Consider the following 56,313-nt stretch of genomic DNA (forward strand, 5'->3'; position numbering starts at 1 on the left):
ACTACATCTTCATTTTAAAATGCGTCAGAAAGTAAATGATGCAAATGAGTACAATCGAGTTTACGATAAGCAGCAACCAGGCAATAACAGATTTTCGGTTTTTCATTACGGCAATGAAAGAAGTAATATATGCCATTGCAATCAGTGCTAGAAACAGGTTTACCGTTTGGATGCCCAAAATGTAATAGTCGCTATACGAGAAAACCAGTACGCTTAGTAGTAGGAATACAAGTGACGAAGCAAGGTATAGTTTGTTGGGTTTCATCATATTTATTTACTACAGCTTTATGTTCTTATAGGAATTTAAAATGGCAAATATTCGGTTTTGAGATTTAAAATTACCAGGTTAATATTTTTAACCCTGGAATTTCTTGAAAGTGCTTATCCCGCGTGCTTAGCTTAAGTTTATATTGTATCGCAGACCATAGCAGAGCTCTCCAATAGCAATTGAAGATAAATAGGCCACAGATTTATCAATGTTGCTTGCTACACTAACATCTCCTTTAAACGAGGCAGAAATGATATTGGTATCTAATAATACCTTATTTCCAGCCATCTAGGTCAATATTTTCACAATCCTGTTCAACAGCTTTATCAATTAGATCCATGTCAGACTTTGAGATTAGGCCTATAAAATCATGCGCTGATTTTTTTTTATCGGTTGATACTGATTTTTTTAAAACCTTTACAATATTCAGGTCTTCTAAATCTTTAAGAAGCTGGTACGCTTTATTGTTATTGATCTGTAATAGTACGGTTTCCATAAATCAAATTTACTCAAAATTATAATATTATATCTAAAAATTAGTCACAATGCGGAACCGTAAAAGTCCAGGTTTCTGATTCTCCGGTTGGAATGATATAACCATTTCCCTTAGTATTCTCGAACCACAATTTGCCGCGGAGTTTTTCCCTTGTACCTACTTCGTTTAGGGTAGCGCTGTCATAAAGACGGCCATTGATCATCACATATTTGATTTTCTCCGAATTTCTAATATCATCTAAAGGATTAGCATCCATAATTACCATATCTGCTAATTTACCCACTTCCAATGAACCGATTTCTTTGTTCATGCCTAAATAGCTCGCACCATTTAATGTTGCTGCCCTAATGGCCTGCAGCGGGCTAAAACCACCCTGAACCAGCATCCACAACTCCCAGTGCGCCCCTAAACCCTGGATCTGTCCGTGTGCGCCTAGGTTAACTTTGGTACCCCCATCTGCAATCTGTTTAGCTGCCTTGGCAATATCAATGTGGTTATAATCGCTGTATTCAGAAGTAGTCCTGCGTCTTGCTCTCGCATCAATAATAGAGCGGGGCGTGTAGGTCATCAGCTTCTCGTTTTCCCAAACATTGGTCCTGTCATACCAATAATTTTCGCCCCACTGGCCTCCATAAGCCACAATTAAAGTAGGGGTATAAGCCACTTCGGTACTATTCCAAAGTGTGGTTACATCTTTATAAACCGGTAAAACCGGGATACTGTGCTCAATTCCGGTGTGGCCATCGGCAACCATATTCATGTTGGTGAAAAAAGTAGAGCCTCCTTCAGGTACAACTTCCATTTTCAACTGTCTGGCGGCTTCTAAAATCTGCTGGCGCTGTTCTCTACGTGGTTGATTGTATGATTTTACCGAAAATGCTCCGACTGCTTTTAACCTGCGTAAATGGGCCAGTGCATCATCCAAACTGTTAATCACTACTTTAAAATCGCCATCGGCACCATATAAAATAGAACCAGTAGAATAAACTCTTGGTCCGATCATTCTGCCTGCCTTAAGCATTTCGCTTTGGCTAAAAACCATTTCTGTATTGCTTGATGGATCGTGCGAAGTAGTTACGCCAAAGGCTAAATTGGCCATATAACTCCAGTCACTTTGAGGTGTAATCCCATCCGGGCTGGTGCGTAAATGCGCATGAACATCAACAATACCCGGCATAATGGTTTTGCCGTTAACATCAATTACTTTAGCATTGCCAGGGATGGTTACCGCATCAGATTTTCCGATTGCCGTAATTTTATTCCCATCGGTAAGAATAGTCCCATTTTCAATTACTTCATCACCCTTCATAGAAATGATTCTGGCCCCCTTTAAAGCCACAATCCCGGTAGGAACATCAGCTTTTAAAACCAGATTAATATCGATAGAGGATGCCTCTGTTTTTGGAGTGGTTCCATCAAAATTGAAAGCATTGTTTACATTGATGGTGAAATATTTTGGCCCTAATGTCCAATGTAAGGTTTTACTATCGGCGCTCCATTGGATATAGGTTCCGCCATCAGTAGTTACTTTGGTAACCGGGATGGCTTTATTTCCGGCAGAAGCATCCTGGGCAGTCCCAATATTGATCATTGGGGTGATGTAAACATTAAAAAGCTCGTTAAAGGCCAGCCATTTATTGTCCGGACTGATAACAAACTGGTTTGCATATTGCGAAGTAAAATGTGTTCTTTCATTTGCACCGTTTAAATCGATGCTTTTTAGTGCCTTTTTACCATCTGCATAACTTTGAAAATAAATGCGGGTATCGGTATTGTTAAACTGGGGGCGGATGCCGTTATCAGAAACCAAAGTTTTCGCACCTCCAGTGGCCGGCATAATAAAAATTCCCGTTCCGCGGCCATAATTATAACCCAAAACATCATTTCCGCTTCCTTTTCTGAAAACAATCCGGTCACCTTTGGTCGAATATTGTGGGGAGTAATAAAAACCTTTTTCATCGCTCAGGGTGATGGTTTTACCTGATTTTAGATCAGTTCTTTTAATTGCTCCGCGCAATTCATCACTCCAGGTAGTATAAACTACATATTTCCCATCCGGACTAAAAGCTGGTTCGAATTCGAAATCTAAGCCATTGGTTAGCCTCTCGGGTACTCCTATTGGTAATTCCTGCTTATATAGATACCCTGCAGCATTAAAAACGATTGTTTTCCCATCAGGAGAGGTAGTAAGTTGCCTCAACATTTTGGCTGGAAATTCGTTGCTGAAAACCTGCTGCTCAAAATGTAAGGCCTGCTGTACAGTTTGAATGGTATTGGCCTGAAAAGGAATAATAGTATTGATCAGTGTGCTGATTTCCGTTTTCCTGATTTTTCCTTTTGCATAAAAAACGATGCTTTTGCTGTCTGGGGTCCACGCAAAATTTGGGTAAACGCCAAAAATTGCCCAGGTTTCCTGCTGATCATGCGATAAATCTTCATTTACAGGCCATTCTTCGCCAGTTTTAAGATTTTGTACATACAAAGTAGATTTTAAACGCACACGTTTTACAAAAGCGATCATGTTTCCGTCAGGAGAAACCTGTGGGCGGCAGGCGCCGCCCTGCTCATTAATCAGGGTGGTTAATTTTCCTGTTGTTAAATCAAGCTGACGTATAGCATAAATAGTTCCGTTAGGATCTTTGCTGTATTCGAAATTTGGCCCCGGACTAACATCCTCACTAAAATAGACGTACCTTCCATCTGGCGAAACATTCGGCTCACCAGCATCCTGTTGATCATTTTTTCGCTTGGTTAATTGTACACCATCGCCACCATTTATGCTGTACATCCACATTTCACCGGCGCCTAATGACCGGCTAGCCGTAAAATGCTTTCTGGCTACCAGGTATTCGCTATTTGGCATCCAGGTAGCATTATTCAATAACCTGAAATTCTCTTTGGTAACCTGTTTTTTGCCCGACCCATCACGGTTCATGATCCAGATATTATCACCTCCGCTTTTATCACTTGTGTAAGAGATGTATTTCCCATTCGGACTAAACCTCGGCTGTACATCCCAGGCAGCACCTCCGCTGATCAGTTTGGCCATGCCACCGGTAATTGGCATCACATAGATATCGCCCAGTAAATCAAAAACAATTTCTTGTCCATCGGCGCTCACATCAAGGTTCATCCAGGTGCCTTCATCTGTATTTAAGGTGAAGTTTTTTGTGGTACCTTGATATTTTTCGATGTCCCATTTTTTTTCCTGGGCATAAGAACTGAAAAATAATAATGAAAGAGCGGATAGAAAATAGAGGTGTTTCATTAAAGTTTGATTAATTGTGCTGCAATTTAGCAATATCAACACCTTTTTTATAGTTTTGATACCGCCGATTTATGACAGCAATAGAGATTTTACAAAAATATTGGGGATACCAGGCTTTCAGGCCGCTACAGGAAGATATTATTGCCTCGGTTTTAGAAGGGAAAGATAGCTTAGCACTTTTACCCACTGGAGGTGGCAAATCGATTTGTTTTCAGGTACCTGCAATGGTAAAAGAAGGCATTTGCATTGTGGTTTCGCCCCTTATTGCCCTGATGAAAGATCAGGTAGAAAATCTAAAATCGAAAGGGATCGAAGCTATCGCAATTTACGCAGGAATGGGGAAACGCGAAATCGACATTCTGCTCGATAATTGTATCTACGGTAAAATTAAATTCCTTTATTTATCTCCCGAACGTTTATTAGCCGATTTGGTGCGTGTGCGCATTTCGTATATGAATGTGAACCTGATAGCGGTTGATGAGGCACACTGTATTTCGCAATGGGGTTACGATTTCCGCCCACCGTACTTACAGATAGCCAAACTACGCGAAATTTTACCGGATGTTCCTGTTTTAGCACTTACCGCCACTGCAACTGATTTTGTGAGGAAAGATATTATAGAGAAACTGGAAATGAAAGCCCCAGAGGTTTTTGTTAAAAGTTTCGCCAGGGACAATTTAAGCTACGTAGTTTTCGGCAATGAAGATAAATATAAAAAACTGATCGATATCTGCCAGAATGTGAGGGGAACAGGATTGGTTTATGTGCGTAACCGTAGGGAAACTGCCGAAGTGGCCAATTTCATTAACCGAAATGGTATCAAGGCTGATTTTTACCATGCCGGATTGGAAAGGGATGTTCGTTTCTTGAAACAGGAAGAGTGGAAGAACAATAAAACCCGGATCATGGTAGCTACCAATGCTTTCGGAATGGGCATCGATAAAGCTGATGTCCGTTTTGTGGTGCATCTTGATCTACCCGAGAGTCTGGAAGCTTATTATCAGGAAGCAGGAAGGGCAGGACGTGATGAAAAAAGGAGCTATGCGGTGCTACTGGCCAATCAATCTGATATTCTTGGTCTGGAATCCCGGTATTTAGACAGCTTTCCTTCTCCGGATGAGATCAGGAAAACCTATCATTACCTTGGCAATTACTTCCAATTGGCCTTTGGCGCAGGAGAGGGTTTAACCTTCGATTTTGATATCGCCGATTTCTGCAAACGATTTGATATAAGTGTATTAAAAACCATTTCTGCGCTTAAATTTTTAGAGCACGATGGCTACTTAACCCTGTCTGAAAGTGTTTTTTTGCCTTCAAGGATGATGTTCATCGCCAGTCATGAAGATATTTACCGTTTCCAGATCGAGAACAGGGTTTACGATGGTGTTATCAAAACTATCCTGCGCTCGCATGGAGGTGCTTTTGATGGTTTTGTGAAAATAAATGAAGCTGATCTTGCCAAAAAAACCGGACACTCTTACAAAGAAATTATTGCGCTGCTTAATAAATTACAAAGCATTGAACTGCTCACCTATACACCGCAAACGGATCAACCACAATTGCAATACGTTAGGCCAAGGGTAGATATGGATCATTTTGATCTTGATGTGAAATACCTCCGACTGAGAAAAGAGATTTTACACAAGCAGGTTAATGCGGTGGTGGCTTATACCACATCAAATGTTTGCAGAAGCATTCAGTTGCTTAATTATTTTGACGAGCATCATGCCGCAAAATGCGGTGTCTGCGATGTTTGCCTGGCCGAAAAAAGAGCGGAAAACCAGGGTAAAACAAGAGAGGAAATCGAATTCGAAATTTTCTCTTTACTTCAGCAGCAACCTTTAAGCCTTGATGATCTGGTTATCAATATTAAAAATGGAACCGGAACTGAAAGAATTGATGCCATTAGAGAATTATTAGATGCGGGTAAGATTAAAACTGATGGGAGGAAGTATTATATTTAGATGTGAGATGTGAGATGTGAGATGTGAGATGTGAGATGTGAGATGTGAGATGTGAGATGTGAGAAAAATGACCTGATAAGTTAGCAATAAAATATTAGTTTTGTAATGAACTATTTCTGTATAATCAAACAATCAATAATCTTTCCGCTAAGCGAAAAAAATGATAGAAAAAGACAATAAGAAAACCATACGCTCATGGGCTTTCTTCGATTGGGCAAATTCTGCCTACAACCTGGTCATCACCTCAACAATTTTTCCCGTTTATTACGTAGCCATCACTACAACAAAGGAACATGGGGATGAAGTTACCTTTTTCGGAAAAACTTTTATTAATACGGTTTTATCTAATTATGCACTATCATTCGCTTATCTGATTATGGTGGTTTTGCTGCCAATATTGTCATCTTATGCCGATGCTAAGGGGAAAAGGAAGTTTTTTATGCAATTGTTCACCTATATTGGTTCAATTGCCTGCATGGGATTGTTTTTCTTTAAACTTGAAACTTTAGAAGCAGGAATTATCTGTTTTATTCTGGCTGCCATGGGTTATGTGGGGGGAGTAATGTTTAACAATTCCTACCTGCCAATTATTGCTTCTACCGAAAATCAGGATAAGGTGAGCGCCCAGGGCTTTTCTTATGGCTATGTTGGAAGTGTTTTATTACAGCTAATCTGCTTTGTTTTTGTATTGAAACCCGAACTGTTCGGCATAACGGATAAATCGCTTCCTGCACAGATCTCATTTTTGCTCGTAGGCATCTGGTGGTTTTTATTTGCCCAGATTCCGTTTAAGGTTTTACCCAAAGATTTACCCAATACCTCGGCAGCAGGCAAAGGGATTATAAAAAGTAGTTTTGGCGAATTTGTAAAAGTATGGAAGCAGCTAAAGCAAATGAGTTTTTTAAAAACCTATCTCCTTGCTTTTTTCTTTTATTCAATGGGCGTACAAACCATTATGCTGGCAGCGGCCGGTTTTGGTGCAAAGGTTTTGAAATTAGAATCGGGAAGCTTGATTGCAGTGATATTGATCATCCAGCTGGTTGCCATCTTAGGTGCCTGGCTGATGTCGCTTTTGGCAAAGAAACTGGGTAATATCAATGTATTGATTATAGTGGTATTAATCTGGATAGGGTGTTGCATTTATGGCTATACCATCACTAATGCAACGCAGTTTTATGCATTAGCGGCAATAGTAGGATTAATAATGGGAGGCATACAGTCGTTATCGCGCTCTACCTACTCAAAGAATATTCCTGAAAACACTACAGATACCGCATCGTTTTTTAGTTTTTATGATGCTACCGAGAAATTGGCTATTGTTATCGGTTTATTTAGTTTTGCTCTTATAGAGGGTATTACACATAACATGCGTCAATCAATTATTGCTTTGGCATCATTTTTTATAGTTGGATTGATCTTTTTGGTAATCTTAAGGAAAACCGAACGTAAAGAACCGGCAAAATTGTAAGTTTGCAGTCGTTTAGCATATGATGAAAGTAGAATTATTTGTTCCCTGTTTTGTAGACCAGTTATATCCTGAAACTGCTTTTAACACTTTAAAGTTATTGGAAAAATCGGGATGCGATGTTGCCTATAATTCAAAACAGACCTGTTGCGGACAACCGGCATACAATGCGGGTTATTGGGATGAGGCGAAAGAAGTGGGTACAAAATTTCTGAACGATTTTACTGAAAATACTTATGTGGTGGCACCATCGGCATCGTGTGTAGGGATGGTAAAAGGTGGTTTCAACGATCTTTTTACCAATACTATTGTACACAACAAATGCCGGAGTTTGCAATCTAACATCTGGGAGCTTTCTGATTTCCTGGTAAATGTGGCCAAAAAGGATTATTTCGGCGCCGAACTGGAAGGTAAAGCTGTTTATCATGATTCATGCAGTGCTTTACGAGAATGCAAAATCAAAGATGAACCCCGCCAGCTTTTATCAAAAGTACATGGTTTGGAAATGATCGAAATGGAAGACACTGACATGTGCTGCGGTTTTGGCGGTACTTTTGCCGTAAAATTCGACGCTATTTCTTCAGCCATGGCCGAACAGAAAGTTAACCATGCATTGGCTCAACAAGCCGATTATATTATTTCTACTGATTTATCGTGTCTTTTACACCTTCAGGGGTATATCGATAAAAATAACCTGCCAATAAAAACCATGCACATTGCCGATGTACTTTGTAATGGCTGGCTGGAGAGTACAGAGTATTAACCCGAGCCCCTAAAGGGGAGAAGATATTTAAACCTAACAGGTTTCAGAAACCTGTTAGGTTTTCTTGCAAGAGCACAGTTAAACCCGACCGACAGTATTATCCCGCTTTAAGGAGTAATTTAATTTAATAAATTTTTATGGGGATTAAGCAAAGGGCGGGACTATAGCAACAGAAGAACTACAGGTATTGCTTTCCTGAAAGAAAAGATTAATTTATTGGATGAACTGATCAATGATCTGAAATACAACCAGGATTGTAATATTTAAATTACTTTTAGTACAAATGTGTCTTTAAAGAATCTAATTACAATCTTTAACATGTTTTATATTGCAATCTACAATATCTTTGTTAAACCTTTTAAAGGCTTTTATATCTAACGTACAAAACGAAATCATAATGAAAAAAATATTCATCGCGTTAATGGGGGCAATGTCTATTGCAGCTGTTGCAAATGCACAGAAAAAAACTTCAGGCGCAATACAGTTCGAAAATACGATCGATCCGGCTGCTATGGCGTCGGCTAGCGGTATACAATTAACCGATCAGATGAAAGCCAGGATGCCCTCGTCGAGCAAAACCAATTTTGAATTATTGTTTACTGCAACAAATGCCAGTTATATGCCTGTTGAAGAAACTGAAGACAGCAATGGAGCAGGAGGTGGCGGCGGCGGAATGGGCCGAATGATGATGCGTTTTGGCGGTGGTGGCGGAAACCGCGAGTACTATTATACTTTTGCTGATAAAAGCTTAGTAGAAGTTTTTGATCTGAATGATACTACCTATTACATGCCGAGCAAGTTAACTTTATCTACTTCAGGACCTATTGGCTCATTCAGGATGGGAGGTGGAAACCCGAACGATACAACCAAGGCAAAACCTACTGCCCCAACCATCGAAGTGGTTAAAACAGATTCTACCAAACAAATTTTAGGATTTACCTGTCACCAGGCAATTGTAAGGTCTACCAGGGCCATTAAAATTTTGGATATGGATAAAAACGTAGTAGAAGAAACCAAAATCTGGTATACCAAAGATCTGGGCTTCGATTTTTCTCCAAACCCCAACTTGTGGACAGAAGGAGCAGTTTTGGCTATTGAAGGAAGGGGTAACAGTTCTATCGCCAAAAGCATAGAGTACAGAAATGTAAGTTCGAAAGATGTAACCGCACCAAAAAAGGCGAAACTGATTACAGCTGAAGAGTATAAAACTAAAATGGAGAACATGATGAAACGTTTTAGACAGAACAGACCTGGTGGTGGTGGCCAGATCAGAGCATTTGGGATGAACTAGTATCTTAGACTCTAGACTTCAGAAATTGGCGTGGCACAGCGCCAAGGCACAAACTTCGGAAGTCAGCGAATTACAACCACCATAATAATTCTATTTGGCCCTTAAAGCTTAAGCTTTAAGGGCTTTTTTTGTATCATTTTTGAATATTATACTTCATTGATTACCGTAATTTTGCCATATAAAACAAGAATGACTATTATTGAAACAAATTATAAACCAAAGTGATTACAGCAGAAAACAGGGCAAATTTATTAGCAGGCAAGCAGCATTTTGAAATTTTGGATGGATTAAGAGGGGTAGCAGCCATTGTAGTGGTCATTTACCATTTTATGGAAATCGCCATTACCAATTATAATAAGAACTTTCTTTCGCATGGTTTCCTCGCAGTCGATTTCTTTTTCTGTTTATCTGGTTTTGTTATTGCCTATGCTTACGATAGCCGCGCACCTCACATAGGGGTTATGCAGTTTTTTAAATCAAGGCTTATCCGTTTGCATCCGCTGGTGGTTATCGGCTCTGTTTTAGGGCTAATCACTTTCCTTATCGACCCATACAGCGATCTTTATGAGGTTTATGGAATAGGGAAAACTTTCCTTTTATTTTTATCCTCCGTTTTTTTAATCCCTTATCCGGCCATGCCCGAGCGGTATACCAATTTATTCTGCTTAAATGCACCGGCCTGGTCGTTATTTTGGGAATATATTGCCAATATTTTTTACATCATTGTGTTATATCGCCTGGGCAAAAAAAAACTAATTCCTTTAGTGGTTATTGGGGCAGTGTGCCTCTGTTATGTTGCGGTTCGCGCTACTAATGTAGGTGGTGGCTGGGGCGGACAGAATTTTTGGGACGGCGGGGCACGTGTGCTGTATTCTTTCACAGCAGGGATGTTGGTTTATCGCTTAAACTGGATAATCAAAAATAGGCTCGGCTTTTTAGGGATGATTATATTGTTGCTCGCAGCCTTTTTAGTTCCTTTTAACGATAAATACAATTTCATTACCGAACCTATACTCGTACTGTTTTACTTTCCACTTTTAGTGGCTTTGGGAGCAGGAGCAACGTTAAACCCATCGTTTAAAAAGATCTGTAACCTATCAGGCGAAATCTCGTACCCGCTTTACATGGTACATTATCCGTTTGTTTGGATATTTTTAACCTATGTAGCCGAAGTTCAGCCGGCAGCGTCGTCGCTTTGGGTGGTTATCCCTGTTTCGGTACTGCTTTTAATTATTTTTGCTTATCTGGTAATGAGGTTTATAGATGTTCCTTTACGTAAATATTTGAAGACTAAATTTTTATAGGATATGAGCTGTATCATAAAGACAATTTCTCCTCAGATTTTGTCACATTGAGCTTTTCGAAATGCTCTTATAGGTATTTAAGCAGGTCTTTCGACAGGCTCAGGATGACAAATCTTGTATAATAATACAGTCTCATGACGATTGGGTTAGTTACCATGTTAATGTGTGTGTCTAGATCTCTGCCTTGCTTTTTAGCTGAAAAATTCGTACCTTTGCACAAAATAAAATCACATTGTAAGTGATCTTTAAAACTTTTTTATTTAAAAATTAAATCATAGTTGTAGATGATTAACATTACTTTACCTGACGGTTCTGTACGTCAGTATGAAAAGGGCACTTCTGCCCATCAAATTGCATTGTCAATTTCTGAGGGCCTGGCCCGTAACGTCTTAGCTGCTGAAGTTAACGGCGAGGTTTGGGATTCAACAAGGCCGATCGAATCTGATTCGTCAGTAAAATTGTTAACCTGGAATGATGCTGCCGGAAAATCAACCTTTTGGCATTCATCGGCACACTTAATGGCCGAAGCTTTAGAAACGCTTTATCCGGGAACCAAGTTTGGTATCGGTCCGGCAATTGAAACTGGTTTTTATTATGACGTAGACTTTGGCGGCCGAGAATTTTCTTCGGATGATTTCAAAGCCATTGAAACCAAAATGATCGAACTGGCCAAACAAAAGGAAACTTTTGTACGCGAAAGTGTAAGCAAAGCCGATGCTGTTAAATATTTTACCGAGAAAGGTGATGAATATAAGCTGGATTTGATTGATGGCCTTGAAGATGGTAAAATTACTTTTTATACCCAGGGTGCATTTACCGATTTATGCCGTGGTCCGCATATTCCGAACACAGGTTTTATAAAAGCGGTAAAACTGATGAATGTGGCCGGTGCTTACTGGCGTGGCGATGAAACCAAAAAGCAGTTAACCCGTATTTATGGCGTAACTTTCCCTAAGGCAAGCGAGCTTAGCGAGTATCTGCTGATGATCGAAGAAGCTAAGAAACGCGACCACCGTAAACTGGGTAAAGAGCTTGAATTATTTGCTTTTTCAGAAAAAGTGGGCATGGGCTTGCCATTATGGTTACCAAAAGGAACAGCCTTGCGCGAGCGTTTGGTTAATTTCTTAACTAAGGCGCAGGCTAAAGCTGGTTATGAGCAAGTGGTTACGCCACATATCGGCCATAAAAACCTGTATGTCACTTCGGGTCACTGGGAAAAATATGGTAAAGATTCGTTCCAGCCGATTAAAACCCCGCAGGAAGGAGAGGAGTTTTTCTTAAAACCAATGAACTGTCCGCACCACTGCGAAATTTATAAAACAAAACCACGTTCTTATAAAGATCTTCCGGTTCGTTTTGCTGAATTTGGTACCGTTTACCGTTACGAACAAAGTGGCGAATTACATGGTTTAACCCGTGTACGTGGCTTTACTCAGGATGATGCACACTTGTTCTGTATGCCGGAGCAGGTTAAAGATGAGTTTAAAAAGGTAATCGATCTAGTGCTTTATGTATTTAAATCGTTAGGTTTTGAAAACTATACTGCCCAGGTTTCGTTAAGGGATCCGGAGAATAAAGCCAAATATATCGGTTCTGATGAGAACTGGAGGTTATCTGAAAATGCCATCATCGAAGCAGCGGCCGAAAAAGGTCTAAATACTGTTGTAGAATATGGCGAGGCCGCTTTCTATGGTCCAAAGCTCGATTTTATGGTTAAAGATGCTTTAGGTAGAAAATGGCAGCTGGGTACTATCCAGGTTGATTATAACCTTCCGGAGCGTTTCGAACTGGAATACACCGGTAGCGATAACCAGAAGCACCGTCCGGTAATGATCCACCGTGCGCCATTTGGCTCACTGGAAAGATTTATCGCCGTACTGATCGAGCACTGTGCCGGAAACTTCCCTTTATGGTTGAGTCCGGAACAATTTATTATTCTTCCTATTTCAGAAAAATATGAAGAATATGCAAAAAAAGTTTTAGATGAACTAAATAATTCCGATATTCGCGGGCTGATTGACTTTCGTGATGAAAAAATCGGTCGCAAAATACGTGATTCGGAAGTTAAAAAGATCCCATACATGCTCATTATCGGTGATAAAGAGATGGCAGAAGGCAAAGTTTCTGTGCGTAAACATGGTGAGGGAGATTTAGGCGAAATGACGTTGGAAGAGTTCAACAATTTATTAAGAAAAGAAATAACAGTTTAAATTAAAATAATACAAATTTGGCATTAGGAAGACCAGGATTTAACAGGGGACCACGTCCACCTTTTAAGAAAAAAGAAGCAGAGCATAACATTAATCAGTATATAAAATCGCCTGAAGTGCGTTTAGCTGGCGATAATGTTGAACCAGGGATTTATCCTCTGGCGAAAGCTTTGGCACTTGCTGATGAACTGGAACTGGATTTGGTAGAGATTTCTCCGAATGCTGTACCACCGGTTTGTAGAATTATTGATTACAGTAAATTTGTTTACGAGCAAAAGAAAAAGCAAAAAGAAATTAAAGCTAATGCCAAACAGACTGTAATTAAGGAGATCCGTTTTGGACCTAATACCAACGATCACGATTTCCAGTTTAAATTGAAACATGCAGTAAGCTTTTTAGAGAATGGTGAGAAAGTTAGGGCTTATGTGCATTTTAAAGGTAGGGCAATTGTTTATAAAGAGCAGGGAGAAATTTTATTATTGAAATTTGCCCAGGCTTTGGAAGATGTGGGAAAAGTAGAGTTATTACCGAAGTTGGAAGGTAAGCGCATGTTCCTTACAGTTGCGCCTAAAGTAGCAAAAAAATAAAAACAATTTATAAATTAAATAACAGGTTATGCCAAAAATGAAAACCAATTCCAGTGCCAAAAAGCGTTTTTCGCTTACTGGAACAGGTAAAATCAAAAGAAACAAAGCATACAAAAGTCACATCTTAACCAAGATGAGTACTAAACGTAAACGTGCGCTTGGAAATGCAGGAATTGTAACAGATGCAGATTCAGGTAACGTAAAACGTATGCTTTGCATCGGAAAGTAATTCATTAATTTCACCAGGTATCAGGCATTAAAGTTCCTTAACTGGACGCCGCTTACCAAAAAACAACAACAACATGCCACGTTCGGTAAACGCAGTAGCTTCGAGAAGAAGAAGAAAAAAGATCCTTAATTTAGCCAAAGGTTATTGGGGAGCAAGAAGTAAGGTTTATACTGTTGCTAAAAACACAGTAGAAAAAGGTTTGCAATATGCATACCGTGACCGTAAAGTTAAGAAAAGAGAATTCCGCGGATTGTGGATCCAACGTATCAACGCTGGTGCACGTCAACACGGTATTTCTTACTCTCAGTTGATCGGTAAACTAGCTTCAAAAGAAATCGGTTTAAACCGTAAAGTATTGGCTGATTTAGCAATGAATCATCCAGAAGCTTTCAAAGCTGTAATTGATGCAGTAAAATAGAAATTTTCGCTTAGGCGATAATCATATTTAAAAAAGGGAATCTATGGATTCCCTTTTTTGTTTTAGCTTTGATCATCAGTATCTGCACCCGGTGCATTCTTTTTAACAGATTCAATGCCGTTATCTCTGGCTGCTGTACTTTCATACATTTCGCTTGAGCCTATTATTTGTCCATTTGTAGCTTTTAAGCTAAAATGATACTTACCATTCTTCGAGGTTTTTCGCTCAAACTTTGAGTCGTCCTGTGCGTTTTTCTTAACAGATTCAATACCGTTTTCACAGCTCGATTTTGCGACATAGCCCTCGCTGGTTAAAATAACCTGACCATTACCGGCTTTCAGATTAAACTGGTATTCGCCGTTAGTTCTTTTAGTAATCACAAATTTTCCCATAGTGCTGATATTTAATTATTTGGTTAAATGCTTTATAATTAAAGTTATAAAAGTTTGTAAGCAAAATCAATATGTACCCGAGAATTAAGGAAAAGTTAATGTTGCGTATATAGTGTTAAAGGAAAAATCGTCATTTCTGAGAAAGTAGGAATCTTAGAATAGTTTCCTCGATTCCTTTAAACTCCGCTCGAAATGACGATAATTTTATTAATATAATCCCAGCTCTGCTAAACAGGCAAATTGCTGGCCATCATGTGCAGATTTGGCAATAATTTTATAGTATAAGAATGTTTGAGGAGAAGCGAAATCAAAATACTGAACCCCAGTTACGTTTTTAGCAACGTAATTGCCTTGTGATGTGAAATTGATACCATCTGTACTGGTTAAAATTTCAAAATCTTTAACTGCCCTGCTTAGGCTGCTGCGCTGCAATAAACTTACGCCGCTCGCTGTTTTAGAAGTTGTACCAACTTTAATAACCACATTGTGAGGGTAAGAAGTGGCAGATGTTCTCCATCTCGAGTGCCAAACAGTAGCCGGATCATTATCAATTAAACTGGTTGCTTTACCATCTGAACTTTCTTCAGAGCTGAATGAAGCAATGCTCCATCCTGTTTTACTTAGCTCGTTTTTTGTAGAGAAACCCAATACAGGCAATCCTCCGGAAAAGGTATAGCTATAAATCTGTTCGGTTACCGTACCATTATCGTGTACGAGTTTTACTTTTAGTTCGTAAGGAATACCATCGGCTTTTTCCTGCAGATCGGCGATAGGCATGACTACCCTGAAGCTATCTGTACCAATTTTTTTAGACTCCCAGGTAATGGCATTATAATCTTTGTTTACGCCGGTACCCTCATTGTTTACATTTGGATCATTGTAATACAAAATGCTAGTTACGTTGCCAGTAGAGGTAAATTTGCCTGATACCACGATAGATGCCAAACTGCTATCGTAACTGGCGTATATTTTTGGGATACTGGTGGTAACAGAACCGTAATAAGTATTAGAGTTGTTATTAAAAACCTGGTTGGCATTTAAAATAGCTGCATCAGCAGCAGTTAAAAACGTAGGGCTTTTACCCAGCGTTCCGTTACCGGCCCACATTAAAGCCATACCCAGTGTAGAGTTTTCAGAAACTTTTTGCCTGTTGTGTGGTAAATTTAAACCATGGCCCAATTCGTGAACCATACCGCCAAACCAAACACTGAAACGGTTACCTACCGTGGTATTTGAGCCAAGATTGGCAATATCCATTTCCTCGTAATCAAGGGCATAACACCAACGGCCGGTACCATAAAACGGACCACCACTTGGTGTACCATTTGAGCCGATCGAATACCTTGGAATGATAATTAAAGTATGGTCGCTGGTTTTATCAGCAGGGTGGGCTGCAAAATAAGCATTTACTTCGCTGGCTACAGCACCCGAACCGCCTGAGTAAGGATAACTGCTTTTTGGTAAATTTCCTCTGATGGTTAAGATTTTAACACCTCCAAAGCCATCATCGGCCAGGCCGAAAGTTTTATTGCCATAGCCATTTCTGTTCATTTCCTGCTTGTACCAGTCTTGGGTCCACAATAAAAGGTCACTTAACCTTTTTCTATAACCGGCTAAGGTATCCAGGTCGTTAGGTACAAAATACACCACATTTACATTACGAGTTTGAGTAACGATACTTGTGGTAGCCATCTTTTGACTAATTTTAAGTGTTTTTTCTTCGGTTTGTAAAGTTCCGGCCTTTTTACAAGATAAGGCAAACAGACAGGCCAAGACGAGGCCTGCAAAAAGTACGCTGTTTTTTTTCATTGGATAATTTTTAGGTTTGGATTGATAATATGCAATTTGGTTAATACTGCCTTGTTTAACGTGCTGTGCCCAGCCACAGTTCCTGATCTTCAAAAAAAATAGGGGAGATCAAACCATCATTATTTTGCTAAACCTGGCCACCATATCTCTCAAGCTTTGTTTGAAAATGATGTGTAAAAAGTGAATTTCTATTTGTTTTGTAATCCTTAAGTTACAAACAGTAACTATACTTTGTTAAAATAAATCAGCGCAAACGTTTGTGTTACAATTGTATGAAGTGTATATATCGATTAAGCCAGAAAAACGTATAAAGCGGGTTTTTCAAATCTTTTATCGCAATCAATTATGAATTTGAAGATTACAACACGCAAACGTTTGATTGTATGGTCGGAGCAAGTCCATTTTGCTTATGTTTCGCGGTTATTTTATCGGTGTAGTATTTTTTAGACTTTTAAGTTTCCGTTTTGTATAAGAAAGACCGGAAAGAAATCGCAGTACGATTACTACAAAATAATGGAACAGTAATATGCTGGTGAGTAGGAAAATTGGAACTTTTAGAAGTAAAACGACCTGGATCTACTTATGGTACAGGTATAAGAATAGTTCGAAATAAACCAGGTTTTTAGCCTAAAGTATTGGTAAATTTCATTCTGATCCCGCTTTGAAAATTCAGGATAATTTTAAAGATTTCGACAAGTGTTACCTTTTCAATCTTAGATAGTGTATCTATCTCAATAAAGTTGTTGGGTGCCGCCTGGTGATTGATAATTAAATTGGCCTGGTGTTTTAGCCTTAAACCCATCAGGTAATAGTAAGACTGAGAGAGTTCATTAAACTGCTGTTCGGTAAAAATTCCCAGTTCTTTTAAGGCTTTTAAACGTTCGCCGGTATTTTCTTTCTGAAATATCCTGTTTTGCAGCGCATAAACCCTAGCCAGGTCAACAATAGGTGTCATGGCGGTTTTAATATCGAAAACTTCCTTTTTATGTATTTTTTGGGTTCTGATATTTCTGAAATAGGTTAACGGAGGTTCATAAAGCAAAGCATTTTTGGCCAGGTAAACATAAAATTTTTCAATGGGTTTCTGCAGCTCTTCATCTACAAAAGACCGCAAGCTTTCCATAATGCTTAAATCGCCATAAATTGCCCGGCAATCGAAAAAAGCTGCAAATTTTACTGCTGCTTCGGGTAAAGCCTCTTCAATCCAGTTTTTGTAATTGTATTTCCAGTGCGATAAAGAATGTGTCCAGTTCGGATTGGTAGCCATATAATCTCCATCGCAATAAACAAAGCCAACATGATTCAGTTTGTCTGAAACCTGGGTGGCCAGATCGAGAAAATAGGTACGTACAGCTGCCCTTTTATCTTCAGGTGTATCTTCATAAATAATTGCGTTGTCCTGATCGGTTTTAAGACTCAGCTCTTTACGGCCTTCGCTACCCAAAACCATAAATACAAATTTTGCGGGTGGCGGACCGAGTTTAGCAATTACTTCTTCAATAATTTTGAATGAAATGGTATCTGCTATGGTGGTAACCACCTCGTTTACAATCTTTGCATGAACTCCTCTGTTTAATAACTGGGCAACAATATGAGGCACTTTTTGCCATTTCAACTTCAGGTCGTTGGTGTTAACTGCCGATTTTACTGACTGTATGAAAACCAAAGGAGATTCTGCCTGTTCGCTCAGGAGCCTGTTCCGGCTTAAAAAACCAACGTAGTTGCCATTATCGTTAATCAATAAATAGCGTGATTTTTTACTGAACATCATTAAAATGGCTTCATAGACGTAAACATCCGGTGTTACGGATACAATATTTCTATCCATAACCGTCTCAATGGGCAGACTGGGATTTAACTGTTTTGCGATAACTTCATCCCTTAAAGTGATGTCGGTTACGAAGCCCAGGTAACCTTGTGGTTCATCTTTAATAAAAATACAGCTCGTTTTTTGTTCAGCCATTTTAATCGCTGCTTCGAAAATAGGGGTTAGGGGTCGGCAACTCACTATTTTTTTAAAGGTGATGTCGCCGATACGGGCTGTATAAATACGGTCGGTTAATTTATCTTCCATTAAAAATGCCCCTTAAAACTTTTTTGAATGAAAACGTTTCTGTTTTATTCTTTTCCCGGTTAAATACGTGTTGCTGACTGTAAACTGATGATAAGCTGATTTTTTTACTTTCAATGAGGTGGAAAAATATTTTAGCAGCACTTAATGCATCGGAAAGTGCATTATGCATATTCTCCGGTACTTCATTAAATAATATGGTATAGAATTTATCGAGCTTTAGGTGACTGATTACGGAATCGGTAATATACAGTGCGCTGGCTTTCATGGTGCAGAAAAACGATAAATCCTTAAAAACATCTTCCTTACCCATTCTAAATAGCTCTACATTCAGCATATGATAATCCAGTTCAATAAAATGGCCAACAACCAAAGGTTTGTACTTTTTAATATCAGCATAAAAACTGAGCATAATTTCTTTTTTATCTTCCCCGTGTAGTTGCAGGTATTCGGCGCTAATATTATGGATTTTTTGTGCGGCTTTATCAATTTTGATTCCCGTACTGCTGATGTAATGGTTTGCCCTTTTTACTTCCTTGTGCTGCTGATCGTAAATAATCCAGGCAATTTGGACGATATGTGGCCAGTTTTTTTCGTTCGCATAAGGTGCCGACCAGTTTTTTGGCAAACCAGATGTTTCGGTATCAACAACTAAGAAATATTCCTGCAATTTTAAATGGTTAGGTAAATAGTAGCACAATCTTACATCAAAGATAATTATTATTCGGCAGCTGTTTAAAAGAAATATTAAGGTAGCGAATTAAGCTGATCGTCCCTTTGAGAGGCTATTTTTTTAGCAAAAACAGGAGTACAAAGGAGCCTGGATCAAGACTAGTGCTCAATGCAGCTAAATCTGCATAGATAGATTTTCCTCATTTCACTATGTTCCGGTCGGGATGACGATTCGCAATCACTACTTGCCAATTAACAAAAATGCCAACGCAGCCAATACCGATCCAATAATTGGGCCAATAACAGGTATCCAGGCGTAAGACCAGTCGCTGCTGCCTTTTCCTTTCATTGGGATTAAAGCGTGAACAATGCGGGGACCTAAGTCTCTTGCAGGATTGATGGCATATCCTGTTGTTCCGCCCAAAGCCAAACCGATAACCCATACTAAGAACGCAACCGGAATGGCCCCCATTGAGCCTAATCCTATGGGCGTAACTTTTTCTTTAGTGCCGATACTGGCATCTGTGAAATAAAAAATCACAAATATGAGTACAAATGTGCCAATGATTTCTGAAATCAGGTTTGATATTTTGTTTCTGATAGCCGGTGAAGTGGCAAAAGGAGCAGCTTTTAAACCGGCATCATCAGTAGCATCGAAATGATCTTTGTAAATAATCCAGACTAAAAAAGAACCTGTTATTGCACCAGCCAGCTGGGCAAGGATATAGTAGGGTACCAAAGCCCAGCTAAAGCCTTTTCCAATGGCCAGGCCTAAGGTTACAGCTGGATTTAAATGTGCACCACTGTATGGCCCTGCCACCACCACACCTATGAAAACGGCAAGTGCCCAGGCAGTTGTAATTACAATCCAGCCACTGTTATTTCCTTTTGTATTCTTTAGCACCACATTTGCCACTACACCATTTCCTAAGAGCAACAGTAGGGCTGTACCAATAAATTCTGCGAGATATACATTCATTGTAGAAAAAATAAGCGATTAATAATTATTTGTCATTCTGAAATAGAGTAATTCCTATTCCGGAATAAAAGACCTTGAACTAAATTCAGGTTGACGATGGCTTTTTGCTAGTCTTCTGCATTTACCCTGGCTGCTTTTACCGCCCTGTTCCAGCCCTTTATTCTTTCGGTATTGTCTATGCCTTCTTCAGCAGTGAAAGTTCTGTTTATTTTCCACTGTTTGCGGATCTGATCAATACTTTCCCAAAAACCTGTAGCCAGGCCTGCCAGGTAAGCGGCACCTATGGCGGTTACCTCGGTAACTTCTGGCCTGATCACTTCACATTTTAAAAGATCTGCCTGAAACTGCATTAATAAATCATTGGCAGTAACACCACCGTCTACACGGAGTTCGGTAATGTTTACGCCTGCATCAGCTTCCATGGCCTTTAGTACATCCATGGTTTGGTAAGCAATGCTTTCTAGCGCAGCCCTTGCTATATGTGATTTATTTGTTCCCCGCGTTAATCCGGTTATTGTTCCGCGCGCATGCTGGTCCCAATGTGGTGCACCTAAACCCGCAAAAGCAGGCACTACATATACACCATCGGTATCTTTTACCTTTTTAGCCAGGGTTTCTACATCGGCCGACCTTGAGATAAAACCCATTTCGTCCCTCAGCCATTGTACAACCGCACCGCCTATAAAAATACTTCCTTCAAGTGCATAATTTACCTGGCCCTTAATCTGCCAGGCGATGGTGGTTAAAAGGTTATTGGCAGAAATCCGTGGTTTTTCCCCGATATTCATCAGCATGAAACAACCTGTGCCATAGGTGTTTTTTACCATTCCTGTTTCAGTGCACATCTGGCCAAACAGTGCCGATTGCTGATCGCCGGCTATGCCTGCGATTGGGATTTTGGCCGCCAGTATTCTTCCGGCAGTTTCGCCATAAACTTCGCTTGACGATTTTACCTGAGGAAGCATTTCTTTCGGGATGGAAAATAACTCGAGCAGTTCTTCATCCCAGTTAAGGGTATGGATGTTGTAAAGCATGGTACGCGAAGCGTTGGTAACATCGGTAACATGTTTCTCGCCGGCTGTCAATTTCCAGATTAACCAGGTATCTATGGTGCCAAAGGCCAGTTTTCCTGCTTCAGCCTTTTCCCTCGCACCCTCTACATTTTCCAAGATCCATCTGGCTTTGGTGGCAGAAAAATAAGAGTCGATAATCAGACCTGTTTTTTCCTGGATCTTACCCGCTAAGCCCTTGGCTTTAATTTCATCGCAATAGGCAGAGGTACGCCTGTCTTGCCAAACTATGGCGTTATAAATGGGCATTCCAGTTTCTTTATCCCATACTACGGTGGTTTCGCGCTGGTTGGTAATGCCAATGGCGGCAATATCGTTTACGGTAAGGCTGGCTTTAACAATTACTTCGGTAACAACTGCCAACTGTGTTGACCAGATTTCCATTGGATCATGTTCTACCCATCCGGCTTTCGGGTAAATCTGAGTGAATTCTTTCTGTGCAATAGCAACAATTTCACCATCGTGGTTAAAAATAATGGCTCTCGAGCTTGTGGTTCCCTGATCGATAGACAAGATGTATTTACTCATAATTAAGGATTTGGTTAGAGGGCTATGCCTTCGTGGTGGTTATATGTAGGTTGATGATAGAGGTATCCATCAGCTAGTTTATTAAAAGTTTCAATTTGACCTGCTACCCAGTTCTCGTCTGCTGATAATTCTTTGGCCAGGAGCGAGGCTACCCTTGGCGCTATGTCTTTTGCGGCCTGTGCATCTATAAATAATACCCTGAGCCTTCTGCTTAAAATATCTTCTACAGTTTCTGCCATTTCGTTTCTTGCCGACCAAATTACTTCGGCTTCAACAAAAGGAAAGGATGGATGCAATTGCTGCCCAAGGCCTGGATTTTGTTCGATTAAGGCTTCAATCTTGTCGCGGTCTGATCCATATATCGATAAATGGTGATCTTCTTCCATGATTTGGCTTCCATGAATGCTGAGATTTTTGGTTATGCAGGCTTTTGGCTCTAAACCAGCCTGTGTAATAGCAAGATCGACGGTTTCTTCGGCCATGCGACGGTAGGTTGTCCATTTTCCACCGGTTATGGTAATTAATCCCTTTGCCGAAACAATCAGTTTATGGTCCCTGCTGATTTCTTTTGTACTGTTCCCATCGCCGCTTGTTGGTGCTGCCAGTGGTCTTAAGCCTGAGAATACACTTAATATATCTTTTTCAAGCGGTTTGCGGTTGAAATAGCTAGCTGCGGTAGCCATAATAAAATCTACTTCTTCTTTTAGGGCATGTGGCTCTAGGCTATGCTCGTTCAGTGGGGTATCGGTAGTGCCTACAAGTAAATGTTCGTGCCATGGAACCGCAAATAATACACGCCCATCTGAAGTTTTCGGAATCATTAATGCCGACTCGCTGTTTAAGAAACTTTTTTCCAGCACAACATGAACACCTTGACTGGGGCGCACCAGCTTTTTTGTGTCTGGATTGTTCATCTGCAGGATATCATCAACAAAAACACCTGTGGCATTGATCACCATCTTACCCTTAAACCGGGCTTTTAAGCCTGTAATGGTATCTTCTGTTTCAATTCCTGTAACGGTTTCGCCATTTTTTAATAAACCGGTTACTTTAGTATAATTTAATAATGTTGCTCCTTTTTCTATAGCAGTTTGCGCAATATTGATGGCTAAACGGGCATCATCAAACTTTCCGTCGTAATACCTGATACTGCCTTTTAAGCCTTTTGCTTTAATGCCCGGCATCATGGCCAAAGTTTCTTCTTTAGAAAAATATTTAGATTTTCCGAAGCTGTATTTTCCAGCCAGCCAATCGTACAGGGTAAGCCCGGTTAAGTATTTAACAATGGAAAACCAATTGTAGCAGGGGATCAGGAATGCTTCTTTGTGTACCAGGTGCTTAGCGTTCTGTTGTAATAGCCCGCGTTCTTTAAGGGCATGTTTCACCAGGCCAATATCTCCCTGGGCCAAATAACGTACTCCTCCGTGCACCAGCTTTGTACTCCGGCTCGATGTTCCCTTTGCGTAATCGGCCTGTTCAACCAATAAGGTTTTATAGCCACGGCTGGCCGCGTCAAGCGCTGTGCCCAAGCCGGTTGCCCCACCACCAGTAATAATCAAGTCCCAATTTATGTTTTCTGCGATGGGCGGCTGGTGTAATCTTTTCATTTTTATGTTTAAAAGTAATAAAACGAAACAATACGCAATTATAAGAAATCATAATCGGAATAATACAATATCTCTGCGAAAAAAATATTAATTATTTGATCAAAATATTCTAAAGAATGTTTTTATTGCTAATTTGCAGCCTGCAAATTAAATATACTATGATGAATTTGGCTGAGAGGCACCAGTTTATATTAAGTCGTCTGCAACGTGACCAATATATAAATGTAGTCGATTTATGTAAGGAGTTGAAAGTATCTTCCGTAACAATAAGAAAGGATTTAAAACTACTTGAAGATAAGAATCTGTTATTTAGGACCCATGGTGGCGCAACTGTAAATAATCCATACACGGTTGACCGTCCGGTTAACGAGAAAGAGAAAATACAATCGACTGAAAAAAATAAAATAGGTATAGCTGCTGCTGCGTTGTTAAATGAAAATGATTCAATCGTTATTGCTTCAGGTACTACAGTGCTTTATTTCGCAAAGAACATTGAGCCGGCAACAAACTTAACCGTGGTTACTTCTGCGTTGAATGTGGCTTTAGAATTGATGCGCGAGCCGAGTATCGAAGTGATTCAGCTAGGTGGCCTGCTAAGAAAAAGTTCCTCATCAGTAATGGGCGCTTATGCAGAACAGGTTTTACAGGATTTTTATTTCAACAAGCTGTTTTTGGGGGTAGATGGCATTGATCTTGATTTCGGATTAACCACCACAAATGCCATGGAGGCACATTTGAACCGCAAAATGATCGCTGCATCACAAAAAACGATTGTACTGGCCGATTCAACTAAATTTGGAAAGCGGGGCTTTGGAAAAATATGCGGATTGGAAGAAATCGATCATATTATTACCGATAAAGGAATTTCTGAACAAATTGTTAAACATTTAGAGAGTTTAGGTGTTACTGTTACTATCGTATAGTGCAATTCCACACTTACGGTGTAATCCAAACATATAATTTGAACATGGAAAGAAAACGAATACACATTTTAGAAGACGATCAGGAGATCAGAAACGTTATTGAAATCCTATTAAAGGATGAGGGGTTTGAATTGCAGCTTTCATCATCATTTGAAGAATTAAAGAAAAACATCCAGGACGCAATGCCAGATCTTTTCTTACTTGATGTAATGCTGCCTGACGGTAATGGAGCAGAAATCTGTGAAGATTTAAAAAACGATATTTTTACTAAACACATCCCGATTATTGTGATGTCTGCACAGAACAACAGTCAACAAAAAGCCATCGATGCGTTGGCTGATGATTATATCAGTAAACCTTTTGATATTGATGATATTTTAAAGCGTATTAATGCTCAATTGAAGCGAAGTGCTGAAAACAGCGTTAAAAGTTAATTGAAAATTAGCAGTCATTTAAAATCAATACAAGCATTGACAGATAAAAAATGCCGTCATTGCTGTAAAGGTTTAGTAATTCGTTAACAGAATTACTAAACCTTTACAATTGCGAGAAGGCTTTGTCATTCCTTTTTGCAATGACGATTTTTGGAGGAATGAATACCGTTGCATCCTCCTGTGATTTATATTGATTTTTATACAATAAATTAACCTTCAGGAGAGCATGGTACCTCTTTTTATGAAACCGTTATAGCAGGAGCATTAATATTCGATGACCACTTTACCAATGGTTTTTCCGCTTTCCAGTAAACGATGGGCTTCCTTTAGGTTTTCTACCGTAAACCCTTTCAAGGTGGTATTTAATGTGGTTTTAAGAGTGCCATTATCAAATAGTGAGGCGAGTTTGTTTAAAATATGGTGCTGCTCTTCCATATCGTCGGTTTGGTACATAGAACGCGTGTACATCAGTTCCCAAGAAAAAGTAACGCTTTTATTTTTTAATTTGTTTAAAGCAATAGGGGTGGCTGATCCGGTTATAGATACAATATGCCCCTGCGGTTTAATCAGTTCTACCAGGTTATCCCAATAGCTGTTCAGGTCAACAAAATCTAGAATAAAATCTACTTCCCTAAAACCTGCTGCACGTACTTCTTCAACCAGGTTTTTATGATCGACCACTACATCGGCACCCATGGCTTTACACCAGTCTTTTGTTTCTGGTCTTGAGGCTGTAGTAATTACTTTAAGGCCACTTATTTTTTTTGCAAGCTGTATGGCAATAGACCCTACGCCGCCGGCACCGCCAATAATAAGAATACTTTTACCATTGTCTTTTTGATTGTTAATCCGTATACGCTCATACAGCGATTCCCATGCCGTAAGTGCCGTTAAGGGCATGGCAGCAGCTTCTGCACTACTTAGCTTAACGGGTTTTATTCCTGCAATCCGTTCATCAATTAATTGATATTCGCTGTTGGAGCCGCTGCGGGTAAGATCACCTGCATAATAAACCTCATCTCCGGGTTTAAAAAAAGTTACACCTTCTCCAATAGCCTCTACTGTTCCTGTTGCATCCCATCCAATTACTTTGGGGTTTTCCAATACCGTATCTTTTGCACTGTTCTGACGGATTTTAAAATCGACCGGATTTACGCTGGTGGCCTTAATTTTTACAAGAATATCGCGCCCTTTTGCTTCAGGGATTGGTGTTTCAAATTCAATAAAACTTTTGCTTTCGTTAATGGGTAATGAGGTTTTAAATCCTATCGCTTTCATAGCTTCCTAATTATTTTATACTAAGTTATTCTTTTTTTTTATGGCAAATATAAACTGATAAAGTTTAATATTTCGGTATAAATTAGCTTTTAATTGGTAAATTTGCGCCTAGTTTTTTACAGTATGATTAAAGAAACTTTATACGAGCCTTACGAAATTGTATATCAGAAGCTCGATGAATGCCCGAAATATGGCCATAAACATCTGTTTTTCGAACTGGTTTATGTTTTATCGGGCAGCGGTAAACAATGCATCAACAATAACAAGTTTGACTACCATGCCGGGCACATGTTCCTGATCACGCCAGATGATTGCCATTCTTTCGATATTGAAAGCACGACCGAATTTTTCTTTCTACGCTTTGGCAACGTATACCTGCGCTCCAAAGATTTTAATACCGACGATTTGAAAAGATTGGAATATATCCTTCAAAATGCCAGTCACCAGCCAGGATGTATACTTAAAAACTTTTCAGACAAACCTCTGGTTAAATCGTTAATTGAGGCCATGATTGCGGAATATGTAAACCGCGATCTTTATAACAAAGAATTGATCACCAAAATGGTCGATACCATGATTGTACTGGTAGCACGTAACATTGCCAAATACCTGCCAGCTAGTATTAAGGAAGATTCGGAACAAAAAACACTTGATCTGTTAAACTATATACAGGCAAATATCTACAATCCGGAGAAACTCAGGGCCGAAAAGCTGAGTGCCGAATTTGGAATCTCGGAAAATTATTTCGGTAAATATTTTAAAAAGCAGACGAAAGAAACGTTACAGCAATACATTGCCAATTTAAGGATAAAATTGATAGAAGCCCGTTTACGTTTTAGCGATATGCGGATTAACGAAATTGCTTTCGAACTTGGTTTTACCGATGAAAGCCATTTGAACAAATTTTTTAAATCGCACAAGGGTATGAGCCTTAAAGCTTACAGGAGCTCGGTAGCGAGTTAAAGGTTATAATTTACTGTGTCCGTTTCTTTTCTTCTTCACTCGCTGAAGTTCTTTTCCTTACGGCAGTTGGGTTACCGCCCAACCGGTAAGAGAAGCTTAAAGTAGCACTACGCGTGTCGTTTTTTTCAATAAAACCATTTTTCTGATCCTGGTAATCAACATCGATGCGGTAGGCATTACTGTAAAAAATGTCGTTTACAGCAAGCCTGATTGTTCCCTGCCCTCTAAGTAATGTTTTTCGTAGTCCGGCACTTATATCGTACAACCGTGCAATATGGTAAATGCCCTGTATGGTAGGGGAAGAATACCATGCGCTGATTTCGGCCTTTAGGCCTTGTGCCTTGTTCAGGGTAAAGGCGTGGTTAGAACTTAAATAAATGCCCCAAACACGGTAATCGTAACGGGCCTGTAGGTATCCCGACTTTTCCAATCGGTAAGAACCCTGAGCATAATTATTGATTTCCCACCACGAAGTTGGCTTGGTTGGAAAAGAGACTGAAAAACCCATCTCCTGGCTAAGATCCAGGTTTCTTTGGGTATCATAAAAAAGTTTTGTGGTATTATCCTGTACAGTGATATTGCTGAAATAATCAGTCGTTCGCCTTAAATAAAACGAAATATTATATTGCTGCTTATAGGTATAACCCAGTTCACTGTTATAAATAAAGGCAGGTTGCAATGCGGGATTACCCTCCAGGTAAGCGTACGGACTTGTGTAGGATTTAAAAGGATTAAGCCTCCAATATTCGGGCCGGCTGATCCTTGAATTATAATTGAAATTGATTTCGTTGTCTTTATTCAATTTATAAACGATGAAAAGTGTTGGGAAAAGCTTAAAATAGTTGTTCTGGCTGTTGGTATTCAATACGATCGATCTGCCATTTGTACGGGTATATTCACCACGCAAACCACCTTCAAAACTCCATTTGCCCAGATCTCCGGCAAGGCTGGCGTAAATGGCTGATACATTTTCTGCATATTCGAACCGGTCGCTGCGGTTTGGTATCAATTCCAGGCCACTGGCCGGATTGTTATAAAAATCAAAACTGTTGTGTGTACGGATACTGCTGTATTTCAGACCCGATTCAAATGTCCACTTCTTCCAGAACTTATCAGTGTAATCCAGCTTTCCGGAATAGATACCAATATTCTGATTGGATGGGGTAAAGATGTGGTAAGTATCAGGAAGCAAACTACCATTGCCTAATGTTCCATAAGTATCTACCTGCTGGCTGTTTTTGTTCTGATAGGGTACATAATCAAGATCTACATTAATATTTCTGCCATTTGTGTCCAGTTTGATTTTGTAATTGATATTAAAGCTATACTGATATGCTTTTCCGTTAGAAAAATTTTGGGTATGAAGGATGGAATCAGGCGTAACGGCATGATTATTAATAACAGTAGTTAATATATTGTTCGGCCTGCTGTTGGTGCCGTTGTAACCATTTATCAAAATACCGATCACTTGTTTATTGGTAAGGTTGTAATCGGCCCCAACTTTATAGCTGTTAGCATTTCCCAGGCGTATGCCTGATTTTTCATTCCTCCAATCAGAATAGCCTCCCGGAGCATCATAAATGATATATTCACTTTCGTCGTGGTCTTTTTTACGCCTGTTATAGCCATAACTGCCATAAATATTCAATTTATCTTTACGGTAGTTGAATACCATACTTGGGCTATAGCTACTGTAGGTTGATTGTGTGTAAGCACCTGAAAGTACGATGTTAAAACCGTCGCCTTTTGGTTTTTTGGAAATAATGTTGATTACTGCGCCGCCCTGAGCGTCATACCGGGCAGTAGGGTTGGCAATAATTTCTATTTTGGCAATATTATCAGAAGGCAGGCTACGGAGATAAGCCGCCAGATCTTCGCCCGCTAACCTGATAGGTTTATCATCCATATAAATTACTACGTTTTTATTGTTTGCCGTTACCCCGCCATCAAAACGTGTTTGTACGCCCGGGGCTTTACCCAGCGCATCCCAAACTGTTGTACCACTGGCAACAATGCTGTTTTCGACATTGAATATCACCCGGTCTATTTTTCTTACAATAAGCGGTTTTGAGGCCGATACCGTTATCTGGTCGAGGGTTTTGTCATCACTGATCATCACTATGGTAACCGAATCCATTGGAAGATTCAGTGGTTGGCTCATATTCTTATATCCAACAGCTTTCAGCATTAAAATATAACGGCCTTTTAAAGGCTTCTGAAAACTGAACAGGCCATTTTTTGAAACCTGGATAGCTGTGGTCGAATCTGCATGACGCAGGCTAATGTTCACCCCGTCAATCGGTTGGCCCGTTTTATCGGTTACCAAACCTTTATGTAGTTGCGCAAAAGTGATCAGAGGGGAAAAGAAAAGAAGGGCAAGGATTAACTTTTTCATGTTTCAAAACTAAATGCCCTGCATGTAAAGTAAAGTTAACCTCAGTTAAATATGGTTAAATCTTCAGTTCATACTTCCATTGATAAAATGATTTGTTCAATTTAGTGGGATGAAATGGCTTACGTCCAGATATGTTTTTCCTTTGGCTGTGGTTACCCTCATCATTAGCCTGTGCCTGCAGTGTGCATGGATACGGCAACTGTATGTGGCGCAAAAGAAATCAGTTGCTACAGCACTCGAATCTATTGTAAGTGATGCTTCCAGGCGGGTAATCTATCAGAGCATTGCGAAAGGGCACGAGAAAAGCATCCGTTTCCAGCAGTTTTTTCTTTCTCCGGAGTGGTTAGCGCTCAGGCAGGCTTTTGATGAACTAAAAGTGGATAACCTGCGTAGCCAGTTCCACTATGGGATTACCAATGACAGCTCGGTGGTAGAAATGAAAATGTCGTTCCTGAACGATCCAAAAAAGAAAAACAGCCATCATAGCTCTATCGCCATTACCGATGGCAAATCGCAGCAAGAGGTTTCGCAGCAAGATCAGCGCGACCTGAAAGTAATGGATAGTTTGGTGAACCACCGGCTGGATTTACTGGGATTTCATATTGATAGAAGTTATGCACTTTACGACTATTCTGATGGAAAATTGGTAAAAGGCAAGACAGTTTCTAATGCTAAATCTGCATTCCTTAGTGGGAAATATACTTATAACCTTAAGTTTCAGAACAGGTATCAGCTGGTGGTTCCAACCATAACCTGGCTAATCATTTATCAGATGAAGTATTACCTCATTTCGTCGTTTATGATGTTGGTGCTTACAGCGGTGGCCTTTTACCTGCTGATCAGGCTGATGAAAAACCAGCAGCTTTATGCGCAGGCAAAAATGAGTTTCACCAGCAATATGACGCACGAACTCCAAACCCCAATCTCAACAATTGCTGTTGCGCTTGAATCGATCAGTAAATATCATTTAATTGATGAACCCGGAAAGCTGGAGAATTACATTAATATAAGCCGCCACGAATTGCAGCGTTTACAGGCAATGATCGAAAAGGTACTGAAGCAGGAACAGATGGATATAGGAAAAACAAAACTGCAGTTCAGTCTGATTGATATTCAATCTTTGCTGAAACAGGTAATGCTTTCTATGGATATCCAGGTGCGCGAAAAAAATATGCAGCTTATACTTGTACCCGTTAATGAGCCCTATTTTATTAAAGGTGATGCCATGCACATTGCCAACGTATGTTATAACCTGATCGATAACGCATTGAAATATTCGCCGGCACAATCCCGGATTGAGGTATCATGCAGTATTGCTGATCATGAGCTAACCATCAGTTTTAAAGATAATGGTCCGGGGATTAAGGAGATTTATCATCAGCAGGTTTTTGAGCGTTTTTTCAGGATCTTTAACCAGGATAATATTCATAATGTGAAAGGTTCCGGACTGGGGCTTCATTATGTAAAGCAGGTGGTAACGCTCCATGGCGGACGTGTTGCACTGCAGAGTAAAATAGGAAAAGGAAGTAATTTTATGATTATTTTGCCCTTGTATGAAGAAAACTAAGGTTTTGTATGCTGAGGATGAGCCTTTTTTGGCGAGGATTGTGCTTGATGGTTTAACCAGTAGCGGTTATGAGGTAAAACTTGCTGCCGATGGAGCACTTGCCTGGAAACAATTTTTAGCAGAAAAACCCGATATCTGTGTGTTTGATATTATGATGCCGCAAAAGGATGGTTATACACTGGCAGCTGAAATCAGAAAATCAGACCCCAATGTTCCGATTATCTTTTTGAGTGCCAAAGCCCTCACCGAAGATGTGGTGATGGGTTTTAAAAACGGAGGTAACGACTACCTTAAAAAACCATTTAGTATTGATGAACTGCTGGTGAGGATGGAATCGCTTTTAAACAGGTTTGGCTCTTCGCATAAAGATGAAAATGCTGTAAACAAAAAATACTATTTCAGAAACTGTGAGCTTGATCCTGTTGCCCAAAAATTAAAAACTTCTGTGGGAGAGTATTCTCTTTCTTATAAAGAAACCATTCTGCTCGAATTATTATTGAAAAGCCGCAATAACATTTTGGAAAGGGAAGATGCATTGATTCAAATATGGGGGGAAGACAGTTTTTACAACGGCCGCAGTATGGATGTTTTTATGGCACACCTGCGCAAACTGTTAAAAAGTGAAGCAGAAATCCAGATCATCAGTTTAAGGGGAGTAGGGTATAAGCTGATCTGTTGATTTTACAAGTTCAAGAATTTTCTTTATGATTACATTAAAAGATTGAATTAAGCAGTAAGACTTTTAGAAGTTTACTTGTGAATTGAATACAACCAGTGGTTGCTTAAAAGCAACAATAAGTAGCGTAATTACAACTAAAATGAGCGAGTTGTTTGTTGAATCTGACTATATGGCCCGCTACCTTTGTCATGTCGAAAGATAAAAAAAGACAGTACCCTATGGATTCAAAAATGATAGGCAATAAAATTGCCGGAGCAAGAAAAAAAATAAATATGTCTCAAGCAGCATTGGCCGGACATGTATTTGTAAGCCCGCAGGCCGTTGGAAAATGGGAGCGGGGAGAATCAATGCCAGATATTATTACGCTTAATCAACTCACCAAGATTCTGAACGTTGATCTTAACTATTTTTCAGAAAACCTATCTTCTCTAAACACCCTGAATGAAGCTGAACAGATAACATCAGAAGTAAAGCATTTAACAGATTCGCCACAGCCACAGCTGTTGACCAATTTCAGCGGAAACGATCTTGCCAAGACAGATTTTGCAGGTGTTATTGCACATAATTTAAAATTTAATGGGAGTAATTTACAAGGTTCAGATTTTAGTGGGGCTGACTTAACTGGTAGTACGTTTCTGGGCAGTGATATAAGAGAAGCTATTTTTAATGGCGCAAACCTTACTGATTGCAGCCTATCAGCCTGTGATCTTTCTGCTGCTAATTTTGATCAGGCGATTTTTGTACGTACAAAGTTCTATGCTTCAGCGTTGGAAGGCGCAAAAATTAGTAATACCAAGCTCACTGATGTAAAACTAAGCAAAACCGATTTAAGAAAAGCAGTTTTTGAAAACTGCATATTTGAGGGTGTAGACTTTGATTATTCTGATCTGCGTAGACTCAGTTTGGATAGTCAGACTTTTATAGGTGTGCTCTTTCATAATGCCGCACTTAACGAAACTACATTTAAAGGTGCAACGCTTAAAAATGTATCTTTCCGCTCTACTTTCGCCCTCACCAATAAATATTACAGAGCCATTAAAACGATTTGCTTTGAAGGAGCGACAATGGATAAGTTAACCTATGCTTCACTCAAAGGTTTAGGTGCCGATCTTTCAAAAGTTATTCTTTTATAAGAAGATCAAAAGATAAATAAAATTCGTTGAACCAGAGAATGTTTTACGGGCATACAAGAAAAAATCTGATAAGAACGCCTGTGTCGTAAACGTATTACCATAATTGGTGTTGGTGAGAGATTATTGGACATTTTTGTTAAGTTTAAACTATGTATTCTATTGAATGGTAGTTTATAAACTTTACACGATAACGCAATAACCATAAAACTATCGCTTCATACAAAATGAAAACCAGAGCACAAAAGTTAGATGTCATTATTGAGTGGTCAGAAAAAAACGAAGATTTAAGAGCACTCTTGCTAACTAGTTCACTTGTAAATCCTTCGGCACCAGTTGATGAATTTAGTGATTTAGATATTGAATTTATTTTTGAGAATAATGCAAGCTACATTTTAAATAAAAATTGGACACTTGATTTCGGGAATCCAATAGCGATGATTGAAGAAGATGAAAGTTGTTTCGATAATAAACACGCCATGAAAATGGTCTTGTATGATGATGGCGTTAAGGTAGATTTTAAATTATACAGCATATCTAAATTTATAGAAGAAACTCAACAAAAAGAATTGCCTAAAGATTGGGATATTGGCTATAAAGTTCTGATTGATAAAGATGGTATTACGGAGGAAATGTCAAAACCTACTTACCGGGTTTCCATTATAAACAAACCATCTGAAGAGAAGTTTAAGGCTATTCTTAACGATTTTTGGTGGGATACAACCTATGTAGGCAAATGCCTTGCAAGAGACGACATATTTTATACGAAATTTATGTCGGAGACTATTATACGTACAGAATATCTGATTCCTTTAATAGAATAGTATATTTCAAGCGAACACAATTGGAATATCACGACTAACAAATATGGAAGACTTTTCAAAAAGTATCTAACCTCAGAAATGTGGACTAAAATAGAAGCAACATTTTCAGGAAGCAATTTAGATGATAATTGGAAGGCTTTATTGGTAATGGCCGATCTCGTTTCTGAAATTGGAACTGACCTATCGAGAAAATTAGATTATCCATATCCTTATGAGTTGGAAAAAGATATTCGAAAATATTTAGCTGGAATAAAATCTAAATTGTAACTAAATACATTAAATCGTTGTTTGTGGGGATTTCGGTTGTACTCCTGAAAAATATTCCACGCCAATTGATGACGTGGAAATTTTCATTATTGTGGCTTTAATTTGTGATATAGAACATTAGTGCTGTGCACGGGTTGCTTTGTCGAAGGAAAAGATTAGGCTCTTCTCATCTATTTTATTTAACGGTACCTCTGTTGTCGTTTTTCCGTTATCTTCCGTAAAATAAACCTTCGTGCTGTAATCCCTGTTTTTCTTCACTCCGTCTTCGAACAAAGCAATACCGAAAAGGGATGGATCCGTGGAGGATTTCGCTATAATACTTACTGTACCCAGATCGTAATGGCCACGGTTTTTCAAAGTTATGATTCCGTTTCTGTACGAATAGCTGAGCCCTTTTATCGTCTCCAGGTAGGTTTTATTGGGATTGTTAGATGGTTTATATGTTTGTGAATATCCTGAAGTCGCAATAGCCAATAACAAGAAAATTGATGCAAATAGTTTCATGTTTTTGTTTTAAAATTACAGATAAGAAAGATCAACTTTAAAGGGGAATGATATTTCTTTTGTCAGGCAAATATGATTTTTTTAAAGCCAGAATTGAACAGAAAATAGCGACAACTAGACTATCATACATTTATAAGATTTTTTGTCATTACTGAGTAACCATCAGAGCTGGACCCTGAAAAAAATAAGCATGATGTTTTTATACGATGGTTAAATTAGTTTTAAATTTTTCCACCTGTAAAACTCAGGTGATCTAAGGTGGTGATAAAAATAAACATTACGCTGTTTGAATACCTCCTAAGGCACCTGAGAGCATATAAGCCTAGATGTCATTACTTTCATTAAGGAACATAAGCAGCGTGTGAATAGGTATTAGATTTCCAATTTTATGATGGAGACTCGAGCATTAAAATTTGCACCAGAAAGGTCATTACTATTCTAAAAAATCAATTATGAATTTGTTGTATTCTTCCCGCATTGGCAATTCGAAATCAATGTGAAGAACTCTTTTATCGATGGGTACATATTCACTGGTTTTGGGATTAAATCCTTCTTTTTTTATATTTTTCAAATAAAATCCTATTCCTCTTTTTTGCCAGGCAGGCAGGTTGTTGAAATTGATGCCATATTGAAATAGTAATTCGTTTTTAGCTGCAATACTCATTCCCTGAATTTTAGAAGAAGCTTGATTTCTGCTATGATTATCCTTTCTCAACTGCCAGTAGCAATGGGCATTCAAGGCATTCCTGTGTGCATCTTCGCTGCGCCATCTGAAATAATCCTCAACTAATCTCTTGTTCGGCAATTCAGAAATACGGCAGTCAAATGCACCTATACTTCCCAGAATTGAAGAAAATTTAGCACTTGCTTCGCCAGCGAGTACGGAAATATATTTTCTTACCTTTCGTCCAAAAAGATTTTCATTAGGGTGAAATAGCAAGGATATTTCATCACTTTGCGTATAGCCGTAAATGATATTGAAGCCGCAATTCATCAAATGTTTTACAGTTTCAACCATCAGATCCCGGAATTTTTCATCAAAAGGTGTTTCAAACTGGTGTACTTCTTTGGTAAGTCTAGTAAAACCCCGGCCATCAATTCTGGCAACCATGTACATCTCAGGTAAAATACAACGATCTTGAGCGGTTTCATAAACCCTCATTTTAGCGTCTAAATCATCAAATTTCATCTGACCATGGTTTTATCGTAAATGAATTATTTTCAGCTGTCACATAATATAGTTCGTCGAAGCCTTCATTGATCGAGGGTAGAGCCAACTTTTTAAAAGTTCCCCTTATACCTATTTCGGGAATTCTTTCCTTGCCTGACCGTTGGTTATTACGGTCCACAGCATCGCTTAATTTGGATTGAAAATAATATCCAGTTACTTTGAATTTGTTAGCCTTGGCAATGGTTATGTACTTTGCCCTTTCTTCTATAGAAGGATTCGTATTGTCTACCACAAAAGGCTGAGAGGTGAGAAGGCAGGTTTCAATAAATCTGAGTTCCTTATTTCTCGTGTTTAAAAGATCTAAGGAAATATATACGTGGGTCTTAAAAAGCTTTTCTTTAAAAAAGGTAGTTTTTCCAGTTGCCTGAATGCCACAAAATATGATTGCTTCCATCTTCCTAAAGATCTGGTTTTATGGATATAAAAAAAAAGGAAGAATTATTGTTAATTCTTCCTTTTGATGCGGAAAGCGAGGGATTCGAACCCCCGGACCTGTTACAGTCAACAGTTTTCAAGACTGCCGCATTCGACCACTCTGCCAGCTTTCCGGAGGCAAAAGTACGAACTCCGCTTAAAACTGCAAACTATGAATGCTTTTTTTTTATATAAACTTGATAATTACTTAACACAGAGGGAGAAAAAATTATTTCTTCCTGATATTTTCTTCAATCGGCTCCGATTTTTTGAACAAATTAAAGGTAGGCCGGATGATCTTTACGCTTCTTTTGCTTACATCTACACTGGCATTGAGCTCAAAACCGATCAATAAAATCAAAGAATTAAGGTAAAGCCAGATCATCACCACAATTAATGTTCCGATAGAACCATATACTTTATTGTAGGATGCGAAATGATTGATGTAGAAAGAAAAGCCCCAGATGGTAAGAAAGGCCAGTATGGTAGCCAGCCACGAGCCTGCACTGAACAGGCGCCATTTTTTAGTATGTGAAGGGCCGTAACGGTATAAAATAGAAATGGTAATGAAATACAGGATCGCCAATAGAGCCCAGCGTGTAAATTTTATGGTATAAACCAAAAAGCTGTCCTTTAAGTGCAGTTCGTCATTGATTTTGTTGAGCAAAACTTCGCCCAAGGCCATCGCACTGATGCAGATGATGATCGAAAAACAGATAATAACGGTGAGTACTAGCGCAATTAAACGTTGTTTTATCCAGCCCCTGGTTTCGATAATCAATGATGATTTGTTAAAAGCTTTCATTAAGTTTTTAACGCCATTGGTGGCAAAAAATAATGCAGATAAAAAACCGAAAGACAATAAACCTCTGTTTTGCTTTTTGATGATATCTTTCAAAGTGGTTTCAAAGGCGTCAAAGGCATTGTGTGGAAGAACCAGCTGGATTAAATTTAAAAGTTGGTCCTGGAAGCCTTTAATTGGGATAAAAGGGATCAGTGTGAACAAGAATATAATGCCCGGAAAAATAGCCAGCATAAAACTGTAGGCCAGCGATGAAGATTTGTTTACCAGCGCATCTTTGCCTATTTCGCGGAAGAAAAAAGTAGCAACTGTATATAATGGGAGCGGGCTAAATCCAGGCAAAATACATCCCTTAGTCCATTCTATAAACCTTGAATAGAACTTAAACTGTAATAATTGCCGGTGTAACCATTCCATTGTAGCGGTTAATTAAAAAATACCGATAACTTTTCCATAAAGTTTTCGGGTGGGTTGGTGGGTTTGTTCTTCTTCATATCGACAAAAACAAGTGTTGTTGCCCCAATGTTTATCAATTCTTCATTTTCATTGTACAATTCGTACTCAAAGAAAATACGGACGCCAGGCAGGGTTTTAATAATGGTTTTAACCGTAATCTCCTGATCATACAATGCAGGTTTGATGTATTTACATTTCAATTCTAAAACAGGCATCATAATGCCATCAGCTTCCATAGAACTGTAACTCATACCCAAACTCCGTAACATTTCTACTCGGCCAACTTCGTAATATTGTGCATAATTGCCATAATACATATAGCCCATCTGATCGGTTTCGCCATAGCGCACCCTGATTTTCGTACTGTGACTATACATTATTTGAAGATATTTCTTTTGTTTAAAGCCTCACGGTATTTTTTTGCGTTGATTTCGTGCTCTGCCTTGGTTTCTGCAAAGTTATGGTAACCCGAGAAATCTTCTTTGGCGCACATATAAATGTAGTTGTTTTTATCGCGGTTTAACACGGCATCAATGGCGTTAATACTTGGCATCATGATGGGTCCCGGAGGTAAACCAGCATATTTATAAGTGTTGTAAAGTGATTGTACCTGCAATAATTTGCCGGTAACCCTTTTTACTGTAAAATCGTTGTTTGCAAAAATCACGGTCGGATCGGCCTGAAGCAAAATGCCTTTATTTAAACGGTTTAAGTACAAACCTGCTATGATCGGCATTTCTTTGTCGTAAAGGGCTTCTGCATCAACAATAGAAGCTAATGTATATACCTGCGCAGGCGTAAGGTTCAGGCTTGCCGCTTTTTGCTTACGGTCTGCATTCCAGAATTTATCATATTCCTTGTGCATGCGCTCAAAAAAATCAACCGGCGAAATATTCCAGTACATTTCGTATGTATTTGGGATAAACATAGCATATACATTGTCCTGGTTAAAACCATATTTGCTAATGAGTGCGGTAGAATCCAAAACATTGATAAAGCTTAATGAATCGGCTTCGAGGTTGCTGGCCAGGTAGGCTGCAAAATTTTCCTTTTTACGGATATTCTGAAACTTCAGTTTAACAGGATCCTGGTTTCCGGCTTTGATCATGTTAATCAAGGTACGGTTGGTCATTCCCTTTTTCAAACGGTAGCGGCCAGGTTTAACACTTGTTGCCAGGTTCATTTTTGTAGCGGCAGCTGTAAAAGTACCGATACTTTTTACCAGGTCTTTCTTTTTGATTTCGGCAAGCAGATCATCATAGCTGCTTCCTGTTTTAATATATAAATATTTTTGATTTTCGGTAATGTTAGGGGCAAAGTATAGCCTGTAAATATTTAACGCAAAGTAACCAGCAATTAAAATAACAACAAGCGCAACAATTATTGCCACTTTTTTGCCTGTACTCATGTTCTTTTTTTCTATTTCAGTCATCTGTAATATGATACTTGTTATTTGTTAGATAAGGTAATGTTAATCTTTGTGCCTATAGCTACTTTGGTTAACGAATCAACCGGCATAGGGTCTTGTTTGATAATGATTGCCGCAGCACTGTCGGTTATCGGCCCTTCATAAATGATGTTGCCTAAACTAAGGTTCGAACCCCTTAAACTAAACTTCGCTTCATCCATGGTTAAGCCCGTCAATTGCGGAATATCTACTTCTTCATTTCCACGTCCATCGCCCAGTACTAAGTTAATTCTTGAGCCCACCGGAATGATCTGCCCTACAGTAATCGGTTGACCACCAAATGAGGCTTCCAGTACCACATCGCGACTTACATCAGGTTTATAAGTAGTATCGCCCAGTTTTAACCTCGAACTTTCGATAATGGCTTGTGCCTCACGTAAGGTTTTAAATGTAATATCAGGGAATTTTGTATTTGGCGTTTTACCCGCATTAATGGTTAAATAAATGGTACGGTTGTCTTTTACAAAAGTATTGGGGTCAGGGTCCTGGTCAATTACAATCCCTGCAGGCTGATCCATAATAAAAACAGAATCTACTTCGTATTTTAATCCGGCATCTTCCAGCTTTTTTACGGCCTGTTCAAAAGAAAGGCCCTTTACCATGGGCACATTTAAGCCTTCGCCGTGTTTGGTGTAATATCTCAAGCTAAAAAATGCGATCAGAAGCAATGCAATAACGGTAATTATGGCAGCTATGATGTTGTTTCTAAACGATTTGGTTTTTAAGTAATCTATAAATTTAGACATGTATCTTAAATGGGGTTTATGCGTATAGGCTCAAATGTAACTATTTTAATTATTGATTGAATTATAGAATCTAAATCGCTGTCCAACCATACACTGTTTTTTATCCAATTGCCTTTCATCAATTAGTTCAATTCTCATTCAATAATTGTTCCGTTAATAGGACCAAAGCACAAAGATATTTATATTTTTGAGGATATATTTATATTCAATTTCTATTTATAAAAGGATTTCTGACATGAAGAAAACTATTGCGTTGTTAACAGGCGGTACCACAGGCGAATGGGTTGTTTCGGTAAAAAGCGCGGCAACAATTGCCCAGAACATCGACCTTAATTTATACGATGTTTATAAAATTATGCTGAACGAAAAAGGATGGTTTTATGAACCTGCAGATTCCGTTAAGATCGAAATTGATAAAAATGATTTTTCGCTAACGCTTGATGGCCGCAGGATAAAATTTGATGGTGTTTTTATTGCCATTCATGGTTCTCCTGGTGAAGATGGAAAATTACAGGGCTATTTCGATATGCTGGGTATTCCATACACCACCTGCGATGCGCTAACCTCGTCTATTACCATGAACAAGGGGTATACCAAGGCCATTGTAGAAGGGATTGATAACCTGTACACTGCAAAATCTGTTCAGATATTTAAAGGTGGAAATTATAGTTTAAGCCAGATTAAACAGGATTTAAGGCTGCCTTATTTTGTGAAGCCGAACAGTGGCGGGAGCAGTATTGGCATGAGTAAGGTAAAACACGCAGACGATCTTGACGAAGCCATTGAAAAAGCTTTTAAAGAAGACAGCCAGATTTTGATCGAAGAGTTTGTAAGCGGAAGGGAATTTTCAATCGGTGTTTTTGGTGCCGAAGGCAAAATCATTGTCTTACCAACAACAGAAGTGATTCCTCAAAATGAATTTTTCGATTTCGAGGCAAAATATACACCTGGGGCAACAGAAGAAATTACCCCTGGCCGAATGAGTGGGGAAGAATTACTTCGTGTGCAGCAAGTGGTTACAGACGTATATAAAAAACTAAATTGCAGGGGAGTGGTCCGCATAGATTATTTCCTGGAGCACGAAACGGGTAAGTTTTATTTTATCGAAATCAATACCATCCCCGGACAAACTGCAACGAGTTTTATTCCTCAACAGGTTGCTGCAATGGGTGTTACCCTGAAAGAATTTTATACCCGTTTAATGAAAGAAACGTTGGGGTAATATGAGTGACGGGGGAATTTAACGTCGTGTATCTCCTCGAAAAATCATGATTGCAAGAAGGCTATTTGAGCCAGCGAAGTAATCTTGTTCCTCTTTGCAATGACGATATCTGTTAATGGTGGTACAATGAGATAAAGACCTGATTCCTTTCAGAAAAAAATCTTCCAAATGATGATTATTCAAAAATTGATTGATAAGGGCTTAAAAGTTAAAAGCTATCCGAAAGATTCAATTGTTTATGAGCCGGGCATGCATCCACGGTATGTGTATTTTATCAAATCAGGCGAGGTAAGAATGGTTACCGTTAGCAATGAAGGAAGGGAGTTTATTCAAGGGGTTTTTAAAACCGGGCAATATTTTGGTGAACCAGCATTATTAACAGGCAGGCCTTATTTGGCATTTACCATTACCAATATAGATTCGCAGCTAATTGCGGTAAACCAGGAAGATTTTTTTAATCTGATCAAAAACGATTCTGATTTTAGTATGAATCTTATCCAGACGCTGAGCCATCGCCTTTTTTATAAATCGATGATGCTTGAAGAATTAGCGAATGAAAAGGCTGATCATCGTTTGTTAACCATTATTAATTACCTGCTTAATGATATTGCTGCAGGTGAAAATTTAAAAGTAACACGGCAAGAATTGGCTGATATGACCGGCCTCAGGGTAGAAACAGTAATTCGCGGGGTAAAAATGCTGGCGGAGCGGGGTTTGATTAAGATAGTTAGAGGGAAAATAATTAAAGAGCTAAAATAGGTACTAAACCGAAGTACATAAGTAACGTGTATAACTTTTTGATATAAAGCTCTTTGGTTTTTATGAAGACCTTAAAAATTGTTTTCGTTGTAGATTTTGCCCGAGCAATAGACGATTCTATAATCAATGATCAATAAACATGATTCAGATCATAATTTAATGTGGTATTAAAGCCTAACTTTGTAGTATCAAATCAGAATATTATGGCTGAGTTATCAAAATTTCAATCCTTTATACAGTGTAAATGTCCGCGTTGCCGCAAAGGTGATATTTTTACAGGAAGTGCTTATTCTTTTAGATTACAAAAAACAAATGTCAACTGCCCGCATTGTAACTTAAAATTCGAGCGTGAGCCAGGTTTTTTCTATGTGGCCATGTTTGTAAGTTATGCGATGAACGTTGCAGAAATTATTACTATTGGGGTAGCTTCATACATTTTGGGCTTACCTTTGGTTTACGAAAACCTTTGGTACTATGTGGCCCTGATTTTAACAGGCGTGTTACTTTTATCGCCTATCAATTACCGTTATTCGCGGGTAATTCTATTACACTATTTAACACCCGGCTTGCATTATGTGCCAGGTAGCGGAGATTAATCAGGAAGGTATAAATGTTAAGTCAGATGGAAACATCTGACTTTTAGTGTTATAGATAGTTTTTTACTAATACTATTGATTGAAATTCTTCGCGATAATTTCGGTTAAAGCCTTAACTTTTTCTACAGAAGTTAATTCGTAGCGGTATTCATCTTCAATACTGCCCATTTTGGATTCGTTGTTCCTGAAGGTCATTTTACTGGCTACAAATTCCTTGGCCGAGGCATGGAATTGCGTTGCACCGGTTTTATCAATCAGCTGTTGAATATTGGTTTCATTTATTCCGGCGCCAGGCATAATGGTAATTCGGCCATTTGCTTTTTTTATCAGCTCTGCCAATTTTTCTGCCCCAATAATAGCTGAAGAAGCACCTCCGGAGCTCAGTACCCTTTTTATTTTGAGTGAGATCAAATCCTCAAGGGCCTGGTCCATATCATTACTCATATCAAATGCCCTGTGGAAAGCTACATCCATCGGTTTAGCCAGCTCAATTAGTTCAGCGCATCTCTCTTTGTCAATGGTGCCATCTGCTTTAAGTATTCCAATAACTACGCCTTCACAATTTAATGATTTACAGATTTTTATATCTTCTTTCATTAGTTCGAACTCAATATCAGAATATAGGAAATCTCCTCCACGCGGACGGATAATTGGCCAAACTTCTATAGACAGATTTTTTTTGGCTAAAGAAATTTGCGCATAACTGGGCGTAGTTCCACCTTCAGCCAGATTATCGCAAAATTCGACTCTTTTTGCACCACCATTTTGCGCAGCCAGGGCTGATGTATAAGAATTGGCACATACTTCTAAGCAAGCAATTGCAACTTCACTCATTATATTATTTATTTTTTTGTATTATTCCAAGATTCTTAACCTGCAGTAAAATATATTGATAGTCGAAGCTCGGTTATCTTTAGCTAATAATAACTTTTGCCCTTAATTAAAAGATCTTGTTTTTCTGCATTGCAAACTGCATAACTGAAACCTTGCTGAATGGCATAAGCTCCATATTCTCCTTTTTTGTTGATGGCTAAAAATCCTACCTGTATGTTTTTGGCCGTTTCGGGCTTCTTTTTAATGATACGCATAACCGCTTCTTTACAAGCGTTTTCAGGTGTATAACCCTGGCGCATGAGTTCTACTACTAAAAACGATCCCACATTCCGTACCACCTCTTCACCTACACCCGTTGAGGTCGCGCCACCAACTTCATTGTCTACATAAAGACCCGCGCCAATAATCGGGCTGTCACCAATTCTTCCGTGTAATTTATAGGCCATTCCACTGGTGGTACAGGCGCCAGAAATATTGCCTTTAACATCAATTGCCAACATGCCAATGGTATCGTGGTTATACTGGTTGCCCGGGAGTTTTTGCGGGGCAGCTTTCTGATAAAGTTTGTTTTCAATATTCATTACAGGCGCATATTTTGCTGTTTTCAGCCACTCTTTCCATGCTTTTTCGCTGGCAGGAGTAAGCAGGTTCTCTTTTTTGAAGCCCTGCTCTAACGCAAATTGCAATGCACCATCGCCGGCCAGCATTACGTGCGGTGTTTTTTCCATCACTTTACGTGCTACCGAAATCGGGTGTTTAATATGCTCCAGAGCTAAAACTGCGCCGCAATTACCCAATTCGTCCATAATACAGGCGTCGAGGGTAACATGGCCATCACGGTCTGGCAAACCGCCATAACCAACAGATTGGTTGTGCTCATCAGCTTCTGGTACCCAAACGCCTTGTTCTACGGCATCTAAGGCACGTCCGCCAGAGGATAAAACTTTCCAGGCATCGGCATTTGCAGCGATTCCAAAATCCCATGTAGAAATTACGATGGGAAAATTCCCTGCTTTTGATGATTTTTTTGGAAGTACTTCAGCTATACTGTTTTTATCGATGGCAAGCAATCCGGCCGATAGGGCAGATGCTTTTATAAATTTCCGGCGGTTAAACATTTTATTTTCGGATGGTTTAGTGGTTTTTAATTGTCGTGTTGTAAACCGGTAGATCTTGTTTGATCATTGAGGTTTTAACACAGGTTATTTTTAGTAATTAATCGTTTTACTTCTGGTAGAAGATGGTAATTCATAATGAGTAATGCCCGGTATTTAATTATGGATTACTTATCCTTCAATCGTAAATTTATCCGCATCTTTTAAAAACGGGAATTGTCTCCTGATTTTAACCAGCTCTTCATAATTGATGCTGAATGTATATAGATCTTCATCCTCTGGTTTATAATAAACCGTGTTTCCATAAGGGTCTAAACACATCGATAATCCGCTGTGGTAAACCTGGTTCCCGTCATGACCAACTCGGTTTACGGCAATTACGTAACTCTGATTTTCAATTGCCCTGGCCGGTATTAGTGCCTTCCAATGTGCTGATCGTTTATCGGGCCAGCTGGCTACCAGGAGTAAGATATCGTATTCTTGCCCCACATTACGTAACCAAACCGGAAAGCGGAGGTCGTAACAAATGGCCAGTCTGATTTTCCAGCCTTTAAGTTCAACTATCAGTTTTTCTTTACCTGGACTAAAGTGTTGATCCTCATCGCCCATACCAAAGAGGTGGCGTTTATCGTAATGCTGGTTTTTGCCATCCGGTTCCATCCAGATCAGGCGGTTAAAATATTGATTGTTTTCTTTTATAATTAAGCTTCCGGTAACTACACAGTTGTACTGATAAGCCATTTTTTGCATCCATTGCATCGTTTTTCCACCCATTTCTTCTGCCAGGGCTTCAGAATTCATGCTAAAGCCTGTATTGAACATTTCGGGTAAAATAATAATATCGGTTTTCTCCCTTACACCCATTGATAATCTAAGTGCCAGATTTAAAAGGTTTTTCTCAATGTTTTCCCAAAAAAGATAGGCCTGAAAAACGGTTACTTTCAGATTTTCTATTTGAGTGTAAACAGGTGCTTCCATTTTTTATAGGTTTAGTCTGGTTAAACGTTTTTTAATTTCCCGGCAGCTAATGCAAGTGTTGTGTTCTCTTTGGCGAAGCAGAACCTGATAATTTTATGGTCGGTTGCTTTCTGGTAAAATGCAGAAACCGGAATGGTGGCCACTCCAAATTCTTTAATTAACCTGATGCTAAAATCCGTATCCTTCTCGTCGCTGATATCGCTGTAGCTTGCACACTGAAAATAGGAACCTTTGCATGGCAGAAGTTTAAAGCGGCTTTCGGCCAGGAGATTTCTAAAGTAATCTCTTTTCTGCTGAAAGAAACTGCCTATTTCAGAATAATTTTTAGGTTCTTTAATATAATCGGCAATTGCTTGCTGCATGGGACTATTAACGCTGAAAACATTAAATTGGTGTACCTTTCTAAATTCTTTGGTTAATTTCTCTGGCGCCAGGCAATAACCCAGTTTCCAGCCGGTAGCATGTAGGAGTTTGCCAAAAGAGGCTACAATAAAACTTCTTTGCCTTAATTCCGGATAGCACATTACACTTTGATGCTTTTGTTCATCGTAAATCAGATGTTCATAAACTTCGTCGCTCAGGATTAAAATATCGGTTCCCGTAATGAGTTTTATGAGCGATTTCATATCATCGGGCGATAAAATACTTCCGGTTGGATTTTGCGGAGTATTTAAGATGATCATCCTTGTTTTTGCTGTAAACAGCTTCTTAACCATGTCCCAGTCAATGGCATAAGTGGGAGGGGCAAGTTCGTATGTTTTAACCAGGCCACCTAACAGCTTAATTGTTGGTGCATAACTATCGTAAGCCGGTTCGAAAATGATCACTTCATCGCCTGCGTTAATAATGGCAGCCAATGCGGTAAAAATAGCTTGCGTTCCGCCTGCGGTAACCGTAATTTCTGTTTCAGGATTATATTTTATGTTATATAGCTTCTCAACTTTCTCTGCAATGGTTTCTTTCAGGAATGTAGATCCGGGCATAGGTGCATATTGATTAAAACCATCCTGCATGGCTTTATTTACCAATTCAACTAATTTTGGATCGCAGGGATAGTCAGGAAATCCTTGAGAAAGATTAATAGCATTGTGTTCTGCGGCAAGTTTACTCATCACCGAAAAGATGGTGGTACTTACACCAGGAAGTTTAGATTGTATGTTAAGCATCTTATAAGCGAAAATAGGGAAAAAAAAGCTTAAGGCATAAAAACCTGCACCAAAAGCCCAGTCATATAGTTGCACAATTGTAGTTGTACATGAAGGAAAAATTTTCTCGCAATCATTAAACCCTCATCTTAAATTAGCGTCAATAACTCAATAACCAACATCTTAATCTGTTAACCATACCTAAACTTTAGGTTGAGAATTTTGTATTATTTCAAATATATTTCTGCTTATTTAAAATTGTTCCAAATAAACTGCTTTCTTTGCAATTAAAATCTCAAATATCCATTAAATATGAAGTTTAAACACCTAACTGCTGCTTTTATACTGTTAATAGGTGCATCTGCATTTGTTAGCCCAAAAAAGGCTTTAAGAACATTTGTTTCCAATTACGAAAATGTATTGGGTACATCGCTTGAATTAAAATTTAAAACCAACAGCCAGGCTGATGCAGATTTAGCCGAAGAACGTACACTAAAGGAAATAGATAGGCTGGATGATATTTTAAGTGCTTATAAAACCAACAGCGAGTTTAGTAAATGGATGAGAAATGGTAAACAAACTACCAAAGTTTCACCAGAATTATTTGAAGTATTAAAGCAATTCGAAAACTATAAGGTACTAACCAATGGTGCTCTTGATGCATCAGCCAAAGCAATAGGCGATGTTTGGAAACAGGCCGCTGCCGAAGGCCGTTTACCTTCAGCTTCAGTATTACAGCATGCAGTTGCCTCGGTTAAACAAAAGCATTACCTTTTAAATGAGCACGAACAAACAGTTACCCGTTTGGATGATGTGCCCTTAGCTTTAAATTCTTTTGCAAAAAGTTATATTATCAATAAGGCTGCTGAAAAAGCTGCTCAAAGCGCAGGAATTGAAAACGTGGTTGTGAATATTGGTGGCGATATGGTAATTAAAGGAAATGAGCCTGAGGCTATTGAAATAGCAAACCCTAAAGCTGATGCCGAAAATGATGCCGCGCTTACTACAATTAAAGTGTCTAACATGGCTGTGGCAACCAGTGGCAATTACCGCAGAGGTTTTAACGTAAATGGAAAATGGTATTCACATATCGTTGATCCACGCACTGGAAAACCTGCTTCAGAAATCATCAGTGCAACAGTTATTGGTCCTGACGCCAGTGAAGCAGGCGCCCTGGCTACTTCTTTTAATGTGCTTTCCATTGCCGAAATTGAAGCATTAACCGCTGCCAGGAACAATATTGCATACTTGTTGATCACTAAAGACGGAAAAGAAATTAGAAGCAAAGAGTGGTCTAAGTACGAGGTTGCACTAACGAAACCAGTTACGGCCTTAGAAAAAGTAAATAAAGCTGAAAAGCTTTGGAATACTAAGTATGAGTTAGTGGTGAATTTAGAAATTGCCAATATAGAATCTACTGATGGTAAACGTATCCGTCGTCCATTTGTGGCAGTGTGGATTGAAGATGAGGCAAAAACTCCGGTACGTAACCTGGCTATCTGGTATAATAAACCACGTTGGTTGCCCGATCTGAAATCATGGAACCGCGCCAATGGCGAAGAATTTAAAAAAGGAGCCGAAGGGAAATTGAGTTCAACCAGCTCAGCTACTCGTGGTCCCGGTAAATATAGCTTATCATGGGATGGAAAAGATGATAGCGGTAAATTGGTAAAAGCAGGGATTTATACCGTTTTTATCGAAGTTGCCCGTGAGCACGGAACTTACCAGGTGATTGCCAAGGAAATGAAATTTACAGGCTCGGCGCAAAAGGTAGAATTAACACCAAATACAGAACTAGCATCAGCATCCCTTGACTACAGAAAAATCGAAACCTCAAAAAAATAACGTCGTCCCTGCACCAGGTGGCCTGGGGAAAAAACAGGTTAAAAAAAATAGCGGAAAAGGTAAGGGTAAAAAGCGTTTAGCTGGTTTATCGCGCTGGCTGCACATTTATTTATCAATGGTGAGTTTTACCATCCTGCTATTCTTTGCAGTATCGGGTTTAACCTTAAATCATGCAGATTGGTTTACTTCCGGTAAGGAGCTGGTTACTAAAGATTCCGGATCAGTAAACTTAAAATGGGTAAACCAACCCGATACCAATAAGATCAACAAGTTGCAAATTGTTGAGTTTTTTAGGAATAAGCATGGGGTTAAAGGCGCCTTGAGCGATTTCAGGATAGATGACAGGGAACTGAGTTTAACATTTAACGGACCTGGCTATCTGGCCGATTCCTTTATAGACCGCGAAACCGGTAAATATGAATTAACCACAACCAGGTTTGGCGCTATAGCCGTGATTAATGATTTGCACAAAGGAAAGGATTCTGGTAAGGCATGGTCCTGGATCATTGACATTTCAGCTGTGCTGATGACCCTCGTGTCTATCTCGGGTATCATTCTCATCTGTTTTATCAAAAAGAAGCGCTTAAGTGGTTTTATTATAGCAGCGGTGGGTACAATTATTTGCTATTTAATTTACAAGTTATTTGTGCCGTAAGTTAACCCCTCAAGACACTAAGGGCATTGAGATGATCTCTTTGTGTTCTTAGTGTCTTTGTGATAAAATATTAGTGCGCTACAACCGTCGAATCAGACGATGCCTCCACTTCGGTGGTGATAAACCTTCTGCCAATTAACAGGCAGCCTAAGGCGATAAACGCAGCTGCCGTCATTACCAATGGCATAGGAACAACCGAATGTTCGTTAAATAAACTTACCGCTACCGAAGCCAGAGCACCCAGGCCCATTTGCAAAGCGCCCATTAAGGCAGATGCACTACCCGCATTTTTTGTAAAAGGTGCAAGGGCTAAAGCTGCTGCATTTGGGTTAATTAAACCTAAGCAGGCCAAAAACAATGCAATAAAACCAATTGTAGCATATAAATTTAACCAGTTATTTAAAGCGAAAACCAAAAAGATTAAACTGAAAATACATTGTGCAGTAAGTGCGTAGGTTACAATGTTTTTACTGCTAAACCATTTTAATAATAAACTGTTCACTTGGCTAGAACCAATAAACGATACCGACAGCAAAGCGAATATCCAGCCATAACCTGTTTTATCTACTTCATAAATCTTCATAAATACTGTAGGAGAGGATGATACATAGGCAAACAAACCCGAAAAGGTAATGGAGCTGATTAGTGCATAGGTATAAAATTGTGGTTCTTTCAGAACGGTAAAGAAATTGGTTAAAATGGGCTTAGGCTTTAAAGAATAACCAGGATCGGGTTTGTAGCTTTCCGGTAATTTAAAAATAGAGGCCAACAGCATTAAAACAGCCATCAGGCCTAAAAATATGAATACATACCTCCAGCCGAATGCCGAAATTAAATAGCCGCCTCCTGTTGGCGCCAGCATAGGCGAAACAGCAATTACCAGCATTAAAGATGCAAATACCTTAGGGCTTTCATCTACAGAGAATAAATCCCTAACCATCGCTACCGAAGCTACTGCAGTAGCACAGCTCCCGATAGCCTGTACGAAACGCAAAACAATAAGCTGATTTACATTGGTTACAGCTAAACATAATACAGAAGATAAGATGTAGAGCCCCAGGCCAAAATATAAAGGTTTTTTACGGCCATATTTATCAAGCAAAGGACCGTACAAAAGCTGGCCAACAGAAATCCCGATAAAAAAGCTCGATAAAGATAATGCTACTGTAGATTCGGTACTTTTTAGATCTTTTGCAATATCCAAAAAACCCGGCAGGTACATGTCAATCGAGAATGGGCCAAGCGCAGCAAGTGATCCCAAAATAAGTATCAAGAAAAAGTGTTGTTTTTTAGCCATAAAATTACCCGAATTTGATGGCGCAAAGATTGTGAGATTTAAGTTGCTAACCTATTTTTACCGTCGAACGATTGTAAAAAATCATCATATTAATCTGATTTAATATTAAAGTATGGCAGGTGCGTAATCTTTGTGTTATCTCTGTTAAAAATAGACGCTTCTTTGTGCTAAAATATGTGATTTATTTTTAGATTTATAGTCTATGACTTTTAAAACGAAAGAAAGCCGTTTACTACTTGTTCTGGGTAGTTTTTTTGTGGCCAATGCCATATTATCAGAGTTTATTGGTGTTAAATTATTCAGCGTAGAAGAAACGCTTGGGATCAAAAAATTTAATATTAACCTGCTTGGTGTTCCTAACCTGTCGTTCGTGATGTCTGCAGGGGTATTAACCTGGCCGATTATCTTCATCATGACCGATATCATAAATGAATATTTTGGTGTTAAACAGGTTCGTTTTTTATCTGTTCTTACTGCTATTCTCATTGCTTTTGCCTTTATGGTAGTTTGGGGCTCCATGCATTTAAGTGCAGCCGATTTTTGGGTACATCAAAACATAAATGGCGAAGACCTGAACATGAATAATGCATTCGCTGGCATTTTTGGACAGGGGATGTGGATTATTGTAGGTTCCATCACTGCTTTTATTATCGGGCAGCTGGCTGATGTACTTATTTTTCACCGGATTAAAAGAATTACCGGAGAGCGTGCACTATGGTTGCGGGCAACCGGCTCAACATTGGTTTCTCAGCTTATTGATAGTTTTGTGGTAATTTTTATCGCTTTTTATTTAAATCCGCAATACCATTACAGCTGGCAAATGGTAGCCGCAATAGGTTTGGTGAATTACACTTATAAATTCATTGTGGCTATTCTAATGACACCTATTTTATACATTGTACATACCATTATAGATGGTTATCTAGGTAAAGACCTGGCCCATAAATTGATTAAAATGGCCGGCAGGGGATAAAATCATACCAATAGCATGATGAAAAGATTAAGCATTTTAACATTCGTAATAGGACTTTCGTTAATGGCCTGTTCAAATAGAAAGGAAAGCGGAAAAAACCTGGAGCTTGAAGGTACCTGGCAATTGATTTCGGCTACAACCATAGATAAAGGAAAAAGTGAAACCACTGATTATTCAGGAAAACTAAAAATGATCAAAATGTTTAACGATAGTCATTTCGCATTTTTGAAACACAGTCTTGATCCCAAAGATAGCACGAGTTTTGATGCAGGAGGAGGGACCTATGTTTTAAAAGGTGAAGATTATACCGAACACCTTGAATATTATAAAAATAAGGACTGGGAAGGCAAAATATTTAACTTTAAGCTGGCTATTCATCGCGATACATTGATCCAAAAAGGAATTGAGAAAGTTGAAGCTGCCGGTGTTGACCGTATAATTATCGAGAAATACCTTAAAGTAAAATAAAAGTAAAAGGTCAGACTCGCTCTGACCTTTATACTTAACAACAAAACAAATAAAAAAATAACCTTAAAATAAATTATAGGCTTGCCAATTCTTCGGCAAAAACGTTTCCACTCAATTGCTCTTGTTTGTAAATCTGCCTGCCGGTATAGGCCACAAAAACAGATTGATCTAAAAGCAGGTCGCGGTTTTTAATCAAACTTTCCAGCTTCACGGTTCCGACTACATATTTATAACTGCTAGCCGCATAGCGCTCGCTGATGTTATCAAAATTCAGCAGGGTGATCAGATCTTCATCCGCATAACGCAGGTAAATTTCCAACAGGATATCTTCCGTATGTTTTACACTGTTTTCCGAGTGATATTTTTTGTATTCATAACGATAATCGTAACGCAACGCGGCAATATCAGAAAGTACGGCTGCTCCAGTAGGATGGCCACCTGCGCCTTTACCATAGAAAAACTGTTTATCTGCAAATGCTGCCTGAACTGCAACTGCATTGTACTCGTTTTCTACGTTGTAAAGAAAATCATCTTTCGTCACCAGTTTAGGGAGTACATAAGTTACAATATCCTTTGTATTAACCTTACGCGCCGTAGGAACCAACTTGATTTTAAAGTTTTTCTCACGCGCATATTTAATGTCATGGTTGGATAGGTTCTGTATACCGATGTTTAAAATGGCATCAGGGTTTACGAATAAGCCATAAGCATGTGCAGTGGCAATGGCTAGTTTATATTTCGGATCGTAACCACCCACGTCCAAAATAGGGTCGGTTTCTGCAAAACCTAAATCCTGAGCCTCTTTTAATGCCGAATCGTAACTTTGGTTCTTGTCAAATATTTTCGAAAGAATATAGTTGGATGATCCGTTAAAAATACCACTCAGGGCATGGAATAATTCGTTGTCATAATACTCTTCCAGGTTGCGGATAATTGGGATACTGCCACAAACAGCCCCTTCGTACAATAAAGAAGTACCATACTCTTGTTGTAGATCTACCAGCTCTTTTAAGTGCGTAGCGATCATTTTTTTATTTGCAGATACTACATTTTTACCATTTTTTAATGCGGTAGTTACAATTTCGTAGGCCGCATCGGCATCATTAATCAGTTCTACAATCGTATTGATTTCTGTATTATTCAGTATTTCGTTGCGATCAGTTGTAAACAGATCCTTATTAAGGGTACGCTTTTTTCTTGGGTCTTTTATGGCGATTTTAATGATCTCCAGGTTCAGGTTCTGGCTTTGGATAATATCCAGTAAACCTTGTCCCACAACCCCGAAACCAAATAAACCGATTTTTAGATTTTTACTCATTGTTATAAATTGATTATACAGATAGACGGATTAAACCGTTATAGCTGTTCTTATTTTTGTAATTTGTTTTAATTGTATGAGGTATCTGGCCCATCACCTTCCACCTTTAAGCTCTTAATCTGCTGCCTTTCTAAGCGGTATGCTGCAACTTGATAATCTTTTTATTGCGACTTTCTTTGATGAAATTTCCGATGATATTGGTCAGGGCATCTGTTTCGATCAGGAAACCATCGTGGCCATAATCAGAATGTAAAGCGATAAATTCTGCCTCGTTAATGTGGTCAGCTAAATATTTTTGCTCAGATAACGGGAATAAAACATCATTTTCTATGCCGATTACCAAAGTGTTTGCTGTAATCAGTTTTAAGGCATCAGCAATGCTTTTGCGGTTACGGCCAACATTGTGGCTATCCATTGCCTTGGTTAAATAATAGTAGCTATAAGCATTAAAACGGTTAATCAGCTTTTCTCCCTGGTAATTCTGGTAAGAAGAAGAACGGAAGTTATCGGTTTTATCATTTACACTTTCTACCTGGGTGCTTCCATAAGCATTATAGGTTCTGTAACTTAATAACGCAATGCTGCGTGCAGTTTTTAAGCCTTTGCTGCCTCCGTTTGGTTGGTTGGCATAAAAAGTTCTATCGGTAGTAATGGCCAAACGCTGACTTTCGTTAAAAGCAATTCCCCATGGAGAATGGGCCGCATTGGTGGCAATCAGGATCAGGTTTTCGATTTTATTCGGTTCTGAAATACTCCACTCAACAGCTTGTTGCCCACCCAAAGAGCCACCAATTAATAATTTAATATAATCTATGCCCAGGTGCGAAGCCAATACCTGGTGTGCCGATACGAGGTCGCGTATGGTAAACTGTGGGAACGAAAGGTAATAAGGTAAACCTGTTACCGGGTTAGTGCTTAAGGGGTTTGTGCTACCGTAATGCGAGCCTAATACATTGGCGCAAACAATATAGTGCTCTTCGGGATTAAATAGCGCATTTTGGCCAAACAAACCTTCCCACCATTCAAAAACATCTGCATTGGCAGTAAGCGCATGGCAAACCCAAATTACATTGTCTTTATTGGCGTTTAATTTGCCATAAGTTTGATAGGCAATTTGCAGGTTGCGGATTTTTTTTCCACTTTCTAACCTGAACAGTTTATTATGATTATAAGTTTCTCCTAAATTCCCCAATGGAGACTTTGAAGCACTATGGTTATTACTATTATGCATTTTGTAATGTTGTTGTTGTTAAAAAACCTTTAAGGAGTTGTGAGTCTAGTTCTGTAAACTCACTTCTGGGGCAGTAGCATTAATTTTTGCAAAAGCCTGTTCGAAATCGGCTTTAATATCATCAATATGCTCAATGCCTACCGATACCCTCAAAGCATTTGGTTTTACGCCTGCTGCTAATTGTTCTGCTTCGCTTAGCTGCTGGTGTGTTGTAGCCGAAGGCTGGATGATCAATGTTTTTGCATCACCCACATTAGCCAGGTGCGACACCAGTTTTAAATTATCAATTACCTGGGTTGCATGTTCTTTGCTTCCGGCTAATTCAAAAGATAAAACCGCACCAAAACCATTCCTTAAATATTTTTTAGCCAGGCCATTATATTTACTGCTGGCTAAGCCCGGGTACTGAACCTCTTTAACTAAAGGATGGTTTTCTAACCAGGTTGCCAACTCAAGGGCATTATCTACATGGCGTTGAACACGAAGTGATAAAGTTTCCAAACCCTGTAATAAAAGAAAAGAATTGAAAGGAGAAAGGGAAGGCCCTAAATCTCTCAGTCCTTCTACGCGCGCCCGGATAATAAACTGAATATTGCCGAATGGCCCGCCGATGCCAAAAACATCGCTGAAAACCAAGCCATGATAGCCTTCTGAAGGTTCAGAGAACTGAGGAAATTTCCCATTGCCCCAATTGTAGTTTCCGCCGTCAACAATAACACCTCCTATACTTGTTCCGTGGCCACCAATCCATTTGGTTGCCGACTCTACCACAATATTAGCACCGTGTTCCAATGGTTTAAACAAATACCCTGCTGCTCCGAAAGTATTGTCGACCACTAAAGGAAGATCGTATTTTTTTGCAATTGCGGCAATTTTCTCAAAGTCGGGCACACTAAATGCAGGGTTGCCAATGGTTTCAAGGTAGATTGCTTTGGTTTTATCCGTTATTTTAGTTTCAAACTCTTCAGGTACATCCGGATTTGCAAAATCAACATGTATACCCAAACGTTTAAAAGCTACTTTAAACTGGTTATAGGTTCCGCCATAAATGTGCGAAGAAGAAACGATACTGTCGCCCGCTTGAAGGATATTATTTAAGGCAATAAACTGGGCAGCTTGTCCTGATGATACTGCTAAGGCTGCTACACCGCCTTCTAAAGCCGCAATGCGTTTTTCGAAAACATCATTGGTTGGATTCATGATCCTGGTGTAGATATTTCCAAACTCTTTTAAAGCAAATAAATTGGCGCCGTGTTCGGCACTGTTAAATCCGTAAGAAGTGGTCTGGTAGATAGGCACGGCTCTGGAACCTGTTGTTGGATCTATTTCCTGACCTGCGTGTAATTGTAAAGTTTCAAATTTATATGATGTTGACATGATTGCTATTTTATTTGTTGAACGATTAGATATGTAGATATGCGGCTTAGGACAATCCTAAAACCTAGCAGGGCGTATCCCGATTTCCCGGGACCTTCCAGTTTGAAAAAAAAACAAAAAAGGAAGATTTTTTAGATTACTGTATGCAACAGCACATACAGGTAACCGCACGCATATCGCAACAAATAGAAGAAATAGAAAATTGTTCTACCTTTTTCTGTTTTGCACCGGGCTCGCTTAGCGATTGAAGATTTAATGTTTTCATCAGTTCTAATTTATATCTCCGAACAACACCGTGTTATCCGGTCAGGATTTGGCACCTTCTCTTTCTGAGGGTTGCCAGTGGGTCATCGAGCCAGTCTCTCGCCACTTCTTTATAAATCAACCCGTGAAGATTGACTTTTATTTAGCTTTCCGCCAAATAATATTTCAAATGTCTTAAATTAATTTTAATTCACAAAATAAAATTTCGAATTAATGTTAACGTATTGATAATGAGTATTGTATTTTTGTTTTTGAAGAACAGACTTAAACTTTTAATATAAAATTAATGCTTAAAATTCTAATTTTGTGTTACCTACCTAAATCCAATGATGATAAAAAAAACAAAATCTCTGTGCCTGGTACTGTTATTTAGTATAACGTACTTAACAAATGTAAAGGCTCAATTCGGTGGTTTAAAAGATAAGTTGTTAAAAATTGGTACTGCCCAGGGTGCTAAAGCTTTGGGCGTAGATAAATTTTTAAAGCAACCCGCCGCCATTACCACCAGTTTCGAAGACGTAAACCGGGAAGGTGAAAAAATGCCCGATTTTTTAACGGCCTTAAAATTAAAGCCCCAACCTTTATATTTATTACCTAAAAATCCTGAAGGTGGTTTTGTACTTTGCGAAGGACTGTACGAAATGATTGTTATGATAAAAACAAATTTTACGCAGCTATATTATAGTTATTTTTATAGCTGACTTGATTTTTAATAACTGCAGCAATTCTCAATGCTATTTTGTTTCTAACGGCATTAATTATGC

51 protein-coding genes, 1 tRNA gene, 1 pseudogene and 1 riboswitch are annotated in these 56,313 nt (G+C 39.0%); of the genes and pseudogenes, 24 read left to right on the forward strand and 29 right to left on the reverse strand.

The features are described 5' to 3' along the window. Position 1: 1 nt before the first annotated feature. From ACFSR6_RS22255 to ACFSR6_RS22265, 3 genes are all read right to left on the reverse strand, one after another. On the reverse strand, positions 2-268 hold the full coding sequence (locus ACFSR6_RS22255; RefSeq protein ID WP_379083160.1) for a hypothetical protein: 267 nt from the start codon (positions 266-268) through the stop codon (positions 2-4). 274 nt (positions 269-542) lie between these two features. After that, positions 543-764 (reverse strand): hypothetical protein, encoded by a 222-nt coding sequence (locus ACFSR6_RS22260; protein WP_379083163.1) that lies wholly within the window; start codon positions 762-764, stop codon positions 543-545. A gap of 40 nt (positions 765-804) precedes the next feature. Beyond that, positions 805-4,032, reverse strand: coding sequence for an amidohydrolase family protein (locus tag ACFSR6_RS22265; RefSeq protein ID WP_379083165.1), 3,228 nt, complete (start codon positions 4,030-4,032; stop codon positions 805-807). Positions 4,033-4,103: 71 nt separating this feature from the next. Between ACFSR6_RS22265 and ACFSR6_RS22270 the strand changes: the two genes are divergently transcribed. The 9 genes from ACFSR6_RS22270 (at position 4,104) to rplT (ending at position 14,263) form a co-directional block, all read left to right on the forward strand. Further along, positions 4,104-5,996, forward strand: a complete 1,893-nt coding sequence (locus ACFSR6_RS22270; RefSeq protein ID WP_379083167.1) for a RecQ family ATP-dependent DNA helicase — start codon at positions 4,104-4,106, stop codon at positions 5,994-5,996. Positions 5,997-6,156: 160 nt separating this feature from the next. Next, complete coding sequence (locus tag ACFSR6_RS22275; protein ID WP_379083169.1) at positions 6,157-7,464, forward strand: MFS transporter; 1,308 nt, start codon at positions 6,157-6,159, stop codon at positions 7,462-7,464. Positions 7,465-7,486: 22 nt separating this feature from the next. After that, positions 7,487-8,224 (forward strand): (Fe-S)-binding protein, encoded by a 738-nt coding sequence (locus tag ACFSR6_RS22280; protein WP_379083271.1) that lies wholly within the window; start codon positions 7,487-7,489, stop codon positions 8,222-8,224. Positions 8,225-8,621: 397 nt separating this feature from the next. Next, on the forward strand, positions 8,622-9,515 hold the full coding sequence (locus ACFSR6_RS22285; protein ID WP_379083172.1) for a hypothetical protein: 894 nt from the start codon (positions 8,622-8,624) through the stop codon (positions 9,513-9,515). Between the two features lie 221 nt (positions 9,516-9,736). Continuing rightward, positions 9,737-10,819: an acyltransferase family protein gene (locus ACFSR6_RS22290; protein ID WP_379083174.1), complete on the forward strand. Its 1,083-nt coding sequence runs from the start codon at positions 9,737-9,739 to the stop codon at positions 10,817-10,819. Between the two features lie 284 nt (positions 10,820-11,103). Next, positions 11,104-13,029 carry a threonine--tRNA ligase gene (gene thrS, locus ACFSR6_RS22295; RefSeq protein ID WP_379083177.1) on the forward strand — a complete coding sequence of 642 codons (1,926 nt, stop codon included), beginning with the start codon at positions 11,104-11,106 and terminating at the stop codon, positions 13,027-13,029. A gap of 17 nt (positions 13,030-13,046) precedes the next feature. Next, positions 13,047-13,616: a translation initiation factor IF-3 gene (infC, locus tag ACFSR6_RS22300; RefSeq protein WP_051691975.1), complete on the forward strand. Its 570-nt coding sequence runs from the start codon at positions 13,047-13,049 to the stop codon at positions 13,614-13,616. Between the two features lie 28 nt (positions 13,617-13,644). Further along, positions 13,645-13,845 carry a 50S ribosomal protein L35 gene (gene rpmI, locus ACFSR6_RS22305; RefSeq protein WP_010600880.1) on the forward strand — a complete coding sequence of 67 codons (201 nt, stop codon included), beginning with the start codon at positions 13,645-13,647 and terminating at the stop codon, positions 13,843-13,845. A gap of 73 nt (positions 13,846-13,918) precedes the next feature. Continuing rightward, positions 13,919-14,263: a 50S ribosomal protein L20 gene (gene rplT, locus ACFSR6_RS22310; protein ID WP_025144714.1), complete on the forward strand. Its 345-nt coding sequence runs from the start codon at positions 13,919-13,921 to the stop codon at positions 14,261-14,263. A gap of 62 nt (positions 14,264-14,325) precedes the next feature. Here rplT and ACFSR6_RS22315 read toward each other — a convergent pair whose 3' ends face one another. The 7 genes from ACFSR6_RS22315 to ACFSR6_RS22345 all read right to left on the reverse strand — a co-directional run bounded on the left by ACFSR6_RS22315 (position 14,326) and on the right by ACFSR6_RS22345 (position 23,391). Continuing rightward, the gene (locus ACFSR6_RS22315; RefSeq protein ID WP_379083180.1) at positions 14,326-14,655 is read right to left on the reverse strand and encodes a YegP family protein; all 330 of its coding nucleotides are present in this window, start codon (positions 14,653-14,655) and stop codon (positions 14,326-14,328) included. A 207-nt stretch (positions 14,656-14,862) separates the two neighbouring features. Beyond that, the gene (locus tag ACFSR6_RS22320) at positions 14,863-16,464 is read right to left on the reverse strand and encodes a discoidin domain-containing protein (protein WP_379083182.1); all 1,602 of its coding nucleotides are present in this window, start codon (positions 16,462-16,464) and stop codon (positions 14,863-14,865) included. A gap of 622 nt (positions 16,465-17,086) precedes the next feature. Then, entirely contained in the window at positions 17,087-18,538 is a 1,452-nt protein-coding gene (locus ACFSR6_RS22325) for a DUF294 nucleotidyltransferase-like domain-containing protein (RefSeq protein ID WP_379083184.1), read from the reverse strand. After that, positions 18,528-19,205, reverse strand: a complete 678-nt coding sequence (locus ACFSR6_RS22330; protein ID WP_379083186.1) for a 3'-5' exonuclease — start codon at positions 19,203-19,205, stop codon at positions 18,528-18,530. The genes ACFSR6_RS22325 and ACFSR6_RS22330 overlap by 11 nt, the downstream gene beginning before the upstream one ends. Positions 19,206-19,448: 243 nt before the next feature. Beyond that, positions 19,449-20,186, reverse strand: a complete 738-nt coding sequence (locus tag ACFSR6_RS22335) for an MIP/aquaporin family protein (protein ID WP_379083188.1) — start codon at positions 20,184-20,186, stop codon at positions 19,449-19,451. Positions 20,187-20,293: 107 nt separating this feature from the next. Beyond that, positions 20,294-21,784 (reverse strand): glycerol kinase GlpK, encoded by a 1,491-nt coding sequence (gene glpK, locus ACFSR6_RS22340; RefSeq protein ID WP_379083191.1) that lies wholly within the window; start codon positions 21,782-21,784, stop codon positions 20,294-20,296. Between the two features lie 14 nt (positions 21,785-21,798). After that, complete coding sequence (locus tag ACFSR6_RS22345; protein ID WP_379083194.1) at positions 21,799-23,391, reverse strand: glycerol-3-phosphate dehydrogenase/oxidase; 1,593 nt, start codon at positions 23,389-23,391, stop codon at positions 21,799-21,801. Between the two features lie 158 nt (positions 23,392-23,549). Between ACFSR6_RS22345 and ACFSR6_RS22350 the strand changes: the two genes are divergently transcribed. Both ACFSR6_RS22350 and ACFSR6_RS22355 read left to right on the forward strand, forming a co-directional pair. Further along, on the forward strand, positions 23,550-24,314 hold the full coding sequence (locus ACFSR6_RS22350) for a DeoR/GlpR family DNA-binding transcription regulator (RefSeq protein ID WP_379083196.1): 765 nt from the start codon (positions 23,550-23,552) through the stop codon (positions 24,312-24,314). A 44-nt stretch (positions 24,315-24,358) separates the two neighbouring features. Continuing rightward, positions 24,359-24,748, forward strand: coding sequence for a response regulator transcription factor (locus ACFSR6_RS22355; RefSeq protein WP_183760105.1), 390 nt, complete (start codon positions 24,359-24,361; stop codon positions 24,746-24,748). Between the two features lie 264 nt (positions 24,749-25,012). Here the strand turns inward: ACFSR6_RS22355 and ACFSR6_RS22360 are convergent, their stop codons facing one another. After that, entirely contained in the window at positions 25,013-26,026 is a 1,014-nt protein-coding gene (locus ACFSR6_RS22360) for a zinc-binding alcohol dehydrogenase family protein (protein ID WP_379083200.1), read from the reverse strand. Positions 26,027-26,149: 123 nt separating this feature from the next. Here ACFSR6_RS22360 and ACFSR6_RS22365 point away from each other — a divergent pair, with 123 nt between their 5' ends. Beyond that, positions 26,150-26,989: an AraC family transcriptional regulator gene (locus ACFSR6_RS22365; RefSeq protein ID WP_379083202.1), complete on the forward strand. Its 840-nt coding sequence runs from the start codon at positions 26,150-26,152 to the stop codon at positions 26,987-26,989. Positions 26,990-26,999: 10 nt separating this feature from the next. Here the strand turns inward: ACFSR6_RS22365 and ACFSR6_RS22370 are convergent, their stop codons facing one another. Beyond that, a complete protein-coding gene (locus ACFSR6_RS22370; RefSeq protein WP_379083205.1) occupies positions 27,000-29,384 on the reverse strand; it encodes an outer membrane beta-barrel protein in 2,385 nt (794 codons plus the stop codon). Positions 29,385-29,493: 109 nt separating this feature from the next. Here ACFSR6_RS22370 and ACFSR6_RS22375 point away from each other — a divergent pair, with 109 nt between their 5' ends. From ACFSR6_RS22375 to ACFSR6_RS22390, 4 genes and pseudogenes are all read left to right on the forward strand, one after another. Then, the gene (locus ACFSR6_RS22375; protein ID WP_379083207.1) at positions 29,494-30,951 is read left to right on the forward strand and encodes a sensor histidine kinase; all 1,458 of its coding nucleotides are present in this window, start codon (positions 29,494-29,496) and stop codon (positions 30,949-30,951) included. Beyond that, the gene (locus tag ACFSR6_RS22380; RefSeq protein WP_379083209.1) at positions 30,938-31,630 is read left to right on the forward strand and encodes a response regulator transcription factor; all 693 of its coding nucleotides are present in this window, start codon (positions 30,938-30,940) and stop codon (positions 31,628-31,630) included. The genes ACFSR6_RS22375 and ACFSR6_RS22380 overlap by 14 nt, the downstream gene beginning before the upstream one ends. A 188-nt stretch (positions 31,631-31,818) precedes the next feature. Next, positions 31,819-32,763 (forward strand): pentapeptide repeat-containing protein, encoded by a 945-nt coding sequence (locus tag ACFSR6_RS22385; RefSeq protein WP_379083211.1) that lies wholly within the window; start codon positions 31,819-31,821, stop codon positions 32,761-32,763. Between the two features lie 224 nt (positions 32,764-32,987). Beyond that, positions 32,988-33,851, forward strand: a pseudogene (locus tag ACFSR6_RS22390) (AadS family aminoglycoside 6-adenylyltransferase). A 117-nt stretch (positions 33,852-33,968) separates the two neighbouring features. Here the strand turns inward: ACFSR6_RS22390 and ACFSR6_RS22395 are convergent. From ACFSR6_RS22395 to ACFSR6_RS22430, 8 genes are all read right to left on the reverse strand, one after another. After that, complete coding sequence (locus ACFSR6_RS22395) at positions 33,969-34,355, reverse strand: hypothetical protein (RefSeq protein ID WP_379083212.1); 387 nt, start codon at positions 34,353-34,355, stop codon at positions 33,969-33,971. A gap of 433 nt (positions 34,356-34,788) precedes the next feature. After that, complete coding sequence (locus ACFSR6_RS22400; RefSeq protein WP_379083214.1) at positions 34,789-35,544, reverse strand: tRNA(His) guanylyltransferase Thg1 family protein; 756 nt, start codon at positions 35,542-35,544, stop codon at positions 34,789-34,791. Next, a complete protein-coding gene (locus ACFSR6_RS22405; RefSeq protein WP_379083216.1) occupies positions 35,534-35,980 on the reverse strand; it encodes an AAA family ATPase in 447 nt (148 codons plus the stop codon). Before ACFSR6_RS22405 ends, ACFSR6_RS22400 begins: the two co-directional genes overlap by 11 nt. 69 nt (positions 35,981-36,049) lie before the next feature. Beyond that, a tRNA-Ser gene (locus tag ACFSR6_RS22410) sits at positions 36,050-36,134 on the reverse strand. Positions 36,135-36,229: 95 nt separating this feature from the next. Then, positions 36,230-37,219, reverse strand: coding sequence for a YihY/virulence factor BrkB family protein (locus tag ACFSR6_RS22415; protein ID WP_379083219.1), 990 nt, complete (start codon positions 37,217-37,219; stop codon positions 36,230-36,232). A gap of 8 nt (positions 37,220-37,227) precedes the next feature. Then, positions 37,228-37,635 carry an acyl-CoA thioesterase gene (locus ACFSR6_RS22420; protein ID WP_379083221.1) on the reverse strand — a complete coding sequence of 136 codons (408 nt, stop codon included), beginning with the start codon at positions 37,633-37,635 and terminating at the stop codon, positions 37,228-37,230. After that, complete coding sequence (mltG, locus tag ACFSR6_RS22425; RefSeq protein WP_379083223.1) at positions 37,635-38,690, reverse strand: endolytic transglycosylase MltG; 1,056 nt, start codon at positions 38,688-38,690, stop codon at positions 37,635-37,637. Before mltG ends, ACFSR6_RS22420 begins: the two co-directional genes overlap by 1 nt. Positions 38,691-38,707: 17 nt before the next feature. Next, entirely contained in the window at positions 38,708-39,472 is a 765-nt protein-coding gene (locus ACFSR6_RS22430; RefSeq protein WP_379083225.1) for a PASTA domain-containing protein, read from the reverse strand. 235 nt (positions 39,473-39,707) lie between these two features. On the opposite strand from ACFSR6_RS22430, the gene ACFSR6_RS22435 reads away from it, so the two are divergent. From ACFSR6_RS22435 to ACFSR6_RS22445, 3 genes are all read left to right on the forward strand, one after another. Then, a complete protein-coding gene (locus tag ACFSR6_RS22435) occupies positions 39,708-40,694 on the forward strand; it encodes a D-alanine--D-alanine ligase (protein WP_379083227.1) in 987 nt (328 codons plus the stop codon). 168 nt (positions 40,695-40,862) lie between these two features. Next, a complete protein-coding gene (locus ACFSR6_RS22440; protein ID WP_379083229.1) occupies positions 40,863-41,453 on the forward strand; it encodes a Crp/Fnr family transcriptional regulator in 591 nt (196 codons plus the stop codon). A gap of 203 nt (positions 41,454-41,656) precedes the next feature. After that, positions 41,657-42,049, forward strand: a complete 393-nt coding sequence (locus tag ACFSR6_RS22445; protein ID WP_379083231.1) for a DUF983 domain-containing protein — start codon at positions 41,657-41,659, stop codon at positions 42,047-42,049. A 72-nt stretch (positions 42,050-42,121) separates the two neighbouring features. Here the strand turns inward: ACFSR6_RS22445 and ACFSR6_RS22450 are convergent, their stop codons facing one another. From ACFSR6_RS22450 to ACFSR6_RS22465, 4 genes are all read right to left on the reverse strand, one after another. Beyond that, a complete protein-coding gene (locus ACFSR6_RS22450; RefSeq protein ID WP_379083232.1) occupies positions 42,122-42,883 on the reverse strand; it encodes a copper homeostasis protein CutC in 762 nt (253 codons plus the stop codon). An 83-nt stretch (positions 42,884-42,966) separates the two neighbouring features. After that, entirely contained in the window at positions 42,967-44,001 is a 1,035-nt protein-coding gene (locus ACFSR6_RS22455) for a N(4)-(beta-N-acetylglucosaminyl)-L-asparaginase (RefSeq protein ID WP_379083234.1), read from the reverse strand. Positions 44,002-44,169: 168 nt separating this feature from the next. Beyond that, positions 44,170-44,976 (reverse strand): nitrilase family protein, encoded by an 807-nt coding sequence (locus ACFSR6_RS22460; protein WP_379083237.1) that lies wholly within the window; start codon positions 44,974-44,976, stop codon positions 44,170-44,172. Positions 44,977-44,996: 20 nt separating this feature from the next. Continuing rightward, complete coding sequence (locus ACFSR6_RS22465) at positions 44,997-46,142, reverse strand: methionine aminotransferase (RefSeq protein WP_379083240.1); 1,146 nt, start codon at positions 46,140-46,142, stop codon at positions 44,997-44,999. A 291-nt stretch (positions 46,143-46,433) separates the two neighbouring features. Between ACFSR6_RS22465 and ACFSR6_RS22470 the strand changes: the two genes are divergently transcribed. Continuing rightward, on the forward strand, positions 46,434-47,966 hold the full coding sequence (locus tag ACFSR6_RS22470) for a DUF2271 domain-containing protein (RefSeq protein ID WP_379083242.1): 1,533 nt from the start codon (positions 46,434-46,436) through the stop codon (positions 47,964-47,966). Beyond that, on the forward strand, positions 47,932-48,621 hold the full coding sequence (locus tag ACFSR6_RS22475) for a PepSY-associated TM helix domain-containing protein (RefSeq protein ID WP_379083244.1): 690 nt from the start codon (positions 47,932-47,934) through the stop codon (positions 48,619-48,621). The genes ACFSR6_RS22470 and ACFSR6_RS22475 overlap by 35 nt, the downstream gene beginning before the upstream one ends. Before the next feature lie 70 nt (positions 48,622-48,691). On the opposite strand, the gene ACFSR6_RS22480 is transcribed toward ACFSR6_RS22475, so the two are convergent. Next, a complete protein-coding gene (locus ACFSR6_RS22480) occupies positions 48,692-49,918 on the reverse strand; it encodes a multidrug effflux MFS transporter (RefSeq protein WP_379083247.1) in 1,227 nt (408 codons plus the stop codon). A 202-nt stretch (positions 49,919-50,120) separates the two neighbouring features. Between ACFSR6_RS22480 and ACFSR6_RS22485 the strand changes: the two genes are divergently transcribed. Together ACFSR6_RS22485 and ACFSR6_RS22490 are read left to right on the forward strand one after the other, a co-directional pair. Beyond that, a complete protein-coding gene (locus ACFSR6_RS22485) occupies positions 50,121-50,891 on the forward strand; it encodes a queuosine precursor transporter (RefSeq protein WP_379083250.1) in 771 nt (256 codons plus the stop codon). Positions 50,892-50,906: 15 nt separating this feature from the next. Further along, a complete protein-coding gene (locus ACFSR6_RS22490) occupies positions 50,907-51,359 on the forward strand; it encodes a hypothetical protein (RefSeq protein WP_379083252.1) in 453 nt (150 codons plus the stop codon). A gap of 73 nt (positions 51,360-51,432) precedes the next feature. On the opposite strand, the gene ACFSR6_RS22495 is transcribed toward ACFSR6_RS22490, so the two are convergent. The 4 genes from ACFSR6_RS22495 to ACFSR6_RS22510 all read right to left on the reverse strand — a co-directional run bounded on the left by ACFSR6_RS22495 (position 51,433) and on the right by ACFSR6_RS22510 (position 55,550). After that, complete coding sequence (locus tag ACFSR6_RS22495; RefSeq protein WP_379083254.1) at positions 51,433-52,677, reverse strand: homoserine dehydrogenase; 1,245 nt, start codon at positions 52,675-52,677, stop codon at positions 51,433-51,435. Between the two features lie 130 nt (positions 52,678-52,807). Next, entirely contained in the window at positions 52,808-53,908 is a 1,101-nt protein-coding gene (locus ACFSR6_RS22500; protein ID WP_379083257.1) for a homoserine O-acetyltransferase family protein, read from the reverse strand. Between the two features lie 45 nt (positions 53,909-53,953). Beyond that, positions 53,954-55,285: an O-acetylhomoserine aminocarboxypropyltransferase/cysteine synthase family protein gene (locus tag ACFSR6_RS22505; RefSeq protein ID WP_379083259.1), complete on the reverse strand. Its 1,332-nt coding sequence runs from the start codon at positions 55,283-55,285 to the stop codon at positions 53,954-53,956. Positions 55,286-55,421: 136 nt separating this feature from the next. Then, positions 55,422-55,550, reverse strand: coding sequence for a hypothetical protein (locus ACFSR6_RS22510; RefSeq protein WP_379083262.1), 129 nt, complete (start codon positions 55,548-55,550; stop codon positions 55,422-55,424). Positions 55,551-55,557: 7 nt separating this feature from the next. Then, positions 55,558-55,668: riboswitch (SAM riboswitch) on the reverse strand. Between the two features lie 207 nt (positions 55,669-55,875). Between ACFSR6_RS22510 and ACFSR6_RS22515 the strand changes: the two genes are divergently transcribed. After that, complete coding sequence (locus ACFSR6_RS22515; protein ID WP_379083264.1) at positions 55,876-56,250, forward strand: hypothetical protein; 375 nt, start codon at positions 55,876-55,878, stop codon at positions 56,248-56,250. Positions 56,251-56,313 lie beyond the last annotated feature (63 nt).

The organism is Pedobacter vanadiisoli, from assembly GCF_042684385.1.
GTDB lineage: Bacteria > Bacteroidota > Bacteroidia > Sphingobacteriales > Sphingobacteriaceae > Pedobacter > Pedobacter vanadiisoli.

What these genes read in the sequence shown, in the direction of transcription:
- ACFSR6_RS22255 (WP_379083160.1), bottom strand. Translation starts at nt 268, where the DNA reads ATGATGAAACCCAACAAACTATACCTTGCTTCGTCACTTGTATTCCTA.
- ACFSR6_RS22260 (WP_379083163.1), bottom strand. Translation starts at nt 764, where the DNA reads ATGGAAACCGTACTATTACAGATCAATAACAATAAAGCGTACCAGCTT.
- ACFSR6_RS22265 (WP_379083165.1), bottom strand. Translation starts at nt 4,032, where the DNA reads ATGAAACACCTCTATTTTCTATCCGCTCTTTCATTATTATTTTTCAGT.
- ACFSR6_RS22270 (WP_379083167.1), top strand. Translation starts at nt 4,104, where the DNA reads ATGACAGCAATAGAGATTTTACAAAAATATTGGGGATACCAGGCTTTC.
- ACFSR6_RS22275 (WP_379083169.1), top strand. Translation starts at nt 6,157, where the DNA reads ATGATAGAAAAAGACAATAAGAAAACCATACGCTCATGGGCTTTCTTC.
- ACFSR6_RS22280 (WP_379083271.1), top strand. Translation starts at nt 7,487, where the DNA reads ATGAAAGTAGAATTATTTGTTCCCTGTTTTGTAGACCAGTTATATCCT.
- ACFSR6_RS22285 (WP_379083172.1), top strand. Translation starts at nt 8,622, where the DNA reads ATGAAAAAAATATTCATCGCGTTAATGGGGGCAATGTCTATTGCAGCT.
- thrS (WP_379083177.1), top strand. Translation starts at nt 11,104, where the DNA reads ATGATTAACATTACTTTACCTGACGGTTCTGTACGTCAGTATGAAAAG.
- rpmI (WP_010600880.1), top strand. Translation starts at nt 13,645, where the DNA reads ATGCCAAAAATGAAAACCAATTCCAGTGCCAAAAAGCGTTTTTCGCTT.
- rplT (WP_025144714.1), top strand. Translation starts at nt 13,919, where the DNA reads ATGCCACGTTCGGTAAACGCAGTAGCTTCGAGAAGAAGAAGAAAAAAG.
- ACFSR6_RS22315 (WP_379083180.1), bottom strand. Translation starts at nt 14,655, where the DNA reads ATGGGAAAATTTGTGATTACTAAAAGAACTAACGGCGAATACCAGTTT.
- ACFSR6_RS22320 (WP_379083182.1), bottom strand. Translation starts at nt 16,464, where the DNA reads ATGAAAAAAAACAGCGTACTTTTTGCAGGCCTCGTCTTGGCCTGTCTG.
- ACFSR6_RS22325 (WP_379083184.1), bottom strand. Translation starts at nt 18,538, where the DNA reads ATGGAAGATAAATTAACCGACCGTATTTATACAGCCCGTATCGGCGAC.
- ACFSR6_RS22335 (WP_379083188.1), bottom strand. Translation starts at nt 20,186, where the DNA reads ATGAATGTATATCTCGCAGAATTTATTGGTACAGCCCTACTGTTGCTC.
- glpK (WP_379083191.1), bottom strand. Translation starts at nt 21,784, where the DNA reads ATGAGTAAATACATCTTGTCTATCGATCAGGGAACCACAAGCTCGAGA.
- ACFSR6_RS22345 (WP_379083194.1), bottom strand. Translation starts at nt 23,391, where the DNA reads ATGAAAAGATTACACCAGCCGCCCATCGCAGAAAACATAAATTGGGAC.
- ACFSR6_RS22350 (WP_379083196.1), top strand. Translation starts at nt 23,550, where the DNA reads ATGATGAATTTGGCTGAGAGGCACCAGTTTATATTAAGTCGTCTGCAA.
- ACFSR6_RS22355 (WP_183760105.1), top strand. Translation starts at nt 24,359, where the DNA reads ATGGAAAGAAAACGAATACACATTTTAGAAGACGATCAGGAGATCAGA.
- ACFSR6_RS22360 (WP_379083200.1), bottom strand. Translation starts at nt 26,026, where the DNA reads ATGAAAGCGATAGGATTTAAAACCTCATTACCCATTAACGAAAGCAAA.
- ACFSR6_RS22365 (WP_379083202.1), top strand. Translation starts at nt 26,150, where the DNA reads ATGATTAAAGAAACTTTATACGAGCCTTACGAAATTGTATATCAGAAG.
- ACFSR6_RS22370 (WP_379083205.1), bottom strand. Translation starts at nt 29,384, where the DNA reads ATGAAAAAGTTAATCCTTGCCCTTCTTTTCTTTTCCCCTCTGATCACT.
- ACFSR6_RS22375 (WP_379083207.1), top strand. Translation starts at nt 29,494, where the DNA reads ATGAAATGGCTTACGTCCAGATATGTTTTTCCTTTGGCTGTGGTTACC.
- ACFSR6_RS22380 (WP_379083209.1), top strand. Translation starts at nt 30,938, where the DNA reads ATGAAGAAAACTAAGGTTTTGTATGCTGAGGATGAGCCTTTTTTGGCG.
- ACFSR6_RS22385 (WP_379083211.1), top strand. Translation starts at nt 31,819, where the DNA reads ATGTCGAAAGATAAAAAAAGACAGTACCCTATGGATTCAAAAATGATA.
- ACFSR6_RS22395 (WP_379083212.1), bottom strand. Translation starts at nt 34,355, where the DNA reads ATGAAACTATTTGCATCAATTTTCTTGTTATTGGCTATTGCGACTTCA.
- ACFSR6_RS22400 (WP_379083214.1), bottom strand. Translation starts at nt 35,544, where the DNA reads ATGAAATTTGATGATTTAGACGCTAAAATGAGGGTTTATGAAACCGCT.
- ACFSR6_RS22405 (WP_379083216.1), bottom strand. Translation starts at nt 35,980, where the DNA reads ATGGAAGCAATCATATTTTGTGGCATTCAGGCAACTGGAAAAACTACC.
- ACFSR6_RS22415 (WP_379083219.1), bottom strand. Translation starts at nt 37,219, where the DNA reads ATGGAATGGTTACACCGGCAATTATTACAGTTTAAGTTCTATTCAAGG.
- ACFSR6_RS22420 (WP_379083221.1), bottom strand. Translation starts at nt 37,635, where the DNA reads ATGTATAGTCACAGTACGAAAATCAGGGTGCGCTATGGCGAAACCGAT.
- mltG (WP_379083223.1), bottom strand. Translation starts at nt 38,690, where the DNA reads ATGACTGAAATAGAAAAAAAGAACATGAGTACAGGCAAAAAAGTGGCA.
- ACFSR6_RS22430 (WP_379083225.1), bottom strand. Translation starts at nt 39,472, where the DNA reads ATGTCTAAATTTATAGATTACTTAAAAACCAAATCGTTTAGAAACAAC.
- ACFSR6_RS22435 (WP_379083227.1), top strand. Translation starts at nt 39,708, where the DNA reads ATGAAGAAAACTATTGCGTTGTTAACAGGCGGTACCACAGGCGAATGG.
- ACFSR6_RS22440 (WP_379083229.1), top strand. Translation starts at nt 40,863, where the DNA reads ATGATGATTATTCAAAAATTGATTGATAAGGGCTTAAAAGTTAAAAGC.
- ACFSR6_RS22445 (WP_379083231.1), top strand. Translation starts at nt 41,657, where the DNA reads ATGGCTGAGTTATCAAAATTTCAATCCTTTATACAGTGTAAATGTCCG.
- ACFSR6_RS22450 (WP_379083232.1), bottom strand. Translation starts at nt 42,883, where the DNA reads ATGAGTGAAGTTGCAATTGCTTGCTTAGAAGTATGTGCCAATTCTTAT.
- ACFSR6_RS22455 (WP_379083234.1), bottom strand. Translation starts at nt 44,001, where the DNA reads ATGTTTAACCGCCGGAAATTTATAAAAGCATCTGCCCTATCGGCCGGA.
- ACFSR6_RS22460 (WP_379083237.1), bottom strand. Translation starts at nt 44,976, where the DNA reads ATGGAAGCACCTGTTTACACTCAAATAGAAAATCTGAAAGTAACCGTT.
- ACFSR6_RS22465 (WP_379083240.1), bottom strand. Translation starts at nt 46,142, where the DNA reads ATGCTTAACATACAATCTAAACTTCCTGGTGTAAGTACCACCATCTTT.
- ACFSR6_RS22470 (WP_379083242.1), top strand. Translation starts at nt 46,434, where the DNA reads ATGAAGTTTAAACACCTAACTGCTGCTTTTATACTGTTAATAGGTGCA.
- ACFSR6_RS22480 (WP_379083247.1), bottom strand. Translation starts at nt 49,918, where the DNA reads ATGGCTAAAAAACAACACTTTTTCTTGATACTTATTTTGGGATCACTT.
- ACFSR6_RS22485 (WP_379083250.1), top strand. Translation starts at nt 50,121, where the DNA reads ATGACTTTTAAAACGAAAGAAAGCCGTTTACTACTTGTTCTGGGTAGT.
- ACFSR6_RS22490 (WP_379083252.1), top strand. Translation starts at nt 50,907, where the DNA reads ATGATGAAAAGATTAAGCATTTTAACATTCGTAATAGGACTTTCGTTA.
- ACFSR6_RS22495 (WP_379083254.1), bottom strand. Translation starts at nt 52,677, where the DNA reads ATGAGTAAAAATCTAAAAATCGGTTTATTTGGTTTCGGGGTTGTGGGA.
- ACFSR6_RS22500 (WP_379083257.1), bottom strand. Translation starts at nt 53,908, where the DNA reads ATGCATAATAGTAATAACCATAGTGCTTCAAAGTCTCCATTGGGGAAT.
- ACFSR6_RS22505 (WP_379083259.1), bottom strand. Translation starts at nt 55,285, where the DNA reads ATGTCAACATCATATAAATTTGAAACTTTACAATTACACGCAGGTCAG.
- ACFSR6_RS22510 (WP_379083262.1), bottom strand. Translation starts at nt 55,550, where the DNA reads ATGAAAACATTAAATCTTCAATCGCTAAGCGAGCCCGGTGCAAAACAG.
- ACFSR6_RS22515 (WP_379083264.1), top strand. Translation starts at nt 55,876, where the DNA reads ATGATGATAAAAAAAACAAAATCTCTGTGCCTGGTACTGTTATTTAGT.